The sequence below is a fragment of the Vibrio sp. 947 genome (assembly GCF_033339115.1).
Classification (GTDB): domain Bacteria; phylum Pseudomonadota; class Gammaproteobacteria; order Enterobacterales; family Vibrionaceae; genus Vibrio; species Vibrio alginolyticus.
The window spans coordinates 1-57,671 of record NZ_JAWOTX010000015.1 but is presented as its reverse complement, the minus strand read 5'-3'; the positions used below and the strand labels follow the sequence as shown (position 1 = coordinate 57,671).

General features: G+C 44.6%; 51 protein-coding genes, 1 rRNA gene and 1 other annotated feature (1 of these 53 running past the window's edge). Of the genes, 32 read left to right on the top strand and 20 right to left on the bottom strand.

The genetic code is table 11. The annotated features are described in order from the left end of the window. Window positions 1-32, bottom strand: the 5' end (the start) of a protein-coding gene (gene fldB / locus R7Q39_RS18185; protein ID WP_005381790.1) for a flavodoxin FldB. The gene continues 487 nt to the left of window position 1, outside the view; only the first 32 of its 519 coding nucleotides appear in the window; the start codon lies at window positions 30-32; its stop codon lies beyond the left edge, outside the window. Window positions 33-189: 157 nt separating this feature from the next. Here fldB and xerD point away from each other — a divergent pair, with 157 nt between their 5' ends. The 7 genes from xerD (at window position 190) to R7Q39_RS18150 (ending at window position 8,921) form a co-directional block, all read left to right on the top strand. Then, window positions 190-1,107: a site-specific tyrosine recombinase XerD gene (gene xerD, locus R7Q39_RS18180; RefSeq protein ID WP_005381788.1), complete on the top strand. Its 918-nt coding sequence runs from the start codon at window positions 190-192 to the stop codon at window positions 1,105-1,107. A 59-nt stretch (window positions 1,108-1,166) separates the two neighbouring features. After that, window positions 1,167-1,955 carry a bifunctional protein-disulfide isomerase/oxidoreductase DsbC gene (gene dsbC / locus R7Q39_RS18175; RefSeq protein ID WP_005381786.1) on the top strand — a complete coding sequence of 263 codons (789 nt, stop codon included), beginning with the start codon at window positions 1,167-1,169 and terminating at the stop codon, window positions 1,953-1,955. Between the two features lie 43 nt (window positions 1,956-1,998). Beyond that, window positions 1,999-3,738 (top strand): single-stranded-DNA-specific exonuclease RecJ, encoded by a 1,740-nt coding sequence (recJ, locus tag R7Q39_RS18170; RefSeq protein ID WP_017635068.1) that lies wholly within the window; start codon window positions 1,999-2,001, stop codon window positions 3,736-3,738. A gap of 173 nt (window positions 3,739-3,911) precedes the next feature. Beyond that, window positions 3,912-5,010, top strand: a protein-coding gene (prfB, locus tag R7Q39_RS18165) for a peptide chain release factor 2 (protein ID WP_100068604.1) whose coding sequence is annotated in 2 segments (ribosomal slippage) — window positions 3,912-3,986 and window positions 3,988-5,010 — 1,098 coding nt in all. Because the reading frame shifts where the segments join, the coding sequence is not laid out codon by codon here. A gap of 34 nt (window positions 5,011-5,044) precedes the next feature. After that, window positions 5,045-6,562 (top strand): lysine--tRNA ligase, encoded by a 1,518-nt coding sequence (gene lysS, locus R7Q39_RS18160; protein ID WP_005382861.1) that lies wholly within the window; start codon window positions 5,045-5,047, stop codon window positions 6,560-6,562. Between the two features lie 243 nt (window positions 6,563-6,805). Then, on the top strand, window positions 6,806-8,140 hold the full coding sequence (gene vpsR / locus R7Q39_RS18155) for a cyclic-di-GMP-binding transcriptional regulator VpsR (RefSeq protein ID WP_017635067.1): 1,335 nt from the start codon (window positions 6,806-6,808) through the stop codon (window positions 8,138-8,140). Between the two features lie 529 nt (window positions 8,141-8,669). Next, window positions 8,670-8,921: a hypothetical protein gene (locus R7Q39_RS18150; protein ID WP_005381776.1), complete on the top strand. Its 252-nt coding sequence runs from the start codon at window positions 8,670-8,672 to the stop codon at window positions 8,919-8,921. A gap of 131 nt (window positions 8,922-9,052) precedes the next feature. On the opposite strand, the gene R7Q39_RS18145 is transcribed toward R7Q39_RS18150, so the two are convergent. Then, window positions 9,053-10,087, bottom strand: coding sequence for an NADP(H)-dependent aldo-keto reductase (locus tag R7Q39_RS18145; protein ID WP_318076517.1), 1,035 nt, complete (start codon window positions 10,085-10,087; stop codon window positions 9,053-9,055). A gap of 154 nt (window positions 10,088-10,241) precedes the next feature. Here R7Q39_RS18145 and R7Q39_RS18140 point away from each other — a divergent pair, with 154 nt between their 5' ends. Next, complete coding sequence (locus R7Q39_RS18140) at window positions 10,242-10,553, top strand: DUF6482 family protein (RefSeq protein WP_005381772.1); 312 nt, start codon at window positions 10,242-10,244, stop codon at window positions 10,551-10,553. Window positions 10,554-10,568: 15 nt separating this feature from the next. Here R7Q39_RS18140 and mutH read toward each other — a convergent pair whose 3' ends face one another. Next, entirely contained in the window at window positions 10,569-11,249 is a 681-nt protein-coding gene (gene mutH, locus R7Q39_RS18135; protein WP_017821501.1) for a DNA mismatch repair endonuclease MutH, read from the bottom strand. A gap of 619 nt (window positions 11,250-11,868) precedes the next feature. On the opposite strand from mutH, the gene rppH reads away from it, so the two are divergent. The 5 genes from rppH (at window position 11,869) to R7Q39_RS18110 (ending at window position 17,207) form a co-directional block, all read left to right on the top strand. Next, window positions 11,869-12,390: an RNA pyrophosphohydrolase gene (rppH, locus tag R7Q39_RS18130; RefSeq protein ID WP_005381953.1), complete on the top strand. Its 522-nt coding sequence runs from the start codon at window positions 11,869-11,871 to the stop codon at window positions 12,388-12,390. A gap of 2 nt (window positions 12,391-12,392) precedes the next feature. After that, the gene (gene ptsP / locus R7Q39_RS18125) at window positions 12,393-14,639 is read left to right on the top strand and encodes a phosphoenolpyruvate--protein phosphotransferase (protein WP_005385966.1); all 2,247 of its coding nucleotides are present in this window, start codon (window positions 12,393-12,395) and stop codon (window positions 14,637-14,639) included. Window positions 14,640-14,645: 6 nt separating this feature from the next. Further along, window positions 14,646-15,437 carry a sulfite exporter TauE/SafE family protein gene (locus tag R7Q39_RS18120; protein ID WP_005385965.1) on the top strand — a complete coding sequence of 264 codons (792 nt, stop codon included), beginning with the start codon at window positions 14,646-14,648 and terminating at the stop codon, window positions 15,435-15,437. A gap of 87 nt (window positions 15,438-15,524) precedes the next feature. Next, complete coding sequence (gene lgt / locus R7Q39_RS18115; RefSeq protein WP_005381948.1) at window positions 15,525-16,346, top strand: prolipoprotein diacylglyceryl transferase; 822 nt, start codon at window positions 15,525-15,527, stop codon at window positions 16,344-16,346. A gap of 9 nt (window positions 16,347-16,355) precedes the next feature. Further along, complete coding sequence (locus R7Q39_RS18110; RefSeq protein ID WP_005381947.1) at window positions 16,356-17,207, top strand: thymidylate synthase; 852 nt, start codon at window positions 16,356-16,358, stop codon at window positions 17,205-17,207. 70 nt (window positions 17,208-17,277) lie between these two features. Here R7Q39_RS18110 and R7Q39_RS18105 read toward each other — a convergent pair whose 3' ends face one another. Both R7Q39_RS18105 and R7Q39_RS18100 read right to left on the bottom strand, forming a co-directional pair. After that, a complete protein-coding gene (locus R7Q39_RS18105; protein WP_053306894.1) occupies window positions 17,278-18,420 on the bottom strand; it encodes a flavohemoglobin expression-modulating QEGLA motif protein in 1,143 nt (380 codons plus the stop codon). Between the two features lie 147 nt (window positions 18,421-18,567). After that, window positions 18,568-19,713 carry a Na/Pi symporter gene (locus R7Q39_RS18100; protein ID WP_025768431.1) on the bottom strand — a complete coding sequence of 382 codons (1,146 nt, stop codon included), beginning with the start codon at window positions 19,711-19,713 and terminating at the stop codon, window positions 18,568-18,570. Window positions 19,714-20,099: 386 nt separating this feature from the next. Here R7Q39_RS18100 and nhaR point away from each other — a divergent pair, with 386 nt between their 5' ends. Both nhaR and R7Q39_RS18090 read left to right on the top strand, forming a co-directional pair. After that, window positions 20,100-20,990, top strand: coding sequence for a transcriptional activator NhaR (nhaR, locus tag R7Q39_RS18095; RefSeq protein ID WP_005381942.1), 891 nt, complete (start codon window positions 20,100-20,102; stop codon window positions 20,988-20,990). A 288-nt stretch (window positions 20,991-21,278) separates the two neighbouring features. Continuing rightward, the gene (locus R7Q39_RS18090) at window positions 21,279-21,587 is read left to right on the top strand and encodes an ArsR/SmtB family transcription factor (RefSeq protein ID WP_005381940.1); all 309 of its coding nucleotides are present in this window, start codon (window positions 21,279-21,281) and stop codon (window positions 21,585-21,587) included. 304 nt (window positions 21,588-21,891) lie between these two features. On the opposite strand, the gene rpsT is transcribed toward R7Q39_RS18090, so the two are convergent. After that, window positions 21,892-22,152 (bottom strand): 30S ribosomal protein S20, encoded by a 261-nt coding sequence (gene rpsT, locus R7Q39_RS18085; protein WP_005381938.1) that lies wholly within the window; start codon window positions 22,150-22,152, stop codon window positions 21,892-21,894. A 305-nt stretch (window positions 22,153-22,457) separates the two neighbouring features. Between rpsT and murJ the strand changes: the two genes are divergently transcribed. The 6 genes from murJ to ispH all read left to right on the top strand — a co-directional run bounded on the left by murJ (window position 22,458) and on the right by ispH (window position 30,064). Next, window positions 22,458-24,020, top strand: coding sequence for a murein biosynthesis integral membrane protein MurJ (murJ, locus tag R7Q39_RS18080; RefSeq protein WP_005381936.1), 1,563 nt, complete (start codon window positions 22,458-22,460; stop codon window positions 24,018-24,020). A 69-nt stretch (window positions 24,021-24,089) separates the two neighbouring features. Next, window positions 24,090-25,025: a bifunctional riboflavin kinase/FAD synthetase gene (ribF, locus tag R7Q39_RS18075; RefSeq protein WP_005381933.1), complete on the top strand. Its 936-nt coding sequence runs from the start codon at window positions 24,090-24,092 to the stop codon at window positions 25,023-25,025. Between the two features lie 64 nt (window positions 25,026-25,089). After that, window positions 25,090-27,918, top strand: coding sequence for an isoleucine--tRNA ligase (ileS, locus tag R7Q39_RS18070; RefSeq protein WP_017821497.1), 2,829 nt, complete (start codon window positions 25,090-25,092; stop codon window positions 27,916-27,918). Between the two features lie 73 nt (window positions 27,919-27,991). After that, entirely contained in the window at window positions 27,992-28,498 is a 507-nt protein-coding gene (lspA, locus tag R7Q39_RS18065) for a signal peptidase II (protein ID WP_005385948.1), read from the top strand. 144 nt (window positions 28,499-28,642) lie between these two features. Beyond that, window positions 28,643-29,074 (top strand): FKBP-type peptidyl-prolyl cis-trans isomerase, encoded by a 432-nt coding sequence (fkpB, locus tag R7Q39_RS18060; RefSeq protein WP_005381922.1) that lies wholly within the window; start codon window positions 28,643-28,645, stop codon window positions 29,072-29,074. 24 nt (window positions 29,075-29,098) lie between these two features. Then, window positions 29,099-30,064 carry a 4-hydroxy-3-methylbut-2-enyl diphosphate reductase gene (gene ispH, locus R7Q39_RS18055; protein ID WP_005381920.1) on the top strand — a complete coding sequence of 322 codons (966 nt, stop codon included), beginning with the start codon at window positions 29,099-29,101 and terminating at the stop codon, window positions 30,062-30,064. A gap of 46 nt (window positions 30,065-30,110) precedes the next feature. On the opposite strand, the gene R7Q39_RS18050 is transcribed toward ispH, so the two are convergent. The 4 genes from R7Q39_RS18050 to R7Q39_RS18035 form a co-directional block, all read right to left on the bottom strand. Next, complete coding sequence (locus R7Q39_RS18050) at window positions 30,111-30,584, bottom strand: low molecular weight phosphatase family protein (protein ID WP_033906110.1); 474 nt, start codon at window positions 30,582-30,584, stop codon at window positions 30,111-30,113. Between the two features lie 71 nt (window positions 30,585-30,655). Continuing rightward, on the bottom strand, window positions 30,656-31,384 hold the full coding sequence (gene btsR, locus R7Q39_RS18045) for a two-component system response regulator BtsR (protein WP_005381917.1): 729 nt from the start codon (window positions 31,382-31,384) through the stop codon (window positions 30,656-30,658). Between the two features lie 31 nt (window positions 31,385-31,415). Further along, window positions 31,416-33,086 carry a sensor histidine kinase gene (locus R7Q39_RS18040; RefSeq protein WP_005381915.1) on the bottom strand — a complete coding sequence of 557 codons (1,671 nt, stop codon included), beginning with the start codon at window positions 33,084-33,086 and terminating at the stop codon, window positions 31,416-31,418. 193 nt (window positions 33,087-33,279) lie between these two features. Then, on the bottom strand, window positions 33,280-34,764 hold the full coding sequence (locus R7Q39_RS18035) for a carbon starvation protein A (RefSeq protein WP_005381914.1): 1,485 nt from the start codon (window positions 34,762-34,764) through the stop codon (window positions 33,280-33,282). A 280-nt stretch (window positions 34,765-35,044) separates the two neighbouring features. Between R7Q39_RS18035 and R7Q39_RS18030 the strand changes: the two genes are divergently transcribed. Then, window positions 35,045-35,386 (top strand): DUF2799 domain-containing protein, encoded by a 342-nt coding sequence (locus R7Q39_RS18030; RefSeq protein ID WP_225491972.1) that lies wholly within the window; start codon window positions 35,045-35,047, stop codon window positions 35,384-35,386. A 115-nt stretch (window positions 35,387-35,501) separates the two neighbouring features. Continuing rightward, window positions 35,502-35,774 (top strand): hypothetical protein, encoded by a 273-nt coding sequence (locus R7Q39_RS18025; RefSeq protein ID WP_005381911.1) that lies wholly within the window; start codon window positions 35,502-35,504, stop codon window positions 35,772-35,774. Window positions 35,775-35,825: 51 nt separating this feature from the next. On the opposite strand, the gene murQ is transcribed toward R7Q39_RS18025, so the two are convergent. Then, the gene (gene murQ / locus R7Q39_RS18020; protein WP_258663107.1) at window positions 35,826-36,755 is read right to left on the bottom strand and encodes an N-acetylmuramic acid 6-phosphate etherase; all 930 of its coding nucleotides are present in this window, start codon (window positions 36,753-36,755) and stop codon (window positions 35,826-35,828) included. Between the two features lie 36 nt (window positions 36,756-36,791). After that, window positions 36,792-37,904, bottom strand: coding sequence for an anhydro-N-acetylmuramic acid kinase (locus R7Q39_RS18015; protein WP_158157247.1), 1,113 nt, complete (start codon window positions 37,902-37,904; stop codon window positions 36,792-36,794). Between the two features lie 99 nt (window positions 37,905-38,003). Here R7Q39_RS18015 and nagZ point away from each other — a divergent pair, with 99 nt between their 5' ends. From nagZ to tyrA, 3 genes are all read left to right on the top strand, one after another. Beyond that, window positions 38,004-38,987, top strand: coding sequence for a beta-N-acetylhexosaminidase (nagZ, locus tag R7Q39_RS18010; protein ID WP_318076516.1), 984 nt, complete (start codon window positions 38,004-38,006; stop codon window positions 38,985-38,987). 207 nt (window positions 38,988-39,194) lie between these two features. Further along, window positions 39,195-40,271 carry a 3-deoxy-7-phosphoheptulonate synthase gene (locus R7Q39_RS18005; RefSeq protein WP_005381904.1) on the top strand — a complete coding sequence of 359 codons (1,077 nt, stop codon included), beginning with the start codon at window positions 39,195-39,197 and terminating at the stop codon, window positions 40,269-40,271. A 21-nt stretch (window positions 40,272-40,292) separates the two neighbouring features. After that, on the top strand, window positions 40,293-41,420 hold the full coding sequence (gene tyrA, locus R7Q39_RS18000) for a bifunctional chorismate mutase/prephenate dehydrogenase (RefSeq protein ID WP_005385935.1): 1,128 nt from the start codon (window positions 40,293-40,295) through the stop codon (window positions 41,418-41,420). Window positions 41,421-41,497: 77 nt separating this feature from the next. On the opposite strand, the gene R7Q39_RS17995 is transcribed toward tyrA, so the two are convergent. The 3 genes from R7Q39_RS17995 to ettA all read right to left on the bottom strand — a co-directional run bounded on the left by R7Q39_RS17995 (window position 41,498) and on the right by ettA (window position 44,796). Then, window positions 41,498-42,499, bottom strand: a complete 1,002-nt coding sequence (locus R7Q39_RS17995) for a M23 family metallopeptidase (protein WP_005381900.1) — start codon at window positions 42,497-42,499, stop codon at window positions 41,498-41,500. Window positions 42,500-42,538: 39 nt separating this feature from the next. Further along, window positions 42,539-42,898 carry a PilZ domain-containing protein gene (locus tag R7Q39_RS17990; RefSeq protein WP_031781006.1) on the bottom strand — a complete coding sequence of 120 codons (360 nt, stop codon included), beginning with the start codon at window positions 42,896-42,898 and terminating at the stop codon, window positions 42,539-42,541. A 230-nt stretch (window positions 42,899-43,128) separates the two neighbouring features. Beyond that, on the bottom strand, window positions 43,129-44,796 hold the full coding sequence (gene ettA, locus R7Q39_RS17985; protein ID WP_005381894.1) for an energy-dependent translational throttle protein EttA: 1,668 nt from the start codon (window positions 44,794-44,796) through the stop codon (window positions 43,129-43,131). Window positions 44,797-45,160: 364 nt separating this feature from the next. On the opposite strand from ettA, the gene sltY reads away from it, so the two are divergent. Both sltY and trpR read left to right on the top strand, forming a co-directional pair. Next, on the top strand, window positions 45,161-47,107 hold the full coding sequence (gene sltY, locus R7Q39_RS17980; RefSeq protein WP_031777190.1) for a murein transglycosylase: 1,947 nt from the start codon (window positions 45,161-45,163) through the stop codon (window positions 47,105-47,107). 13 nt (window positions 47,108-47,120) lie between these two features. After that, the gene (trpR, locus tag R7Q39_RS17975) at window positions 47,121-47,429 is read left to right on the top strand and encodes a trp operon repressor (protein WP_005381892.1); all 309 of its coding nucleotides are present in this window, start codon (window positions 47,121-47,123) and stop codon (window positions 47,427-47,429) included. 110 nt (window positions 47,430-47,539) lie between these two features. On the opposite strand, the gene yjjX is transcribed toward trpR, so the two are convergent. The 5 genes from yjjX to bamD form a co-directional block, all read right to left on the bottom strand. Next, entirely contained in the window at window positions 47,540-48,073 is a 534-nt protein-coding gene (gene yjjX, locus R7Q39_RS17970; protein ID WP_005381891.1) for an inosine/xanthosine triphosphatase, read from the bottom strand. Window positions 48,074-48,097: 24 nt separating this feature from the next. Beyond that, window positions 48,098-49,276, bottom strand: a complete 1,179-nt coding sequence (gene pheA / locus R7Q39_RS17965; RefSeq protein WP_318076515.1) for a prephenate dehydratase — start codon at window positions 49,274-49,276, stop codon at window positions 48,098-48,100. Between the two features lie 12 nt (window positions 49,277-49,288). Beyond that, window positions 49,289-49,410 (bottom strand) — a sequence feature (Phe leader region). A gap of 108 nt (window positions 49,411-49,518) precedes the next feature. Beyond that, entirely contained in the window at window positions 49,519-49,845 is a 327-nt protein-coding gene (gene hpf / locus R7Q39_RS17960; protein WP_005381889.1) for a ribosome hibernation-promoting factor, HPF/YfiA family, read from the bottom strand. 325 nt (window positions 49,846-50,170) lie between these two features. Beyond that, window positions 50,171-51,652, bottom strand: a complete 1,482-nt coding sequence (locus tag R7Q39_RS17955) for a lytic transglycosylase F (protein WP_017821955.1) — start codon at window positions 51,650-51,652, stop codon at window positions 50,171-50,173. A 147-nt stretch (window positions 51,653-51,799) separates the two neighbouring features. Further along, complete coding sequence (gene bamD, locus R7Q39_RS17950) at window positions 51,800-52,528, bottom strand: outer membrane protein assembly factor BamD (protein WP_005381876.1); 729 nt, start codon at window positions 52,526-52,528, stop codon at window positions 51,800-51,802. A gap of 136 nt (window positions 52,529-52,664) precedes the next feature. Here bamD and rluD point away from each other — a divergent pair, with 136 nt between their 5' ends. The 4 genes from rluD to R7Q39_RS17930 form a co-directional block, all read left to right on the top strand. After that, on the top strand, window positions 52,665-53,642 hold the full coding sequence (rluD, locus tag R7Q39_RS17945) for a 23S rRNA pseudouridine(1911/1915/1917) synthase RluD (protein ID WP_005381875.1): 978 nt from the start codon (window positions 52,665-52,667) through the stop codon (window positions 53,640-53,642). A 1-nt stretch (window position 53,643) separates the two neighbouring features. Next, window positions 53,644-54,372: a peptidoglycan editing factor PgeF gene (pgeF, locus tag R7Q39_RS17940; RefSeq protein ID WP_005381874.1), complete on the top strand. Its 729-nt coding sequence runs from the start codon at window positions 53,644-53,646 to the stop codon at window positions 54,370-54,372. A 144-nt stretch (window positions 54,373-54,516) separates the two neighbouring features. Then, window positions 54,517-57,090: an ATP-dependent chaperone ClpB gene (gene clpB, locus R7Q39_RS17935; RefSeq protein ID WP_318076514.1), complete on the top strand. Its 2,574-nt coding sequence runs from the start codon at window positions 54,517-54,519 to the stop codon at window positions 57,088-57,090. Between the two features lie 506 nt (window positions 57,091-57,596). After that, window positions 57,597-57,671, top strand: a 16S ribosomal RNA gene (locus R7Q39_RS17930); the annotation flags it as partial.

Genomic DNA, 57,671 nt, shown 5'->3' with positions numbered 1-57,671 from the left:
GTCGTTGAGCCGTAAAAGAGTCCGATTTTCATTATATGCGTCGTTATTTGTGTTGCTGTTGTGGAAGATTCTAACCATAAATTGAGGAAGATTGCAGCGAATATCCTATGTGGGATGATTTTTTATGGTATTGGATTGGCAGGTGCTTTAATCTAAATACTGTAAATATAAACAGATAAGGAAGCATTCATGACGGCACAACAGCCTGTCAATCAACAAGATTTTTCGCTTGTTGAGCAATTCTTAGATGCGATGTGGATGGAGCGTGGCCTATCAGAGAACACGTTGGCTTCCTACCGAAACGATTTAATGAAGCTGCTCGTGTGGATGGAAAAACATCGATACCGTCTTGATTTTATCAGTTTGTCTGGCTTGCAAGAATATCAAAGCCACCTTGTAGATTTAGATTACAAACAGACGTCTCGTGCGCGTATGTTGTCGGCGATTCGCCGTTTATTCCAATACCTGCATCGTGAGAAGGTGCGCGCTGATGACCCGAGTGCGCTCTTGGTTAGCCCTAAACTGCCACAACGTTTACCCAAAGATATTAGTGAAGAACAAGTGGACGCGTTGCTCGAAGCGCCAGACCCGAATGACCCTATAGAATTGCGCGATAAAGCGATGCTAGAGCTACTCTACGCAACAGGATTGCGTGTGACAGAGCTCGTCAGTTTGACCATGGAAAATGTTAGCTTGCGCCAAGGGGTGGTGCGCGTGACAGGTAAAGGTGGTAAAGAACGCCTGGTTCCTATGGGGGAAAATGCGGTCGATTGGATCGAGACGTTCATTCAACAAGGGCGCCCTGCGTTACTTGGTGATACATCATCCGATATTGTTTTTCCTAGTAAACGCGCAAGGCAAATGACTCGTCAGACGTTTTGGCACCGTATTAAGTACTATGCTTTGATAGCAGGGATTGATACTGATCAGCTGTCGCCGCACGTACTGCGTCATGCCTTTGCCACGCATTTATTGAACTATGGCGCAGATCTCAGGGTCGTACAGATGCTTTTAGGACATAGTGACTTATCGACCACGCAAATTTATACTCACGTGGCGACTGAACGATTGAAGCAGATCCACAGTCAACACCACCCAAGAGCATAACAATGGTTAGATTCATCCATGTCTTCTTGGAAAAACGATTTTACATTAAGGTGAATTTCATGAGCGTATTACGCCGACTAACTCTGCTGACTTTACCATTTTTTGTTACCGCTTGTGGTGCAGAAGAAAGTCAGGCTCAAACGGAGACTCCTGCGCAACAAGTGGCGCCAGCTGCACAAAGCGGCTTTGATGAAGCAGCATTAAAAACTAAGTTCTCAAAGCTTGGTTTATCTATCGTTGATATTCAACCATCAGACGTCGCTGGCTTATTGGAAATTCAAACCAATGGCGGGATCCTGTTTGCTTCAAATGATGGTAGCCATTTTATCGCTGGTACGCTTTATGCCATTAATGATGATGGCAGTTACAAAGATGTCATAGCAGAGCGTCAAGCGCCGCTTAACGCCGAGAAAATTGCTCAGTTCTCCGATAGCATGATCGAATACAAAGCCGACGATGAAAAGTATGTTGTGACTGTATTCACTGATATCACCTGTGGTTACTGTGTGCGTCTGCATAGCCAAATGCAAGGCTATAATGACCTAGGTATTACAGTGCGTTACATGGCTTACCCTCGCCAAGGTGCAACTGGCCCTGTGGCAGAGCAAATGGCAACGATTTGGTGTGCTGAAGATCCGGCGTCGGCAATGCACAATGCGAAAGTGAATCGTACATTTGATAACCCTGCGAAAGACTTAAAACAATGTAAAGAAACCATCCAGGCGCATTACAATCTAGGTCGCCAATTGGGCATTTCTGGTACGCCAGCAATCTTCTTACCGAATGGCGAAATGGTTGGTGGCTACCTACCACCTGCAGAGCTATTGAAACGTTTAAAGCAACTATAATCCATTAGGAGCAGAGCCGGCAAAGTTGTCGGCTCTTTCAAGCATGATAGAAATTCAACGACGTCCTGAACCTGATCTTTCCCTTCTTCCTGATTCCATTCCTCCGATTCTTAAACGTATCTACATCAACCGTGGGATAACGGATCTTTCACAATTAGAAACGTCGGCCCGTGGGTTGCATTCATATCAAAAACTCGGGGGGATTGAGCAAGCTGTCGATCTTTTGTTTCAGGGGATAAAAGAACAAAAACGCATCATCGTTGTCGGTGATTTTGACGCTGATGGCGCGACAAGCTCAGCATTATCAGTACTCGCGCTGCGCATGCTTGGTAGTCACAATGTGGATTACCTAGTGCCAAATCGTTTTGAAGACGGTTATGGGTTAAGCCCAGAAGTCGTTGACCAAGCCCTAGAGCTTGGCGCTGAGATGATCATGACGGTGGATAACGGCGTCTCATCAATCGAAGGCGTGCGTTACGCAAAAGAAAATGGCATTACCGTGCTTGTTACCGATCACCACTTGCCAGGACAAGTGTTGCCTGATGTGGATGCAATGGTGAACCCAAACCTTGAGAGCTGTAGCTTTCCATCTAAAGCGCTTGCGGGTGTAGGGGTCGCGTTTTATCTCATGATGGCACTATGCGTTCATATGCGAAAACACAATTGGTTTGCAGAACAGGGGATGCAAGAGCCCAAGTTGATGGAACTGATTGACCTTGTTGCACTGGGTACCGTCGCTGACGTCGTTCCATTGGATGAAAACAACCGCATTCTTGTACACCAAGGCTTGCAACGTATTCGTGCGGGCAAAGCGCGTCCCGGTATCCAGGCATTAATTGAGGTCGCGAAGCGCGATGCGCGTCGTTTAGTTGCGTCTGACTTTGGCTTTGCTTTAGGTCCACGTATTAACGCAGCAGGCCGTCTTGATGACATGTCTTTCGGTGTTGAACTGCTGATGTGTAACAACATCCACGCAGCTCGTCGCATGGCAAGTGAATTGGATGGCTTGAACCAGACTCGTAAAGAGATTGAAGAAGGCATGAAGCAAGAAGCGATGGCTTTCTGTGAGCGCCTTCAGTTTGGTGAAGGCAATGAGCTTCCTTATGGCTTAGCCTTATTCCAACGTGATTGGCACCAAGGTGTGATTGGTATTTTGGCTTCGCGCATTAAAGAGAAGTTTCATCGTCCAGTCATTGCATTTGCTGATGGTGGAGAAGGGACGATTAAAGGCTCGTGTCGTTCTATTCCGGGGCTACACATGCGCGATGCGTTGGATTTCATCGACACGCAAAACCCGGGTTTGATCATCAAGTTTGGTGGACACGCCATGGCAGCAGGCTTAACGATTAAAGAGCAGGATTTTGAGCGTTTCAGTCGTTTGTTTGATGAAGTGGTAAAAAAGGAACTCGATGAAGCGGCGCTAAAAGGCGTGATCATGTCAGATGGCGAACTTAAGCCGGAAGAGTTCTCTATGCATGTTGCTGAACAGCTGCGATCGGGTGGCCCTTTTGGACAAGCTTTCCCAGAGCCAATCTTTGATGGTGAGTTTAAAGTACTGCATCAAAAGCTGGTGGGTGAGAAGCATCTTAAATTGATGTTAGAGCCGCTTTATAAAGGTCACCCTACCAATGTGATGATCGACGGTATCGCATTCAATGTTGATCTACGTCGATGGCCAGATGCATCGGTTAAAACAGTACGTCTCGCGTATAAGCTGGATGTGAATGAATTTCGTGGTAATCAATCATTGCAATTGATGATCGACCATATCGAAGCTAAGTAATACCTAGATCAACCTTTCTTATAGAGTACGGTTGCCCCTAAGTGGGCGTAAAATTTTATGACCGTGCTCTCTCTCACCGCAATCTGATTTCTCATCCGAAATTTTCCTGTATCTCGGTCACATTTTTCAGTAGAATTTCTCGGTTAAATTCTATTCTAAAATGTTGAGTAAACATGTTTGAAATCAATCCAATTAAAAACCGTCTGCAGGACGTGTCTCAGCGCACAAATGTCCTGAGGGGGTATCTTTGACTATGACGCGAAGAAAGAGCGTCTAGAAGAAGTCAACGCAGAACTTGAACAACCAGATGTATGGAACGAACCTGAGCGTGCGCAAGCACTGGGTAAAGAGCGTGCATCACTAGAAGCGGTTGTTGAAACCATTGATCAACTAGAGCAAGGTGTGGAAGATGTAGAAGGTCTTCTTGAGCTGGCTGTAGAAGAAGAAGATCAAGAAACATTTGACGAAATTGAACCAGAACTTGCTGAGTTGGAAGAGAAGCTAGAAAAGCTTGAATTCCGTCGTATGTTCTCTGGCGACCACGATAGCTCTGATTGTTACATCGATTTGCAAGCTGGCTCTGGTGGTACAGAAGCACAAGACTGGACTAACATGCTGCTGCGTATGTACCTACGTTGGGCAGAAGCGAAGGGCTTCAAAGCTGAAGTGATTGAAGTCTCTGAAGGTGAAGTCGCGGGTCTTAAGTCGGCAACAGTTCGCATCTCTGGTGAGTATGCGTACGGTTGGTTACGCACTGAAACGGGCGTTCATCGTCTTGTTCGTAAATCTCCGTTCGATTCAGGCGGTCGTCGCCATACGTCATTTGCTTCTGCGTTCATCTATCCAGAGATTGATGAAAACATCGACATCGACATTAATCCTTCCGACCTACGTATTGACGTTTACCGTGCGTCAGGCGCAGGTGGTCAGCACGTAAACACCACAGAATCTGCGGTACGTATTACGCACGTACCTACGAACACAGTGGTTCAGTGTCAGAATGACCGTTCTCAACATAAGAACAAAGATCAGGCAATGAAACAGCTTCGAGCGAAGCTATTTGAGCTTGAATTGCAAAAGCAAAATGCGGAAAAACAAGCTAATGAAGACGCTAAGTCTGACATTGGCTGGGGTAGCCAGATCCGTTCTTACGTATTGGATGACTCACGTATTAAGGACCTCCGTACGGGCATTGAAAACCGTAATACTCAAGCGGTTCTTGATGGCGATCTGGACAAATTTATTGAAGCTAGCCTGAAATCAGGTCTATAAAGCTTTTCACCGACAAAAACAGGATACATCGAAAATGACTGATGCTGTTCAAAACGAAACTGTACTAGAAGAAAATAAGCTGATTGCTGAACGCCGCGCTAAACTGGATGCAATCCGAAAGAGCTGCAAAGCGAACGGCCATCCAAACGACTTCCGTCGTGACGCACTAGCGGGCGACCTTCAGAAAGAGTTCGGTGAAAAGACGAAGGAAGAGCTAGAAGAGCTTAACCACGTAGTAGCAATCGCAGGCCGTATCATGGCTAAACGTGGTCCATTCTTGGTAATTCAAGAAACTTCTGGCCGTATCCAAGCTTATGCTGACAAAGCGGTTCAAAAAGTACTTAAAGAAAAATACCAAGGTCTAGATATCGGTGACATCATCGGTGTTAAAGGTGCACTTCATAAGTCTGGTAAAGGTGACCTATACGTGAACATGGAAGAGTACGAGTTGCTAACCAAAGCACTACGTCCACTTCCAGAAAAGTTCCACGGTCTAACTGACCAAGAGATGCGTTATCGCCAACGTTACGTTGACCTGATCGTTAACGAAGACTCTCGTCAAGCGTTTGTAGTACGTTCTAAAGTAATGTCTGCAATCCGCAACTTCATGATCTCTAAGCAGTTCATGGAAGTTGAAACGCCAATGATGCACGTTATCCCTGGCGGTGCGAGTGCGCGTCCATTTATCACGCACCACAACGCACTAGACATGCCAATGTACCTACGTATCGCGCCAGAGCTATACCTGAAGCGTCTAGTTGTTGGTGGTTTTGATCGCGTATTCGAAATCAACCGTAACTTCCGTAACGAAGGCCTTTCTCCACGCCACAACCCAGAATTCACAATGATGGAATTCTACATGGCGTACGCAGACTACAAAGATCTGATGGACCTAACTGAAGAACTACTAAGCTCAGTGGCGCAAGAAGTTCTAGGTTCAACGTCAATGCCTTACGGTGATGAAACGGTTGAGTTTGGTGGTACTTACACTCGTATGAGCATGTTCGAAGCAATCAAGCACTACAACCCAGACCACGCGCAAATCCAAGCGCTAACAGAAGAAGACCTACAAAACCGTGATCTAATGGTTTCTATCGCGAAATCTGTTCACGTTGAAGTAGAACCTTTCTGGACATGTGGTCAGCTTCTTGAAGAGATCTTTGGTGAAACAGCAGAACCTAAGCTAATGCAGCCTACGTTCATCACTGGTTACCCAGCAGATATTTCTCCACTAGCTCGTCGTAGCGACGATAACCCGTTCTTTACAGACCGCTTTGAGTTCTTTATCGGTGGCCGTGAAGTAGCGAACGGTTTCTCAGAGCTTAACGATGCTGAAGACCAAGATGCACGCTTTAAAGCACAGGTTGAAGCGAAAGAGTCTGGTGACGACGAAGCAATGTTCTACGATGCAGACTACATCACTGCTCTAGAGCACGGCCTACCGCCAACAGCAGGCCAAGGTATCGGTATCGACCGTTTGGTTATGCTACTGACTAACACGCACACTATCCGTGACGTGATCCTATTCCCTGCAATGCGCCCGCAAGCGTAATTCGATAGGATGAGTAAAAAACCACCTTCGGGTGGTTTTTTTTTGCCTTTTAGTTAAGTTAATTCAAGTTGTTGCATTTGCTTTTTAATGGGATATGCAAATAAACATTCGCCAAATCTCAATCTATTGCATAGTCTTAATACTGAGACAGACGTGAGGGGGCGGAGTCTCGATAATGTTACCCGCTCGCAAAGATAAGTTTGTGGCACAAAATTTCTATTAACAATGAAAAAGGGTTAGAGAATGGCTGGGCAGTTTAAGATGGATTCCATCCCGGGATCGCTTGTGGTAGTTGGCGGTACTTATGAGCCTTGGTTATCGGTACTGGAGCAAGTGGGCTGGAAGTGTCACCAAGTAGGTGACTTACGCAAAGCTAATACGCTGTTAGAAGATATTGGTCCATGTATCGGTATTGTTGATCTCAGCCATGACGAGTTCAGCTTGAATGGTTTGGCGAACTTAGTCAGCTCTCACAAACACGTACGTTGGTTAGCGTTTATTCGTGAATCTCAGCTTGGCACTGACACCATATGCCAGTTCATTGTTAACTTTTGTATCGATTTTTTCACAGCGCCGATCCCAGATGCACAGTTATTAAGCACAATAGGTCACCAGCTTGGCATGCTTAAGTTGGAGAAAAAAGTTTGGCCTAGTTTTGGTAGCAGTTTAGATATGGGTTTGATCGGTGAATCTATCCCGATGAAACGTTTACGCGATCAAGTGAAGCGCATTGGTCCAACGGACGTCAGTATTCTGATTTCTGGGGAAAGTGGGACTGGTAAAGAGGCGGTTGCTAGGGCCATCCATAAAGTCTCTTCACGCTCTCATAAACCGTTTATGGCAATTAACTGTCGCGCACTCAATGAACAACGTTTCCAAGCTGAAGTATTTGGTATTAACGCCGATGAAGATATGGAAGCATGCCTGCTTGAACAAGCAGATGGAGGCACCGTGTTGTTTAACGACATTCTTACCATTTCAAAAGAGCAGCAAATGAATCTGCTGAGATTCTTGCAAGAAGGCACCATTGATACCAAAGATGGCGTAAAAGCGGTTAACGTGCGTATTCTTGCTGCTAACTCGTCAGATGTTGAAAAAGCTTTGATTGACGGTGACTTCAATGAAGAGCTTTACCATTACATCAACGTTCTGCGCATCAATGTCCCTAGCTTGAAAGAACGTGCGAGTGACATCGCATTGCTGGCTCGTTTCTACTTACAAGAGTTCTCAAAAGAGTACAACTCGCAAGCAAAAAGCTTTTCTGAGGATGCATTCAAGGCACTGACACGTTATTTCTGGCCTGGAAATGTGCGTGAGCTGATGAACCAAGTGAAGCGAGCGGTATTAATGTCCGACAGCGTAATGATTGAAGAGCATCACTTAGATTTACCTCAACGTAATGACTCAAAGCGCAGCTTGAAATCAATCCGTGAGAAGAGTGAACGTGATGCGTTGCTGGTTGTTTTGGAATCTCATTCTGGTCAAGTTTCAAATGCGGCGAAAGAGCTCGGAGTTTCGCGTGCAACCATGTATCGACTACTTAATAAACATAACTTGATTTCCGAACAAGCCATGTAGTTGGCCTTTCCCTGTGTTAAATAGGCGAATAAATACAATAAAAGAGAGTGGCCACAGAGCTGCTCTTTTTATTTTTTGTTTGGTTTGATTTATAAAATCCGCAAATTTATATATTCCTCAGGTGAATATGTTATACATAAAAGTATATGAAACTAAATTGCGGTGTATTGATTTGTTTTTAATCAAAAAGGCAAAAAATGTTTGATATATATTCATCAAAGCTTACAATTTAACCGTAACTCAATGAGTTATACCTTTCATAAACGGATTAATTTTTAGCTAGGAGGCGCAAGATGAAACATTACGTTGTTAACACCACTGCTTGCGCTGATCGTATGCCTATCGCTCCGATAACCCTTAAATCGGATGATACCAATACCACTGGCTCACAAGATAAAAATTAATCCGTAACCTATCATATTTATTACTAGGCTGCGGGAAAGTAGCGGCTTAGTATCAACAGAATATTTCTGTTCATTTTACGCACTATTTTTCCCAGTCGAATACATCGATAATCGGAGAAAATATTATGCGTCACTCTATTTACTTACAATTGGCCACTTTGCTATTGAAAGCAGACCTTAAACGCGAAGAAAAGCAATGGCAGCGAACCATACGCCGAACTGCTCATGATATTCCATGGACGAATGTTCATCTATTGAGAGATATTGGTTTAGATCGCGATGGTCGTTCTACACGTGCCAATGTTCCGGATGCAGTAAAAGTTGAACGTCGAGTTCGTCACCTTCGTCGAGTTTTAACGTCGCGAATAATGACGTAATCGTTAGCGTGTTGGACTGACTGAGTTGCTAACGAGTCATTCAACACGCTTAACTTTTTATATGAAGTATGACTTCATTGGATAAACAGCTGATCTTGAAGATCAGCTGTTTTCGTTTGAAGGTGGTACTGTTAAGGGCAAGGATTCGAGTAAGTTGTACCTATTGCTTGAATTTCAGTAAGTAGTTCGTCGCTAAGTTGCAAATCAATACTGTCGATATTGGCTTTTAATTGGTCTAGGTTTGTTGCTCCTATAATGTTAGAAGCAACAAATGGACGCTGATTGACAAACGCGAGCGCCATTTGTGCAGGGTTTAGACCATGCTCTTGAGCTAAATTGACGTAAGCTTCGGTCGCTTTAACACCTTGTGGAGTGAAGTAGCGCGCAAAACGCTCCCACTTAGTGCATCGAGCGCCTTCAGGTTTTGCCCCGTTTAGGTATTTACCACTCAGGCAGCCAAATGCCAAAGGAGAGTAGGCAAGTAACTGAACGCCTTCGTAATGGCTGATTTCAGACAAGCCAACTTCGAAGCTGCGGTTCAATAAGTTATATGGGTTTTGAATGGAGACAATTCTTGGCAAATCGTGTTTTTCTGCCAAACGCAGTAGCGACATCACCCCCCACGGCGTCTCGTTGGATACGCCGATATAGCGCACTTTACCTGCATTCACTAATTCAGTAAGCGCTTCCAACGTTTCAATTAACGTGACTTCTTCTTGTTTGTCAGGGTATGGGTAGTTGAGTTGACCAAAGCAGTTGGTTTGACGCTGCGGCCAATGTAGTTGGTACAAATCGACATAATCGGTTTGTAGACGATTAAGGCTGTCATCAATTGCTGTATGGATGTGGCGACGATTAAGGCTCATGTTGTCTCTAATGTGAGGAACATTTCGAGGGCCTGCCACTTTTGTTGCCAGTACTACTTTTTCTCTTTTGCCGCTTTTTGCTAACCAATTACCGATGTATTGCTCGGTGAGCCCTTGTGTTTCCGAGTTTGGCGGTACAGGGTACATCTCTGCGGTATCGATGAAGTTCACCCCATGATCGAGGGCAAAGTTGAGCTGCTCAAAGGCGTCCTTTTCTGTGTTTTGCTCGCCAAACGTCATAGTGCCGAGGCAGATTTTACTGATCTCAAGTGATGAGTGCGGTAGTTTTGTGTATTGCATATCACGTCCTTGAAGAGTTACCGACTAAATAAGTGACTCCAATATAGGGGATTTTTAGCCGCAATCGCAAATGATTTACGTATAAAGGAAGAGCAAACTCGAAAGCTACAGTTAGCCTAACTACACTTAAATGATCGTGTGAAGGAGGTATGTTATGCAGAAGCATCAATTGGACATGTGGCTACATGGTCCACATAAAGATACTTATAAAACTCCCAAAGTATTTGTGATTGGGTGTTCTGATGTCTCTGACTATCTTTTAGCTGTGGAGTACAAGCATCAACTTGAGCCGATTAAAGACGGTGAAGACCCGATACATTTTGGCTCTCTAGACTTAGTAAAAGAAGAACTATTGAGGCTAGGGGTCGATAAAGCGTATTTAAGGCTGCGCAATGCGTATGACGAATGTGGCACTGAAGAGGCAGCCTCGTACTGCGATATTGAGTTATCGCTCGTGACGCACTAAATAGCTGATATGGTTTTATTCTGGTTGAGTGTTAATGTAGTGCTTGAGTAAGATCTGTTCAGTAAACTGTGTTCTAAGGTAAAAGCCTCGGGGCAGAGTTTTCATCGGCTTACCATTTGAGTTGTATGCTTCGGTGAGCGCTTTTGCATTTGCGGCTTTAGGGCGAAGATGCAGCGCTTCTCCGTGTCTGGCGGAAATTTGATCAAATCTTCCCAAGACGATCATCTCCATTAACTCTTCCCAGTCATTTCGCAAAATCCGCTCTTCTTCTTCATCTGGTGACCAAATGAGTGGACTGCCCACACGTCTTTCAGCGAGTGGGATTTCTCGTTCTCCTTCTACGGGTACCCAAAGCACACGAGATAGCTTGTTTCGAACATGACTTGTTTCCCATGTAAGACCATGAACACCAGTGAGGGGAGCCACAGAAACAAAGGTTGTTTCTAAAGGTTTGCCAGAATAACTGATCGGAATACTTTTCAACTCGATCCCTAGTTTTGCGAAATCTTGTTGAGGTTTACTGCCAGCTGGAGCGCCCAAGTGCCATTCGAGTAATTGACCCACCCAACCTTTATCACGTTTTAAGTTTTCAGGAACAATCATATTCGCCTCGGCGGCCAACTCAGCAAAACTGAGTCCTGCCATATCATGCGCTCGTTCCAATAGCTCTGCTTCTGTTTGTGGTTCTGGTTTCATAGTTACAAGGTGGTATTACAAAAAATATAGTTTATCAAACTCCGACCAAATCTACTGTTTAAGATTTCACCGAGGCGGTGTAAGAACGATCAATTCATAACTTATCCACAGGTGGAGGAGGTATTGATAAGATCCTGACGGGGTCTGTATGAATAAACAGGGGTTAAAATGCATTTTTGGGGTTGATTTTGTTGTAATCATCTAAACGAATAGCAGGTAAGTGTGGATAAATAGCCTGTTGGTGGATCTTTGACCGATCTGAGTTTGGTGAAAAGATCATCAAGAAATTGAAGATCGAATTATCGTTATTTTTAAAAATAAATACTTTTTTATCAATGTTTTATGTTTGTTTTTTTGTTTATTCATTTGTTTTTCATTTGATGGGATTGAACTGAATTACTCATTTGAATTGAATTCTTCACAAAGTTATTCACAGAAAAGGTGAATAAATGTGGGCAATGTCTCACTCTTGTGTTGATAAGGTATGGTTTGATTAAAAGATATCCAAAAATGCTGAAAAGGTAATAAATCTTGCTCATATCACATCAGTAAGTTTGCTAGTAATGGGGATATGTGGAAAAATCACGGTAATAAAAAATTTATTCATAGAGGTTAGCCAGTGATAGATGGCGATGGTTACCGACTTAATGTTGGTATTGTGATATGTAATAACCATGGTCAGGTCTTCTGGGCTAAACGATACGGGCAACACTCATGGCAATTTCCACAAGGTGGGATTGACGAAGGTGAAACCCCTGAACAAGCCATGTTCAGGGAGTTATACGAAGAAGTCGGTTTAACGAAAAAAGACGTTAAGATCATTGCAACAAGTCGTCATTGGTTAAGATATAAGCTACCAAAGCGATTGGTGCGTTGGGACTCCAAGCCTGTTTGTATCGGCCAAAAACAGAAATGGTTTCTGCTGAGATTAGAATGCGATGAGTCTCGCATTAATATGCAACGCGGAAAATCCCCTGAATTTGATGGTTGGCGCTGGGTAAGTTACTGGTATCCAGTTAGGCAAGTTGTTTCTTTCAAGCGAGATGTTTATCGACGAGCGATGAAAGAATTTGCATCCTTAGCCATGCCTTTTCGAGAGAGAAAAGCGAAAGGGAAAAGAAAAAAGCAACGTAGAGGATAATCATGCTCAGTCAGCTAAGGGAAATAGTTGAGAAAGTCTCCAGGGTCGATGATGTGCATCTGGCACTCGATATATTGGTGAAAGAGACTTGTGCTGCCCTTAGTACTGAGTGCTGTACTATCTATCTTGCTAATGAAGAAATGCAGCGCCTTGAGTTAATGGCAACTCAAGGCCTTATTTTTGAAGGTGATAGTATTCATATCAACTTCAATGAAGGCTTGGTTGGGTTGGTAAAACGAAGCGCTGAACCCCTTAACCTTGCCGAAGCCTCAAAACACCCCGAGTTCAAATTCTTTCCTCAACTCGGCGAACAGATTTACCACTCTTTTTTAGCTACTCCAATCATTCATCGTAAACAAGTTTTAGGTGTGTTGGTGATCCAACAAAAAACACCGCGCTTGTTTAGTGAAATGGAAGAATCGTTTCTTGTTACCTTATCCGCTCAGTTAGCGGTGCTCATTGCACATGCGCAGAATCTTGGGCATTGGCAGTTAGCATCTAAACCCACGGTATTAAAAGGTTTGCCTGCGTCTACTGGTGTCGCGATTGGAGAGTTTTGGTTCGACAATACCCAGCCGAGTTTATCGGATGTTTTCCCTTCGTCCACGTTAGATAAGGAACGCGAGCACGAGACACTACTGGTGGCCATAGAGCGAGCGTTAAATGACTTTCGCCGTATGCGGAAAAAACTGGACAGTGAAATCAACAAAGATGCGCTGGCGATCTTCGATCTGTTTACTCACTTACTGAATGATCCGATGCTTCGCGGTGATTTGAAGAAGCAGATTGAAAAAGGAGACAGGGCAGACTGGGCGTTACGCCAAGTTGTAGAGTCATACTCGAATCGATTTGCCAGAATGTCGGATGTATACATGCGTGAAAGAGCGCAAGATATCCGAGAGTTAGGGCAAAGGCTGCTCTATTTTCTGCACAACAGCGAGCAAGAAAATTCTGCAATTGATCGTCCCATTATTTTGGTGGCGAATGAACTCACTGCCACCTTGCTCGCTTCTGTACCTAAAGAGTTCTTGTTAGCCGTCGTATCATTAGAGGGAGGCGCAAACTCTCACGCTGCCATTTTATCTCGAGCTCTTGGGGTCCCTGCAGTCATGGGCGCCAACATTAATCCGGATGTGGTGAATGGCAAACTCGGGATAGTCGACGGCTATACGGGTGAGATCTTCTTAGAGCCAAACCGCCAGTTGTTGCGAGAGTATCGCAGCTTAGTAAGCGAAGAGTCTGAATTGTTTGCCATGGTAAACAAGGACCTCGCACTCCCTGCGGTTACGCAAGATAATCACCATATCGAAATTATGCTGAATGCGGGACTCAGTGCAGACAGTAATATTGCCATCAACACAGGTGTTGATGGTGTTGGGTTGTACCGAACTGAGATTGCATTTTTACTTCAGCATCACTTTCCTTCGGAAGATGAGCAGTATCATCAATACCAAGCAATACTTAACAGCTATCCGAATCAACGAGTAGTGATGCGTACTTTGGATATTGGTGGTGACAAACCTTTGCCGTATTTGCCCATCGAAGAAGATAATCCGTTTCTAGGCTGGCGTGGCATTCGTTTTACATTGGATCATCCAGACATTTTCTTGATCCAGCTGCGTGCAATGTTAAGAGCGAGTGCAGAAAGCGGAAACTTAAGTATCTTATTGCCAATGGTGTCAGGGGTAAAAGAGCTAGACGATGCCATTAGCTTGATTAATCAAGCTCACAGCGAAGCCGTTTTGCTTGATGATAGAATTCAATTCCCACAAATTGGGGTCATGATTGAAGTACCATCGATGGTGTATCTGTTGCCAACGATTGCTCACCGTGTTGATTTTGTTTCTGTCGGGACAAACGATTTAACTCAGTATTTATTAGCGGTAGATAGGAACAATTCGCGCGTAGCGGATGTCTATGAATCTATGCATCCTGCGGTACTGTTAGCGCTTAAGCAAATCCATGAGGTGTGTGATAAATATCAGGTGCCCGTGTGTATTTGTGGTGAGCTAGCGGGTGATCCATTTGGCGCTCTTCTCTTACTTGGGTTAGGGTATACCAGTTTGAGTATGAACACCTCCAATGTGGCTAAGGTGAAATATTTGATTCGTCATAGCCAACAAGAAGAATTAGAAAAATTAGCGGAGCAAGCAATGACAAAGTCCTATGGGGAGGACATTCATCAAATGATGCATGACTTTTTCATTCAACAGGGCTTTGCAGGCTTTATCCGTGCAGGTAAAAAGTAGGAAATCGTGACCGTCTCTTTATTTTTGTTATTGTTGGCGCTAGGCGCTTTTGTGGGTGTGATGGCGGGGTTACTCGGTATCGGTGGTGGTTTGATTGTTGTTCCTGCCTTGTTGTATTTGCTTCCTCTTGCTGGGATCTCTCCAGAAATGAGTATGCACATGGCCTTAGCCACTTCGTTAGCGAGTATTATTGTCACGTCTGGCTCATCGGCGATGAATCACCTTAAGCTCGGCAATGTCGATATGTTTGTCGTAAAATGGTTGATGCCTGGTGTGGTCATTGGTGGCTTTGTTGGTGCCAATATTGCTGAGTGGATCCCTACACACTATTTGCCGAAAGTGTTTGGTGTCATTGTTCTTTGCTTGTCAGTACAAATGTTTCGTTCCATTAAAGTTACGAGCAGTAAACCTATGCCGAGCAGCCCTGTGACTGTAGTTTACGGCACGGGAATTGGTGTCGTATCAAGCCTTGCTGGTATTGGTGGTGGCTCACTGTCGGTACCATTTCTAAATAAACACGGGATAGAGATGCGTAAAGCGGTGGGTTCATCCTCCGTTTGTGGTTGCGTGATTGCTATTTCTGGTATGATCGGCTTCATCTTACATGGCTATAAAGTGGAAGGCTTACCTTCATACAGTATTGGCTATGTTTATCTTCCTGCTTTATTAGCTATTGCTATGGCCTCGATGCTCACAACAAAAGTGGGTGCGAAGCTGGCAACTAACCTTCCAACTGCGGTATTAAAAAAGATATTCGCGGTGTTCTTAATGTTTGTTGCAGCGACCATGCTGCTCTAAGTTTGTACCCAAGTCATTCTCGCTGAACCAAGCATCTAGAGGTTACTTGGGTATATTTATTTTGTTGTGATAAGAAGAGAATGATTTATGTCTCAGGGATATATTGAATTTCCCAATATTGATCCGGTTTTAATCTCTATTGGTCCTGTTTCGGTTCGTTGGTACGGTTTGATGTACCTTGTGGGCTTTATGTTTGCTCTATGGTTAGCGAACCGACGTGCGGATAAGCCTGGAAGTGGTTGGACACGAGAGCAGGTTTCTGATTTGTTGTTCGCAGGCTTCCTTGGCGTGGTGATTGGTGGCCGTGTAGGCTACGTGCTTTTCTACAATTTTGAGCTCTTCCTGGCTGACCCTTTGTATCTATTTAAAGTGTGGACCGGTGGTATGTCTTTCCACGGGGGCTTACTGGGTGTGATTACTGCGATGTTCTGGTATGCACACAAAAACGGGCGAACTTTCTTCGGTGTTGCTGACTTTATCGCGCCGCTTGTGCCATTTGGTTTGGGTATGGGGCGTTTAGGTAACTTCATGAACAGCGAGTTGTGGGGCCGAGTAACGGATGTGCCTTGGGCGATCGTTTTCCCAAATGGCGGTCCACTGCCACGTCATCCATCGCAGCTTTATGAAATGGCGCTTGAAGGTATCGTACTTTTCTTCATCTTGAATTGGTTCATCAAGAAACCTCGTCCTCTAGGTTCTGTTTCAGGGCTATTTTTAGCTGGATATGGTACATTCCGCTTCTTAGTTGAGTACGTGCGCGAACCAGACGCTCATTTGGGTTTATTCGGTGGCTTTATTTCCATGGGACAGATTTTATCCCTGCCAATGGTGGTTATCGGTGTCCTCATGATGGTTTGGGCATACAAACGTGGTCATTACAAAGACGAATTACCACAAAAGACGAAGTAAGGTATTGGTGTGAAACAGTATTTAGATTTGTGTCAACGCATCGTTGACCAAGGTGTTTGGGTTGAAAATGAGCGTACAGGCAAGCGCTGCCTGACCGTAATCAACGCGGATTTAACCTACGATGTTGCGAACAATCAATTTCCGTTGGTCACCACACGTAAAAGTTTTTGGAAAGCGGCCGTTGCAGAGCTATTAGGGTATATTCGTGGTTACGATAATGCGGAAGATTTTCGTAAGCTGGGCACGAAAACCTGGGATGCCAATGCCAACCTAAATGATGCCTGGTTGAATAACCCATACCGTAAAGGTGAAGACGACATGGGCCGTGTCTATGGGGTTCAAGGGCGCGCCTGGGCGAAACCTGATGGTGGTCATGTTGACCAGCTACGTAAGATAGTGGATGACTTAACGCGTGGCGTTGATGACCGCGGTGAAATCTTGAACTTCTACAACCCGGGTGAGTTCCACATGGGGTGCTTGCGTCCTTGTATGTACAGTCACCATTTTTCATTGCTGGATGATACGCTTTACCTGAATAGTACTCAGCGTTCGTGTGATGTACCGCTTGGCTTAAACTTCAATATGGTTCAAGTTTACGTGTTCTTGGCGATTATGGCGCAAATTACGGGCAAGAAACCTGGTCAGGCATTTCATAAGATTGTGAATGCTCACATTTATGAAGACCAGCTTGAACTGATGCGCGATGTTCAGTTGAAGCGTGAGCCATTAAAAGCGCCGACGTTCCATATCAACCCAGAGATTAAATCTCTAGAAGATTTGGAAACTTGGGTCACACTGGATGACTTTTGGGTTGAAGGGTACGAGCATCACGATCCTATTCGTTACCCATTCTCAGTGTAACGAGTATCGTTCTTCAAGATATAGAAAAAGCTCCGAATGGAGCTTTTTTCTTTTTTGTACTTAGAAGGTATTATTTTAGTGCACTGACAATATAACGGTGAATTGGGTTGGTCTGCATCGGTGTGGACAGTGCCGGGCTAATAAACTTAGGTTGAGTGAATATTTCTTTACTCACTAATGAACGGATAAGCTCAAAGTACTTCAGCTCTGTTTTCCCGCACAACAATAGTGAAAAGTCATCGCCCAATTTATCATAGGCATTGAGCACCTCTCGGAATCCTCTAAGATACAAGTAATCCTTCGTTAAACCTCCACCTCGATAGACTCGGGCAGTCGTTGTAAATGCTTGAAGATCAGAAGCTTTATACTGTTCTTTTAATAGCATGAACGTATGGCGGAAATCGCGATCCTTGATCATCGACTCTACTGCCAGAACTCGTAAGGCTAAGGTTCTTAGGCGCTTGATACTGAAATGTCCTGACAGATACTCACATAATATAGCCAGCCCTTCTTGAGTGTTGGTATTGGCAGGACAACCTAAGCTCAGGACTTTTAGCGGTTGTTGACGACCGTTAAGCGTAGTCAGGAGATGTACTCCCATTTCATGATGTGCAAGAGCCTCCAGCTCATCAGTGGTGATGTACGCCGCGTGGTTAATTTTGACTCGAGATCCTGAAACTAGTGCGTTTGCTAACATCCCGTCCAACACCTGTATTTCACATTCATACCCATTGCGTTGAGCAAAATTTTGCATGAAACGTGCTATTGCACGGCTATCGTGCTGAGGTTCTTTTTCTTCTTCTGTAGGAAGGTGTAATATGAAATGGGCGTTGGCAATATCTTTGGCGCTCGGTTCCCCATAATAGCGTAAGGAGTTATAAAGAAACTCTTGCGTACCTATGGTATTCACTTGATCCAGTTTATCTGCATAAGACTGAATTACATCTGCGTACAGCCTCTGCAATTGGGTGTCTTGAATGTTTTCTAGAGGTAGCTCATATAGACGTCGCTTTGCGCTGTGAGTATCTACATTAGTAATTGAATATTGAAAATTAGGCTCTTGAGAATATTTGTTTTTAATGAAACGTTCTCTTTCTTGAGCATAATTAAGAGGATTCACGCTACTGAGGATATCAATATCAGCAACCAGTTGGGTTAGGTTTTCGTCTATTGCGAGTAGCTGATCAGAAATAGCGTCATTAAGCTGCGTCATGTTGTCGACTCCAAATGAGATAGCTCAGCATAAGCATGCTGATGTGGCTCAAATTATCACCGGACAATCGATTTGAACAGTTTAATTATCATAAAAAAGGCTCCACGATGTGGAGCCTAAACAATAAGCGATGGTATGTCGTTGTTGTTACGTTGTTAGGGCTAGAATCGCACCTGGTAGAATAACGAATACTGACATTAGGTAGCCACCAACAACAGCTTTATTCTTAATAGCCATTTCAGAAATCATCTCAGCGCCTTTAACCGGAATCTCACGTAGGAATGGAATTCCAAAGATAAACAGCGTCGCCATGATGTTAAATACTAAGTGGACTAGAGCGATTTGAAGTGCGAATACTGCGAACTCTCCAGATACCGCTGTCGCTGCTAGTAGTGCCGTAATACAAGTACCAATGTTAGCACCCAGAGTGAAAGGGTAGATATCTCGTACTTTCAACACGCCAGTACCAACCAACGGAACCATTAAACTTGTCGTGGTTGAGGAAGATTGTACTAGAACGGTCACGATTGAGCCTGATACGATGCCGTGAATAGGACCACGACCGATGGCGTTTTTCAAAATTTCACGTGCGCGACCAACCATTAGGCTCTTCATCAATTTACCCATCACTGTGATTGCAACGAAGATAGTCGCAATACCCAAAGCAATAAGCATGACGCCGCCAACAGTATCACCGAAGGTAGAAAGTGGCTCTTTAATTGCGCCTACGACTGGCTTTGTAATTGGTTTAATAAAGTTGAAGCCTTTAATGCTCATATCACCAGTAGCAAGCAGTGGAGAAACAAGCCAGTGAGAAACTTTCTCTAAAATGCCGAACATCATTTCCAACGGAAGGAAAATAGCGACAGCAAGCAAGTTGAAGAAGTCGTGAATGGTTGCACTTGCAAATGCACGTTTGAACTCTTCTTTACAGCGCACGTGGCCAAGAGACACAAGCGTATTGGTCACTGTGGTACCAATGTTAGCACCCATCACCATAGGGATAGCGGTTTCTACAGGTAAGCCACCTGCAACCAAGCCTACAATAATAGACGTTACAGTACTTGAAGACTGAATTAAGGCTGTTGCCACCAAGCCGATCATTAGACCTGCAACTGGGTGTGCGGCAAATTCAAATAGCACCTTAGCTTGATCGCCAGTTGCCCATTTAAAGCCACTACCAACCATAGATACTGCTAGAAGAAGCAGATATAACATGAATGCCAAGTTAGCCCAGCGTAACCAACGAGCTGTGCTCGAAATTGGTGCCACTGTTGAAGTAGCTTGGTTCATCATAATTTTCTCCGTTGACCTTTCAGTTCATTTTTCGGTCTGTAGTTGAATCTGCGGGCGATGTTAGAGAATAAATATTTCAGTAATATTACAGATTTCTTGCTGTGAGAGATTTTTATTGTTCTTTTTGATAATGGCGTAAAAGAGGAAGAAAATTAATTTTTAACCTATTGATTTTAATGGTTAAATTTTGATTTCGTTTTATTTGATTTTTGCGTTTTTTTTGTAGAGAAAATGCGCCTCAGTTCAACTTTTATGACAGTGTTGACTTTATACTTTCGGTAAAACTTATACTTTTGTAAGGTATTGTATGGTTTTGTCGAGTTTATTGTTTGTCTCTGTCACATTTGGTATAAAAAGTATCACTTTCTTTTCGGGACTCGATCATGTCACATCTAAACTACAACCATCTCTATTATTTCTGGATGGTGTGCAAACAGGGCTCTGTAACTAAGGCGGCTGACGCGCTCTTCCTGACACCGCAAACCGTGACAGGACAGATTAAAGCGCTTGAAGAGCGCATGAAAGGAAAGTTAACCAAGCGCAATGGTCGTACAGTTGAGCCCACTGAGTTAGGTCAGCTTGTGTTTAAGTACGCCGACCGGATGTTCGGTTTGAGCTATGAGATGTTAGATATCGTCAATTACAGCCAGCACTCGAACATTCTATTTGAAGTTGGTGTAGCCGATGCATTATCTAAACGCTTGGTCAGTAAAGTACTGATGACGACCGTCCCGGAAGATAACAGTATTCATTTACGCTGTTATGAATCGACCCACGAACTGCTACTTGAACGCCTTTCTCAGCACAAGCTAGATATGATCCTTTCGGATTGTCCCGTTGATTCTACTCAAAGTCCTGGCCTTTATAGCAAAAAGTTGGGTGAAAGTAGCATGAGCTTTTTTGCTTCTTCTGAAATTGAAAATGTGCGATTCCCTGAGATCTTGGAACAAAAAAAACTTCTGATTCCCGCGAGCCGAACGGCTATGGGGCGTAAAGTTATTCAATGGTTTGATCGTCAAGGCCTTCAACCCAATGTGCTAGGGGAGTTTGATGATGTTGCGTTGATGAAAGCTTTTGCTCGGTACCACGATGATGTGATTTTCTTGGCACCGACCGTATACATGTCGGAGATTGAAGACGACCGAAATTTACAGCTAATTGGCCATGTCGATGGGCTAAAAGAAGAGTACTACGTGATTTTTGCGGAACGAATGATCCAACACCCCGCGGTAAAAAATGTTTGTGATGCTGATTTCAGTCAAATGTTTGAGTAAACCCGTATCGTTGCGTAAATAAATAGATTACTATCAATAAAAATATAATTCTAAATAATATCTAAGTAAGCAAGATACTTGTTTTAGTGAGCAAAACTATTAATTATTGATGGCGCACCAATTAAAATCCTTGGTGGATAATATTGGTGTATCACTAACAACTAAATTAGAGGTTCTAATAATGAAGACTCTGGAAGTGTATCTTGATTTTCTTAGATATATAAATCAGTGCAACACAACAAGCTGGCCAGGGTTGGAATAAGTAAGTTGTAGCTAGAGGTCCAACACATGAATCTACAAGAAATGGAGCAGAACTCCGCAAAAGCCGTCGTGTTGCTCAAAGCGATGGCAAACGAGAGACGCCTACAAATCCTTTGTATGCTGCATAACCAAGAGCTGTCCGTGGGAGAGCTGTGTGCAAAGTTAGAGCTAAGCCAGTCGGCATTATCTCAGCATCTTGCTTGGCTTCGCCGTGATGAGTTAGTCACGACAAGGAAAGAAGCACAAACGGTGTACTACACATTAAAGAGTGATGAAGTGAAAGCGTTAATAAAAACACTGCATAGTCTTTATTGTGCTGAGAGTGCTCAACATTAATTAAATAGTCCTAATATACTGCTCATCTTAGAGTGTGAATCTAACTTGTTGGAATATTTGAGAGTGGCGTTAAACTTTTGATGATAGGGTACTACTCATCGACCAATTTGCTTTGTTCTCAAGTGTTTTATTAGTGCTTTCTAGTTTGAGCGTTATATGGGTAATGAATAAGCTGATGTCTTTAAATGGGACATTCAGAAAAAGAAAAGCTGGCATTGCCAGCTTTTTTTATTAAGAAAATTTTGTAGATATAAAAAAACCGACACAAGGTCGGTTTTTTCTTCACTGTAAAATCAGGACTCTATTAAAGAGCTTTGATTTGTGCAGCGAAACGAGACTTATGGCGAGCTGCTTTATTCTTGTGAATAAGGCCTTTAGTTGCCATGCGGTCTAGGATAGGTGTAACTACAGCGAATGCAGCAGTTGCAGCTTCTTTGTCGCCTGCTTCGATAGCAGCAACAGTTTTCTTCATGTAAGTACGCATCATTGAGCGACGGCTAGCATTGTGCTGACGACGTTTCTCAGCTTGGATAGCGCGCTTCTTAGCAGATTTACTATTTGCCAAGGGTCTAACTCCCAAAAACTTAGTTCTGTGACAATTTAAGGGCGAGGAATATCCCTCATTTGCGCTTAAATGTCAAATGATTTGTGCAAAAACCGATCTAAGCCAAAACAAATTTTGGTAAGAGAGGTTATCGCGGTTAAGATGGCGGGGATTCTAACAGCATTTTTATACCAATGCTAATAATTATCCGCGAAAGGCACACTTATTCCTTACAACCCGCGGATAGATTTTTGACGTCTATTTACAGCACCTGTCAGAGAAACAGTATAGGGTTAGCTGTCTTATGGTGATATTCCGAGGTTACAGTGAGTAAACGACTACTCAAGTCTGGCATGATCGTCAGTGCTATGACATTTATTTCCCGCGTTCTTGGCCTAGTTCGTGATGTTGTAGTGGCAAATTTAATGGGGGCAGGAGCAAGCGCAGACGTCTTTTTCTTCGCCAATAAAATTCCTAATTTTTTACGACGTTTGTTTGCTGAAGGTGCTTTTTCCCAAGCGTTTGTACCTGTTTTAACGGAAAGCCATGCTCAAGGCGACATGGATAAAACTCGGGAGCTCATTGCTCGTGCAGCGGGCACATTGGGGGTGATAGTCTCAATTGTTACCATCTTAGGTGTTCTAGGTTCCGGTGTGGTGACTGCACTGTTTGGTTTTGGTTGGTTCCTAGACTGGATGCATGGTGGTCCCGCGGCTGAGAAGTTCGAACTTGCTAGCGTGATGCTCAAGATTACCTTTCCTTATTTATGGTTCATCACTTTTGTTGCCCTATCGGGAGCCATTCTCAATACACTAGGTAAGTTTGCGGTTTCTTCGTTTACTCCCGTCTTCCTCAACGTAATGATCATTTTGGCAGCATGGTTTATCTCGCCGCAGATGTCACAGCCAGAGATTGGTCTTGCCATCGGTGTTTTCCTTGGTGGTTTGGTTCAGTTCTTATTTCAAATCCCTTTCCTTATTAAAGCGGGGGTTATGGTTAAGCCGAAATGGGGCTGGCGCGATCCGGGCGTGGTGAAGATCCGAACCTTAATGATTCCTGCTTTGTTCGGTGTGTCGGTAAGCCAAATCAACTTGTTGTTTGATACTTTTATTGCCAGCTTTCTGCAAACCGGTTCGATCAGTTGGTTGTACTATTCAGATCGCTTGTTGGAATTCCCGTTAGGTCTGTTTGGTATTGCTATTGCAACGGTGATTTTACCAGCATTATCACGCAAACATGTTGACGCACAAAATGAAGGATTCGCACAAACCATGGACTGGGGGGTGCGCATGGTGATCTTACTTGGCCTTCCTGCAATGCTTGGTTTGATGGTACTGGCAAAACCTATGTTGATGGTGTTATTCATGCGAGGTGAGTTTTCGCCACAAGACGTACATCAAGCATCATTGTCACTCTTTGCTTACGCTTCAGGCTTGTTGAACTTTATGCTGATTAAAGTGCTCGCTCCGGGTTATTACTCGCGTCAAGACACTAAAACGCCAGTGAAATACGGCATCATTGCGATGGTGACCAACATGGTATTTAATGCAATTTTTGCGTACTTCTATGGCTACGTTGGCTTGGCTATCGCGACGGCACTATCGGCATTTGTGAATATGGCACTGCTGTATCGTGGCCTGCACATCGCAGAGGTATACCAAATCACTAAGCGAACCGTCTTCTTTATTATACGTTTAGCTATTGCTGGCGCGGCGATGGTGGCGGCAATCTTATGGCAACTGGAAGATATGTCAGTATGGCTGGGCTGGAGCTTTGCTCACCGAAGCGCGGTGCTAGGGATGTTGATCGGTTTAGGAGCCGTGGTTTACCTAGTGGTTCTATTTTTAACTGGTGCGCGTTTAAAAGACCTAAAAGCTGGGACAGACTGAGGGTGATTAGTATATAATCCGTCAGTTTCACACAGTGTAAAGTAAAACAGAGGCAGAAAGCAGTATCCAATGGAACTGATTAGAGGCATTCACAATATCAACCCGCGACATCATGGTTGTGTGCTGACTATTGGCAATTTCGATGGTGTCCATAAAGGCCATCAACAAGTATTGCAGCAAGTGTCTGAGCAAGCGGACAGGCTATCCTTGCCTTCTGTTGTGATGACCTTTGAACCTCAGCCGATGGAGCTGTTTGCCAAAGACAAGGCACCTGCAAGGTTGACGCGATTACGCGATAAGTTCGTGCAATTGAGTAAGCTCGATATTGACCGCTTACTGTGTGTCAATTTCAATCGCCATTTTGCAAGTTTAACCGCGGAAGAGTTTATCCGTGACTTGTTGGTCGAGCGTTTGGGTGTTAAGTTTCTTGTCGTTGGTGATGATTTCTGCTTTGGCAAAGGCCGTACAGGTAACTTTGCAATGCTGCAGGAAGCAGGGGAAAAATACGGCTTTGATGTCGTAAGTACCCAGAGCTTTTGTTTACAACAATTACGTGTCAGCAGTACGGCTATCCGTCAAGCGCTGGCGCGTGACGATTTGCATTCCGCGCAACAGATGCTGGGAAGAAACTACAGCATCAGCGGTCGTGTTTCTCATGGAAGAAAGCTAGGTCGAACCATTGGGTTCCCTACTGCAAATATTCCTTTGAAACGCTGTGTTTCTCCGGTTTCCGGAGTCTATGTTGTTCAAGCGCTTGGCTTAGGAAATAAGCCAGTTGGTGGTGTTGCTAATATTGGTCAAAGACCAACCGTCAATGGTGTTCGCCAACAGTTAGAAGTGCACTTATTCGACTTTCATGCCAATTTATATGGCAAGCAACTAGAAGTGGAACTTTTGCATAAACTTCGAGATGAGCAAAAGTTTGAGTCGTTTGAAGCACTTAAACAACAAATCGAATTGGATGCTGAAGCAGCAAGGGTGTGGCTGCGTCAGCTTAAGCGTTGAGCGGTTTATTCCACCGTTCAACATAATGTCTAATTTTCGCCCAATATAACGGAATTAAGAATCGATGAGTGAGTATAAAGATACCCTGAACTTACCTGAAACAGGGTTTCCAATGCGCGGCAACCTGGCCAATCGTGAGCCAGAAATGCTTAAGCGTTGGTACAAAGAAGATCTTTACGGTGAAATCCGTAAAGCTAAGAAAGGCAAAAAGTCATTCGTATTGCACGATGGCCCTCCTTACGCAAATGGTGACATTCATATTGGTCACGCACTAAACAAGATTCTTAAAGACATTATTATTAAATCCAAAACACTTTCAGGTTTTGACGCACCTTACATCCCAGGCTGGGACTGCCACGGTCTACCAATCGAATTAATGGTAGAGAAGAAAGTAGGTAAGCCAGGCCAAAAAGTGACAGCAGCGGAATTCCGCGAGAAATGTCGTGAATACGCAGCTGGTCAGGTTGAAGGTCAGAAAGAGAGCTTTAAACGCCTTGGTATCATGGGTGAGTGGGACAAGCCATACCGCACTATGGATTTCGCAACTGAAGCGAACATTATTCGTGCTCTTGGTAAGATCGCAAGCAATGGTCACCTGCTAAAAGGTTTCAAACCTGTTCACTGGTGTACAGACTGTGGTTCTGCTCTTGCTGAAGCGGAAGTAGAATACAAAGATAAAGTATCGCCATCTATCGACGTTCGTTTTAAAGCGGCTGACGAAGCGGCACTGCTATCTAAATTTGAACTGACAGAAGGTCATGAAGGTCACGGTGACGTATCTATCGTTATCTGGACAACAACACCTTGGACACTGCCTGCAAACCGCGCAGTATGTCTACGTGATGATCTAGAGTACGTGCTTATCCAAACAGAAGGCGACAACGCTGAGCGTATCATCGTTGCTGCTGAGCTGGCGAAAGACGTAATGGACCGTGCTGGTATCGAGCACTTCCACAACCTAGGTTTTGCGAAAGGTGCGGATCTTGAGCTTTCTCAATTCCAACACCCATTCTACGATTTCACTGTACCGGCGATCCTTGGTGATCACGTTACAACTGATTCAGGTACTGGTGTTGTTCACACTGCACCTGGTCATGGTCAAGAAGACTTCGCGGTTGGTAATAAGTACAACCTAGAAGTAGCAAACCCAGTTGGCTCAAACGGTGTTTACCTACCAGATACAGAGCTATTTGCTGGTCAGCACGTATTTAAAGCGAACGATGCAGTAGTAGAAGTACTAAAAGAAAAAGGTGCACTACTACACCACCACGCTTACGAGCACAGCTACCCACACTGTTGGCGTCATAAGACTCCAATCATCTTCCGTGCTACACCTCAATGGTTCGTTTCTATGGACCAAGCTGGCCTACGTGCTAAAGCATTAGAGTCAATCAAGAATGTAGAGTGGATGCCTGAGTGGGGTCAAAGCCGCATCGAAGGTATGATCGAAGGTCGCCCTGAGTGGTGTATCTCTCGTCAACGTACTTGGGGTGTGCCAATTGCTCTGTTTGTTCATAAAGAAACAGCAGAACTTCATCCAAACACGCTAGAGCTGATCGAGAAAGTCGCTAAGCTGGTTGAAGAGAAAGGCATCCAAGCATGGTGGGATGTAGATGCCGCTGAACTACTAGGTGCTGACGCTGACCAATACGAAAAAGTGCTAGATACGCTAGACGTATGGTTCGATTCAGGTGTCACTCACTTCTCTGTTGTTGATGCTCGTGAAGAGTACAACGGCAACAGTGCAGACCTATACCTAGAAGGTTCTGACCAACACCGCGGTTGGTTCCAATCTTCTTTAATTTCATCTATTGCGATGAAAGACGAAGCACCTTACAAACAAGTACTGACACACGGTTTCGTGGTTGACGGTCAGGGTCGTAAGATGTCTAAATCTATCGGTAACGTGGTTGCGCCAAAAGACGTAACCAACAAGCTAGGTGCTGACATTCTTCGTCTATGGGTTGCTTCTACAGACTACACTGGTGAAGTTGCGGTTTCTGATGAAATCCTAAAACGCAGCGCAGATGCGTACCGTCGTATCCGTAACACAGCGCGTTTCTTCCTAGCTAACTTGAGCGGCTTCAACCCTGAAACAGACATCGTTCCTGTTGAAGAGATGGTTGCGCTAGATCGCTGGGCGGTTGGTCGTGCACTAGCAGCACAAGAAGAGATTGTTAAAGCATACGAAGAGTACAACACACACGGTGTGACTCAGCGTCTAATGCAATTCTGTTCAATCGAAATGGGCTCTTTCTACTTAGACGTAATTAAAGACCGTCAGTACACAGCAAAACGTGGCGGCAACGCTCAACGTAGCTGTCAGACTGCACTTTACTACATCGTAGAAGCGCTAGTTCGTTGGATGGCGCCAATCATGTCGTTCACTGCAGATGAAATCTGGAACGAAATGCCAGGTCAACGCGACAAGTTCGTATTCACTGGTGAGTGGTTCGACGGTCTATTCGGTCTTGCTGAAGGTGAAGAGCTGAACAACGAATTCTGGTCTGAGATCCAAGCGGTTCGTGGTGCGGTAAACAAACTTCTAGAAGATGCGCGTAAAGAGAAAACCATTGGTGGTGCACTACAAGCTGAAGTGACTCTATTTGCTGATGACGCACTAGCGGCGAAGATCAACAAACTTGAAGATGAACTGCGCTTTGTTCTACTAACCTCTGCGGCGAAAGTTAAGCCTCTAGGTGAGAAGACGGATGCAGCACAAGCCACAGATATCGAAGGCTTGTTTGTAGAAGTAGCAGCAGCTGAAGGCGAGAAGTGTGACCGTTGTTGGCACCACACGCCAGACGTAGGCACAATTGAAGGTCACGAGAAGATCTGTGGTCGTTGTGTGTCTAACGTAGACGGCGAAGGTGAAGTACGTAAATTCGCGTAATTGCCTAGAACGACTGAACTTTTTTTAAAATTAACAGCCCCAGTATTTACTGGGGCTGTTTGTAGGTAAAGTAATGAGTGAAAAAGCACTGACGTTAAAGCAATCTGGAGTTCGCTGGCTGTGGTTAGCAATTCTGGTATTTATTGCAGATATTGGCATCAAATTGGTGGTGATGGACAACATGGGCTACGGATGGGCAAACCGAATTGAGGTGTTGCCATTCTTCAACCTACTTTATGTTCATAACTACGGTGCTGCATTCAGCTTCTTGAGCGATCAAGCCGGTTGGCAGCGTTGGTTATTTACAGGTATCGCGTTTGTTGTGACGGGTCTTTTGACCTACTGGATGAGCAAGCTTCCAGCAAAAGAAAAATGGAACAACATTGCTTATGCACTGATTATTGGTGGTGCAGTGGGCAACGTGTTTGACCGCGTCGTTCATGGCTTTGTTGTTGATTACCTAGACTTCTTCTGGGGTAACTACCACTGGCCAGCATTCAACCTTGCTGACATGGCGATCTGTATTGGTGCGGCAATGATTATTCTGGATGGCTTCCGTAAAAAAGACGCTGACAAGTAATCTTTTGCGGTATATCGAATAACCCTAAGCGTCGTCCGTTGATTCGAGCGACGCTTTTTATTATGTTGGAGCGCCAATCAGCATATCAATGTATAAAAAGACCAAGCTGACAGCGTAATAACCCAAGAACAAGGAAGCATTAACGTGACAACAATAACCAATGAATCGGTAGTAACCCTTCACTTTACGATTAAAATGAAAGACGGATCGGTTGCAGATAGTACTCATAACATGGGTAAACCAGCGAAATTTGTTATGGGTGATGGCAGCTTGAGTGAAAACTTTGAGCAGTGCTTGATAGGCCTCGAAACAGGCGCACAAAAAGCGATTGAGCTAAAGGCAGAAGACGCGTTTGGTATGCCAAACCCTGATCATATTCACTATATGGATCGCACTAAATTTGTAGGTGATGCAGAAGTGGAAGTTGGTACAATCATGGCCTTCAGTGGCCCTGATGGCATGGAAATCCCGGGCATTATTACAGAGATTGCAGGCGATTCAGTCACTGTGGACTTCAACCATCCTCTAGCGGGACAAGACGTGACTTTCGAAGTTGAAATTTTGTCAGTAGAATAGCGAACCAAATAAAAGATAACTTCCATGAGCAATGAAATGAAAATCCTGTTAGCTAACCCACGTGGTTTCTGTGCTGGTGTTGACCGCGCGATTAGCATCGTAGAGCGTGCGCTAGAGATGTATCAGCCACCGATTTATGTGCGTCATGAAGTGGTGCATAACCGTTTTGTGGTTGAAGGTCTAAAACAGCGTGGTGCTATCTTCGTTGAAGAACTGCACGAAGTGCCAGACAACAACATTGTGATTTTCTCCGCTCATGGTGTATCGCAGGCAGTTCGTCAGGAAGCCAAGCAGCGTGATTTGACCGTATTTGACGCAACGTGTCCTTTAGTAACCAAAGTGCATATGGAAGTGGCGCGTGCGAGCCGTCGTAATATGGAAGTGGTTCTGATTGGTCACGCAGGTCACCCTGAAGTCGAAGGTACGATGGGGCAATACGCCAGTGAAACCGGTGGTATGTACTTGGTTGAAACTCCAGCCGATGTTGAGAAACTGAAGGCGATTGTGAAAGATCCATCCGATCTTCATTACGTAAGCCAAACGACGCTTTCTGTCGATGAAACTGCCGATGTTATCGAAGAGCTACGCCGCGTGTTCCCAGATATCCAAGGTCCACGTAAAGACGATATCTGTTATGCGACACAAAACCGCCAAGATGCCGTACGTGAATTAGCTGGTGACGTAGATGTGATGGTTGTGGTGGGTTCTAAAAACTCATCAAACTCTACACGTCTTAAAGAGCTAGCTGAAAAGCTAGGGACACCTGGCTACTTAACCGACTGTCCGGAAGATATCAAACCTGAGTGGTTCGAAGGCAAAACAAAGGTCGGCGTGACTGCGGGAGCATCTGCTCCGGAAGAGCTCGTTAATCAGATTCTAGAGCGAATCAAAGAACTCGTTGGTGCCGAAGCGGTTGATGAAGTACTTGGCCGTGAAGAGAATATGTTCTTTGAAGTACCTAAAGAACTTCAAATCAAGCAAGTGGATTAGTCTCTATTTATCGAATATTCAAAAGGCGACCTGTGTGTCGCCTTTTTTACATCTCTCTTAACTCATTTAGGTAATCACGAATTTGGTCTTTTCCTAAACCATCGATAATCATATCAGACACCTTCGTGATTCTTCGCTCAAGCGATTGAGCAACCTTTTCGCAATGTGCGTACATGTCTTCATCAGAACCATCGGTCGGAAAAGCATCAACTTGCCAGTTTACTCGAACACCACCTGCAAGCCACTGAGGAGCGGTTTCTTGATGTAAAGAATCACAGAGAATAATAACGATGTCGGGAAGAAACTGAGTTCGCTCCTCCCATGAATGCGTGTGGATATGCGGAATGGGGAGTTGGTGGTCATCTAAATATTTTTGCACCACTGGGTGCACCTTGCCTGTGGGATGTGAGCCTCCACTGGTGACACTAAAATCTGCTGGCAGGATATTGGTTGCGATTGACTCCGCGAGGACGCTTCGTCCAGCGTTGTGCTTACATATGAATAAAACTTTATACATCATCGCCTCGTCTTTTCAGAGCGTCCTATTTATACGCTAGCGGAAACTCAGCGATGATGTGTGAAGTTTTTGTGTTAGTGGCTAATGCCGAGCATCTCTTTGAGCACCTTTAAGTAGCGGCGGCTTACTGGTATCTCAAAGCCTGTTTTGGTAATGATTTCCGCTAACCCATTTTCCAGTAACTTGATTTCGCTAATCGCTTTAATACTGACTAAGTATTGACGATGGCAGCGGACTAGAGGGGTTTTCTCTTCCAACGTTTTTAATGTCAGTTGGGTGCTCGCGGTTTGGCTGGTGGAGCGTACATGCACGCCGCTGATATCACTGTAAGCACATTCCACCGTGTCGGTGGCCATGATAACGATGCGGTTGTGTCCGATGCACGGTATCTGATCCAACGTGTCAGGTGTAATAGCAGACAGTTGTTGCGTTAGGGCGGATTGGCTAATGACTTTGTTTAGTCGTTTGACCGTTTTAGTTAACCGGCATGGGTCGACAGGTTTGAGCAAGTAATCAAAGGCATTGTCTTCAAATGCTTGAATCGCATACTGATCATAAGCCGTGACAAAAACCACATAAGGCATGGTTTCTGGATCAAGCATCCCAAGTAGTTCAATCCCCGTGACTTGAGGCATTTGGATATCGAGAAACACCACATCAGGCTTAAGTTCATTGATTTTTTTTAGGCCAAGGATTGCGTTTGAGGCATCGCCCACGACCTCGACTTGGCCTGTTTCATCCAGTAACTCTGCTAGCTCTTCACGAGCAAACTGTTCATCATCAATGACGAGTGCGGTTAACATCCAACATTACCTTTATTGCTTCAGCGTGCTTTTATGATTTTGGGGGAATGATAAAGCTCATTTTAGTAAATTGATGTGGCTCGCACGTAATTTTTAGCGCTGCATCACGTCCAAATTGATTAGTGAGACGTTTGTCGACAATTTCTAAACCTAGCCCTGAGTGGTTTTCTTTTGGCGGTTCAAAACTGCCTGCGTTGTCTTCGACGGTAATCAAGTGACCTTGTGGGTGTGCTTCGCTGTATATATGAACTTTACCACCTTCAAGCATGTTTGAAATTCCATGTTTAATGGCGTTCTCAACCAAAGGCTGGAGTGTAAAGCTTGGTAATTTGATGTCCAGCAATTCAGGTTGAATATCGATTTCAACCTCTAAGCGGTCCGTAAAACGCGCTTTTTCGATGCTCAAGTACGAGTTCACATGTGCAAGCTCTTCCTTTAGCGTCACGGTATTAATGTTCTGCTTTAAATTGCTGCGGAAGAAGTGCGATAGATTTTGGATTAGCTCGCGCGCTTTGTCAGGGTCACGACGAGTAATCGCACTAATAGTATTGAGAGCATTAAACAAAAAGTGTGGATTCACCTGAGCGTGAAGCAATTTTATTTCTGCTTGGGCGAGTAAGGCTTGTTGTTGTTGGTAATCGCCATAAAGGATTTGGCTAGATAGAAGCTGGGCTATTCCTTCCGCCATCGACATGTTGGCCGTCGAGAACAATTTACGCTTCGGTTCATACAGCTTTATGGTACCAATGACCTCTTTCCCTGCACGCAGTGGGATGATCAGCGCAGATCCGAGCTTGCAATCTTTTGCAATGGAGCATTGGTATGGACGCTCCGCACCATCAAGATAAATGATGTCGTTTTTCTCCATGGAGTCTAATGTGCTTTGCGATGAAATCGGCGTGTTCGGTTTATGGTGATCATCGCCAATGCCCACAAACGCCAAGATCTTTTCTTGGTCAGTAATCGCGACAGCGCCCACTTTGGTTTCTTCGTAAATAATACGTGCGATTTTCTCTGCGTTTTCGGTGTTGAAGCCGTTGCTTAGAATTCCCACTGAGCGATCAGCAATGGTGAGCGCTCGACGCGAAAACGTCGCAGAAAACTTTTCAAAGATTGCTTTTCTGTCTTGCAGGATACTCATGAACAACGCCGCACCAAATGAGTTCGCGATGATCATAGGCGCTGCAATAGCGGACACCAGTTCATAGGCTTGATCAAAAGGTTTCGCGACGGCGAGCAGCAAAATCATTTGCACCACTTCTGCAACAAACGTGACGCTGAATACGACGCTTGGATTAAACAGCAATGCGCCTTTATTTCGCTTGATAAGGTAAACGTGGAGCAAGCCACCAATTACGCCCTCGGCGGTGGTTGAAATTGCGCAGGCTAGGTCAGTAAAGCCACCAAGAGAGTATCGATGGATGCCACCAGTAAATCCGACGGCGAAACCTACAACAGGTCCACCAAACAGCCCGCCCATAACTGCGCCGATCGCACGAGTATTGGCAATAGCATCGTTGATGTGCAGACCGAAATAGGTGCCGAGAATACAAAAGCCAGAGAAGAGTACGTAACAAATTAGGCGGTGGCTTAAGCGCGAAGAAATACTCAGCAAAGGTAAGATGATTGGCGTTTTACTTAGCATGTAAGCCAAAACTAAGTACACACACATCTGTTGTAAAAGGGAGATGACCAGTTCCATAGTGAACCTAACCTAGAATCAATGTTGTTATTGTATACCTAAGTAACCTCAAGATGCTTGGCTCAGATAGATAAGAACAGCTAAGTAAATGATGCTGCGCTGTGCTTTCTGAGTCTTAAAGTGACTTGGGTATAAAACAAAAAGAGCCTGCAATTGGCAGGCTCCTATCTTAGTCACTCAGATGTGACGAGTATTACGCTGTTTCTGATACGGCTTGTGGTTTCTCTTCGTCAGCCAGTTCAGTTTCACCTTTACCCTTAGAGGTTTTGATAACGTAACCTGTCACAGCTAGGGCAAACACAATACCTACGATAGTTGATAGTTGCATTGGCAGACCAAAACCTAGCGAGCTGTTGTTTAAGATGAACGTGACACATACCGTGGTCATGAAGATAGCTGGGATAGTGGTAATCCAGTGCAGCTTGTTGTGACGCAGTAGGTAAGCGGACGCAGTCCAAAGCATCATTACCGCTGTTGTTTGGTTTGCAAAACCGAAGTAGCGCCAGATAATGCCGAAGTCTACTTGAGTTAAGATACCGCCGATAACGAACAGTGGAAGTGCCATCAGTAGACGGTTACGTAGCGTTTTTTGTTCCATGTTGAAGTATTCAGCAAGGATCAAGCGGCTTGAACGGAACGCTGTATCGCCAGACGTAATTGGTAGGATAACCACCCCCAGGAACGCAAGGATACCACCGAACACACCTAGCAGACCAAATGATGCGCTGTATACCACGTTACCAGGACCACCGTTTTTCACAGCTTCTGATAGAGCGTCTAGAGAGCCGAAGAAAGACAGAGCGATAGCACACCAAATTAGCGCGATAACACCTTCACCAATCATTGCACCGTAGAATACGAAGCGACCGTTTTTCTCATTTTCCATACAACGCGCCATCAGTGGAGACTGAGTTGCGTGGAAGCCAGATATAGCGCCACATGCGATAGTGATGAACAATGCAGGCCATAACGGCATGTCATTTGGGTTGAGGTTAGAGAACATGTCCGAAACTTGGAAGTCACCCATTACTGTGTGTTCGCTAGAGAAAGCAACGGCTGTCATTAGGCCAACAGACATAAAGATAAGTAGGGCGCCAAACAGTGGGTAGAAACGACCAATGATTTTATCGACAGGAACAATCGTCGCAATGATGTAGTAAGCAAAGATAGCAATAACCATCGTTGTCATGCTTACACTCAAGCTTGTTTGATCATTGATGAGGTTAGTAATCATGCCAGCAGGGGCTGAAACGAACACTACGCCAACTAGAAGCAATAGGACAATGGCAAAAATATTCATAAAGTGTTTTGCGCCATTACCTAGGTAGCGACCTGTAATGGTAGGTACAGATGCACCGCCGTTACGCACTGAAAGCATGCCTGAGAAGTAATCGTGTACTGCACCAGCAAAAATACAACCGACTACAATCCAAAGCATCGCCGCAGGACCGTATAGTGCCCCCATGATCGGGCCAAAAATTGGACCAACACCTGCGATGTTAAGTAGTTGAACTAGGTAAACTTTCTTTGTTGACATTGGAACGAAGTCAACACCGTCCGATTTGGTGTGAGCTGGCGTTTGGCGTTTTTCATTGATGCCGAAAATCTTCTCGACGAAAGCGCCGTAGATGAAGTATCCGCCGATTAGGGCTGCGACACAGGTTAGAAACCACATCATAGCAATTGTCCTTGGTCTTAGTTGGGTAGGGTAATTTTTTAATCTCAGGATGCATGTTATGCGTCACTTGTGTTAAATGCATTCGGTTAGTAGATGAGTGGTCGAATAGAGCACTGAGTGGTCGATATGCTGCTTGAGCGGTTTTTAAAAATGGCGAAAGGTTGATGACAGTCTTGAGCGGCTGATTTGAGTCATCAGTGGTTAAATCTGCAAGCTCAGCGGCAAGCGCCAATAATTAGTGGTAAGCTTATTTTTGAAAACAATTACTTAAGGAAGAACCATGAAAAAGGTAACGGTAGGTCTGGCACTGGCTTTACTTGCAGGATGCACAGCAACGACAGCAGATCTTGCCAAGTCGGGAGATTGGCATCAGATCGGATATCAAGATGGCATAACCGGACACACATCGCGCACGATGAGCGAGCTTCGTGAGTTGGGTAGTGTTAAGCAAAGTGACTACGACCAAGGTTATTTAGAAGGTTTACGTGAGTACTGTAATCCTGCTTTTGCGTATCAAATGGGGTTATCTGGTCAGTATTACGAAGGGGTTTGTGAAGGTACTGAGCAATCGCAAAAATTCCGCATGGAATGGCAACGTGGTTGGAATGAATACTCAAATTAATAGTCAATAAAGCCGTTGTTACACTGTCTGCATCACATAAATGTGGCAAAATCTTCCTTATTAAACTATGTTCATATTGCTTGATAGTGAGCACAGCAAAAAAAGGAATCACATTATGTCAACGCAAATGGCTGGTGGCTGGAGTCCATTTCATGAACTCACAGCAGAGAATAAAGAAGTATTTGCTAAAGGTATCGAGGGGTTTGTCGGTGTCAAATACTCCCCTTTGGTTGTGGCTACTCAAGTCGTAGCCGGACAAAACTATGCGTTTTTCTGTAATGCAGAAGTTGTCTACCCTGGAGCACAACCATACCCAGCAATGGTTCATATGTTCAGTGACCTTGAAGGTAAAGTCGGTATTACTCACATTGAACGATTGAACTACTAAATTAAGCCATAAAAGGCGCCTGACTTTTAAATAAGTGAGGCGCTTTATTGATTAAGATTGATTAGTTTGCGCGATCACGACTTTTCTTAAATATCCTTGCTTGGCGTTCAGTTGCTCAGTCGCGCTTTCTCTATCCAGCCCGGTTAAAATCATCAAAATCGCTAACTTGGCGTCGTAGTCCGTTTCTTTGAGCGCCGTTTTAGCCTCTTGGTTAGTACAATCTGTTGCTTGCATAACAATACGAGCCGCTCTTGCAACTAGCTTTGCATTCGTCGCTTTCACATCTACCATTAAGTTCTGATAACTTTTGCCCAGGCGAATCATGCTTGCGGTAGTGAGCATGTTTAGTACGAGTTTTTGTGCCGTCCCTGATTTTAAGCGAGTGGATCCCGTTAACGCTTCAGGTCCAACAACGGGGCTAATCGCAATATCAGCGATATCTGCAATCGGAGAGTCAGGGTTACAAGATAGTGCTACAGTGGTGGCACCAAGCTCGTTCGCATACTCTAAGCCACCAATCACGTAAGGTGTTCGTCCACTTGCCGCAATACCAACGACGACATCGCGTTGTGTTAGCGTATTCTCTTTAAGATCTTGCTCGCCTAATGTAGGGTCGTCCTCCGCCCCTTCTTTTGCACGGAACATTGCCTCTTTTCCACCGGCAATAATACCAACGACCATCTCTGGATCTGTGCCAAAAGTTGGTGGGCATTCTGAAGCGTCCAAAACGCCAAGTCGACCACTGGTACCCGCACCGATGTAAAACAACCGACCTCCGACCTTAAATGCTTTCGTGATCTTATCAACGGCTTCAGCGATCTCAGGCAATACTTTTTCAACGGCAAGAGGAACGAGTTTGTCCTGTTGGTTGATGCGTTGAACAATATCGAGAGAAGGCAGCAAGTCGATGTCCATGGTGTCTGGATTTCGCCCTTCAGATACCAGATGGGATAAAGCTGCGATAAGTGCATCGTTCGTCATAATGAATTAAGCCTTTTTGTTTAGGATCTATTGCCCTTAATTTTTTGAATAGAGTACACCCAGTGAAGCGAGACGACTTGCCCCCGTAACTTCCGGTAAGTTGCTAGGGAGGCCGTGAATATGGCGCTGCGCAAGCCAAGCAAACGCCATTGCTTCCATGTAGTCGCCATCAACACCTTTTTCTGCCGTTGTCGCAACGCTCCATTGTGGCAATAACTTGGCCAGTCGTTGCATCAAAAGCGGGTTTCTTGCTCCACCGCCACAGACCAATAGTTGAGGTGTGATGCCATGAGAAAACTTGTCGACTTCGTTGGCAATGGTAATTGCAGAATACTCGCAAAGTGTACGTTGTACGTCTTCGATTGGTAAATTGTGATGGGCCAGTTGTAGATGCAGCCAGTCAATATTGAACAGTTCTCGCCCGGTACTTTTAGGGGCAGGCATGGCGAGGTAAGCTTCTTTGAGTAATTGAGTCAACAAAGTAGCGTTTACCGTTCCTTTAAGTGCAAATTGTGCATCTTCGTCGAAGCTTTGCCCAGTATGCAGCGCACACCATGCGTCCATCAACATATTGCCCGGGCCTGTGTCATAGCCAATGACTGGTTGTTCTGGATGCAGTACCGAGATATTGGCAATGCCTCCAATGTTAAGTACCACAGTTGTGGAATCCTGCATCGCAAAAATGCTTTTATGGAAAGCAGGGACGAGTGGGGCACCTTGTCCACCTAGCGCCATGTCTTTACGACGAAAATCCGCTACCGTATCAATGCCTGTCTTGACCGCGATAATGTTGGCATCGCCCAATTGAGTGGTAAACGGCAAGTTTCCGGTAGGCTGATGGAACACTGTTTGACCGTGATTACCAATCGCACGAATTTGCTCTGCGACGTAACCAGACTTATTGAGCAGCTGTAACACGGCATCTGCAAATAGGTGGCCGAGCTGGTGGTCAAGTTCACCTATGGCTTTTAAATTTGTTGCTTGACCGGTACAAACAGATAACAGCATGTCTTTTAGTGCTGCGGGCATTGGGTAGTCGTCGTGCGCAATCAGGCGAACGTGCTCATCGCTTATTTCAACTAGAGCGGTATCAACACCATCCATACTCGTTCCAGACATCACACCAATGTACAGTTCGTTAAATTTCATAGCCGATCTCGTCAATTCTTCATTCACTTATTGTAAAGCAAATCTGAAGCGAATAACCTCATCGAATACGAGATATTCAGCCGATTTTGAGGAGAAAACATGGGACCGTTATGGGTTGACGTTGCGGGGTATGAACTGACCGCTGAAGACAAAGAAATCTTGGAGCATCCTACGGTTGGTGGCTTAATTCTATTTGCCCGCAACTATCATGATAGCGAACAGCTTCAAGCACTTACTCAATCCATCCGAAAGGCGGCTAAGCGCCCGTTTTTGATCGGTGTGGATCAAGAAGGCGGCCGAGTGCAGCGCTTTCGTGAAGGTTTCTCATTAATTCCTGCTGCTGATGAGTACGCTAAACATCAAAATGGTGAAGAGCTTGCTCGTATGGGCGGTTGGTTAATGGCAGCAGAGCTGATTGCCCATGATATTGATTTAAGCTTTGCCCCGGTACTTGACCAAGGCCATCAATGTAAAGCGATCGGTAACCGTGCATTCGGTGAAGATGCCGATACCATTCTTCGCTATAGCACTGCTTATATGCAAGGAATGAAGAGTGTTGGCATGGCAACGACAGGCAAGCACTTCCCTGGACATGGTGGCGTGATTGCAGACTCACATCTAGAAACACCATACGACGAGCGCAGTGATATTTTTGAACAAGATATGGCGATCTTCAAAGCGCAAATTGATGCCGGTATTTTAGATGCCATGATGCCTGCTCACGTGATTTTCCCACATTATGATGCTCAACCAGCCAGCGGTTCTGAATACTGGTTAAAACAGGTCCTGCGTCAGCAATTGGGTTTTAAAGGTTTGGTTTTTTCGGATGACTTGACCATGGAAGGCGCTGCGATTATGGGCTGCCCAGCCGAGCGAGGTGCTCAAGCATTGAGAGCTGGCTGCGATATGTTGTTAATGTGTAATAAACGAGAAGCGCACGTTGAAGTATTAGACAACTTACCGGTTTCAACCGTGCCACTCGCGGATGGATTACTGAAAAAACAGTCATTTTCTCCAAGCGAACTTAAGCTATCTCAAGAGTGGAAAGCGGTGAGTGAAGCGATGAAACGCTTGACTAGCTAAACCTCTTGTAAAAGATTCAAAACAGCGATGAGAAGCCAAAGTTAATTATGCTTTGGCTTTTTATTTAACTGTAAATTTTAGTTTACACTAAATGTTTTTTATTATGTACGCTTGTTTTTCTTTTTTAGCCTGTTATCTTGTCGTTAAAGCTTAGTTGTCTCACCAAGGGTTTGGTTGGGTGTAAAAATAAATATACAGGTTAGAGTTATGCAGAAAAGTGAGTTGAGCAATATTAATATTATCGAAGAACAGGTTCTTATTACTCCGGAGGAACTAAAAACCAAGCTTCCTTTGAGTGAAAAAGCACGTCGCTTTATTCAAGAGTCTCGTCAAACTATCGCTAATATTATTCACAAGAAGGATCACCGCCTGCTTGTTGTATGCGGTCCATGTTCTATCCACGACGTAGAAGCGGCGAAGGATTACGCAAAGCGCCTTAAAGCACTCTCTGAACAACTAAGTGACCAACTGTATATTGTTATGCGTGTTTACTTTGAGAAGCCGCGCACCACGGTCGGCTGGAAAGGCCTGATCAATGACCCACACCTAGACGGCAGTTTCGATATTGAACACGGTCTGCATGTTGGACGCGAACTTCTGGTGGAGTTGGCAGAGATGGAAATCCCGCTCGCGACTGAGGCTCTAGACCCAATTAGCCCACAATACTTGGCGGATACTTTTAGCTGGGCAGCCATCGGTGCTCGTACGACGGAGTCACAAACTCACCGTGAAATGGCAAGCGGCCTGTCTATGCCAATCGGTTTTAAGAATGGCACCGATGGCAGTTTGGCAACCGCAATTAACGCGATGCAAGCTGCGTCCTCTAGCCACCGTTTTATGGGAATTAACCGTGAGGGACAAGTCGCACTGTTGACCACCCAGGGCAATGCTAATGGACATGTGATCTTACGTGGCGGCAAGCAAACTAACTACGATTCGGTATCAGTCACTGAGTGTGAGCAAGAGATGGCGAAATCTGGTCTTGATGCTTCATTAATGGTGGATTGCAGTCACGCCAACTCACGTAAAGATTACCGTCGCCAGCCATTAGTCGCGGAGGATGTGATTCATCAAATCCGTGAAGGCAATAAATCTATTATCGGTCTTATGATTGAAAGCCATATCAATGAAGGAAATCAATCTTCTGACTTAGCTCTTGAAGAGATGAAATACGGTGTATCTATCACTGACGCATGTATCAATTGGGATTCAACTGAGGCACTATTACGTCATGCACATGAAGAGCTAGTGCCTTTCTTAGAAAATCGTCTAAAGGCTAATTAATACAGGATTTAAGGAACATCAATGGCAGTTGAACTTAACGCATTACGCGATCAGATTGATGCAGTCGACAAGCAAATGTTGGAGCTATTGGCTCAGCGTTTAGCGCTCGTAGAGAAAGTTGGGGAAGTAAAAAGCGAACATGGTTTGCCAATTTATGCTCCAGACCGCGAAGCGGCGATGTTAGCTTCTCGTCGCGCTGAAGCTGAAAAAATGGGAATTCCTCCACAGCTTATTGAAGATATTCTGCGTCGAACAATGCGTGAATCTTATGCCAGCGAGAAAGATTCCGGTTTTAAGTGTTTGAACCCTGATTTACGCTCAGTTGTTATTATTGGTGGTAATGGTCAATTGGGTGGCCTGTTTGGGCGTATGTTCAAATTGTCGGGCTACCGGGTCAAAGTTCTCGGCAGTAAAGACTGGGATCATGCGGATGAGATTCTAGACAACGCGGGTTTAGTCGTGGTCACGGTGCCGATCCATCTAACGGAAGGGGTGATCGAAAAACTGGGGAACTTGCCGCAAGACTGCATTCTGTGTGACCTGACTTCTATCAAGTCGAAGCCTCTGCAAGCAATGTTGAATGTGCACCAAGGTCCTGTAGTTGGTTTACACCCAATGTTTGGCCCAGATGTTCCGAGCCTTGCCAAGCAGGTTATTGTGTACTGTGATGGTCGTGGTCACGAGCATTACCAATGGCTATTGCAACAGTTTGGAATTTGGGGCGCAAGCTTGTGCCAAATCGATGCACAAGAGCACGATCATGGCATGACGTTGATTCAGGCGTTGCGCCACTTCACGTCGTTTGCTTACGGTATGCACCTAAGCAAAGAGAACCCGAACATCGATCAGTTGTTGAAGTTAAGCTCGCCAATCTACCGCCTTGAATTGGCGATGGTGGGACGACTGTTTGGTCAGGATCCGAACTTGTACGGTGATATCATTTTCTCTTCTCAAGAGAATATCGATATGATCAAGCGATTCCATCAGCGTTTAGGTGATGCGGTAGCGATTCTGGATAGCAGAGACAAAGCGCGATTCATCGAAAGCTTTAAGCAGGTGAGTGATTGGTTTGGTACTTATTCTCAACAATTTATGAATGAGAGCCAAAACTTACTCAAACAGGCGAATGATAATATTCATCGCGGCTAATCACGGGTTATTTAGCCGTGCAGAGTCCGAAACAAAAAGAGCAGCGTAAGCTGCTCTTTTTCGTGTTGATGAACAAATCAGTTCGTCGCAGTATTACTCGTATCTTCGCTTGATACTGTGTTGATACTGGTATCGCGATAGGGTGAATTGGTTAAATTGACTTGCAGGCGTACAACGTTATCAATCAATTGAACCAAAGGTCCCCATTTCACTTTTTTCTCTTTTTCAAAGACGTCATTGAAGTTTTCTGGCGTCCACTCCATTAAGTATTGAGGGTTGAGTGCTCGTCCGAGGAAGCGTACTTCATAGTGCAAGTGTGGCCCTGTGGAGTTGCCAGAGTTACCGCATTGAGCAATGATGTCGCCTTTACTAACAAACTGACCGCTTTTCACTTTGAAGCGTTGTAGATGAGCAAAGGAGCTCATAAAGCCAAATGAGTGACGAATGGTGACATAGTTACCATAACCACGATTGCTCGGGCGAACGGTTTCCACCACACCGTCAGCCGGTGCCAGGATCTCTTCTCCTCTTTTACAAGTCAGATCGATACCAGTATGAACATGCCTCTTACCTGAAATCGGATTAATACGACTGCCGTAAGAAGAAGAAATACGTTGGTATGTGACTGGGCTGTCATTTGGTATCAAACGGAACATCGTCGCTCGAACAGCAGAATCGATAGCGGCTGCGTCAATTCGCTCCTCTAACCCCATGCTGTTCTCATCGATCATCAACTCTTCGTCTGCGAGACCTAAAACCGATTCAACGTCGAATACCCGTTTGCCCAATAGCTGAATTTGATTGTTTTTGTCCGTCAAAGACTGGGAAAGCGAATGATTGGTATCAAGCTGTTCTTCGTAAAGAGCCGTCACTTCGGCCTTTTCACTTTCCAGTTTGGCGATGATTTGTGTTAGTTCGTCTTTATTGTGCATCTGCTGCTGATTAAGGTACCACGCGCCACCAACGACGGCGGGTAATGCCAATACTGAAGCAAATACTGCTAGGACCGAACTGCGGCCCAAATAGAACTGCTGATCGCCGTCTTTCGTCGGGATCTGCATGATGATTTTTTTAGACATAGTTATTGTTACTTAAATAGGCGTTCATTTATTTTTCTCCTAAAAACCAGAGAGGTGCTCTAACTCTCGATTCAGAAGGTCGTTATTGCCTACATTCAATTCTATAAATCGTTTTAGTTGGCTAATGCTTTCGATGTCTACCTTAGCGATCTTCAACCTAATCTCACACTTAGAGACATTCACAATTTGCGCTTTTAACGTAATCACTTGTTCGGATTGATCAAATGAAAAAGTCACATGGACCGGAAGGGTTGGATCCAAAGCCTCAGTCTCTTCCACTTTCATGAGTAAACCATGCAAGGAAAGATCTTGAATCCTAGCTTCAATTGCCAAGTCACGTTGTTCTATCTTAGCTGGAGCTTGATGGAGAATACGTGAAAAGCGTCGTCTCTCTGTCATATGAATATTCTCGTCAGGTCGTCAAACAGAATTGAATAGTATATCAATACGAACAAAAAGTGTTCGATTGTTGTTTGAAAAGTGTCGAGGTCGCTACAGAGTGACGTAAGTGCAATGTCATGTTCTTAACGAACGAGACGGGCTAATGAGCTCTTTTTATAACAAAGAAAACAAAGGCCGCTATGATAGCGGCCTTTGTACAAATTACAATCAAACTTTGTGGGTTGCGATTACTTCGCAATACGCTTGTATTTGATACGGTGTGGTTCTGCGGCTTCAGGACCCAATGTTTTCTTCAACCAATCCATGTACTCTGTGTAGTTACCTTCGTAGAAGTTAACTTGGCCTTCGTCACGGTAGTCAATGATGTGGGTCGCGATACGGTCAAGGAACCAACGGTCGTGCGAGATAACCATTGCACAACCAGGGAACTCTAGTAATGCTTCTTCTAGAGCACGCAGTGTTTCAACGTCAAGGTCGTTGGTTGGTTCGTCGAGTAGCAACACGTTGCCGCCCGCTTTAAGCAGCTTCGCAAGGTGGACACGGTTACGCTCACCACCCGATAGTTCACCAATAATCTTTTGTTGGTCACTGCCTTTAAAGTTAAAGCGTGAACAGTATGCACGAGCTGGGATTTCGAAGTTGTTGATCTTAATGATATCAGCACCTTCAGAGATCTCTTGGAATACGGTTTTAGAATCGTCCATGCTGTCACGGAACTGATCGACCGATGCTAGTTTTACTGTATCGCCCATCTCAATTGTGCCCGAGTCTGGTTGTTCAGTACCACTTAACATCTTGAATAGCGTCGATTTACCTGCGCCGTTCGCACCGATGATACCAACAATCGCACCTTTAGGGATGCTGAATGACAGGTCATCAATCAGAACACGACCGTCAAATGACTTAGTCAGGTTCTTCACTTCAATAACCTTATCACCTAGACGCTCACCAGGTGGGATAAACAGTTCATTGGTTTCATTACGTTTTTGGTGATCAGAGCTTTGCAGTTCTTCAAAGCGAGCCATACGTGCTTTTGACTTCGCTTGACGACCTTTAGGGTTTTTACGTACCCACTCAAGCTCTTTCTCGATAGTCTTTTGGCGAGCACTCTCTTGGGAGGCTTCTTGTTGTAGACGAGCGTCTTTTTGCTCCAGCCATGAGGTGTAGTTGCCTTCCCATGGGATACCTTCACCACGGTCCAGTTCTAAGATCCAGCCCGCAGCGTTATCTAGGAAGTAACGGTCGTGGGTGATGGCTACTACGGTACCTGTGTAATCCACTAAGAAGCGCTCTAGCCAAGCCACTGATTCTGCATCTAGGTGGTTGGTAGGTTCATCAAGCAGTAGCATGTCTGGCTTAGAAAGTAGCAAGCGACAAATAGCCACACGGCGGCGTTCACCACCTGATAGGTGCGCAATTTTTTGGTCCCATTCAGGTAAACGTAGTGCGTTTGCTGCACGCTCAAGCGCATTTTCTAGGTTGTGGCCATCTTTCGCTTGGATAAGGGCTTCTAGCTCGCCTTGCTCTTTTGCAAGTGCGTCGAAGTCTGCATCTGGTTCAGCGTATGCTGCGTAGACTGCGTCCAAACGTTTCAGAGCGTCAGCAACGTCAGCAACCGCTTCTTCAACAACTTCACGAACGGTTTTTGATTCGTCTAATACTGGTTCCTGAGGTAGGTAACCTACGTTTAGACCAGGTTGTGGACGCGCTTCACCGTCGATATCCGTGTCGATACCTGCCATGATACGTAGCAGTGTGGATTTACCTGCACCGTTCAGACCTAAAACACCGATTTTCGCACCAGGGAAGAAGCTCAGAGAGATGTCTTTAAGAATTTGACGCTTAGGTGGCACAATTTTGCTCACCCGCGACATGGTATATACGTATTCAGCCATTGCCGATCGTTCCTAAATTAACTGTCATTCAAACCCATCATTTTATACCAAGTGCTTTGTTTTTGTTACCGCATTGCAAGAATTTCCCTAACGAATGGATTTCTTATTTTGAGCTGACCGGAAACTTACACGGTTAGGGTATACACTTTTGTTATTCGTTAAGAATGACGAAGTGTTTTCTATGCGAGTTAGAAACGCTTTGTCTCCATCGTCTTAAAAGTTTGACGAGTACAATTTTTAATACACTAAGTTGCTTTACATGGACATCTGCATTCTGTGTAAATAGATGCATGTGTGAAAATTGCCTTAACATCACATGAACTCTAACAAAACTAGGCTTTAGGGCAGTATATGTCTGGGGAAAATGACACAAATGAGATTCAACGTATCTGAATTGGCTAAAAACGTATGCTGCGCCGCCGCGTTGTGTGCTATGAGTTTGAGTGCTAATGCCGCGCTGAGTTTGGAAAAGCAGCGCGAAGTATATGAGCAAGCTCAAGATTTATTAGATAAAAATGACATCGACGGATACCTTTCGATTCGTCCTAAAATTTCTGACTATCCACTAACGCCTTATGTGGATTACCGCACTTTTATTAGACAGTTACCGGAAAAGTCACCACAACAGGTGAACGAGTTTATTTCTGAGCACGAGTCTTTTCCATTTTCTCGTCGAGTTCGCGCTCCATACCTCAATCATCTTTATAAGCAAAAAGATTGGAAAACCATTACTGAGTTTCAAAAAGTCATTCCTAGTGGTGAGCGTTACCAATGTATTTTCTACGTCGCTCAATTAAAGCAAGGCAAGAAAGTCGCGGCGTTTAAAGGGGCTGAACATATGTGGTTACGTGGCATCAGCATTGCTGATGAGTGTGACCCATTATTTGAAGCATGGGACAAGGCGGGTGAGCGTACCGATGAACTGATTCTACAGCGTATGTTACTGGCGTTTGATGCTCGTAATGGCGGTTTGATGAGTTACTTGCTCAAACTGCCTAAATCAGCGCAGGCAAAGCAACAAGCCAAAGAAATGAAAGCGTTGTTTGATAATCCTTCAAGTGTTGCGGAATTCGCGAAGAAAAAACCTGCGAATGATTTTAATCGAGCGCAAAGTGAATATGCGTTAGAAAAGTTGGCTCGCATGAACACTAGCCAAGCACAAGGTGCGTACGATGCTGTCATTAAAGGACAGAAGTTTTCTCCAGAAAAAGCGCAAGAACTTGCCGACTATATTGCATTTCGATTGACTCGTACGGAGTCTGAGTCATTAGCTAAATGGCGCGATGATAAAACGAAAACCAGTCAGTACTTACCGTTGATTGAAACGCGCATCCGCTTAGCGATTCAAAATGCAGATTGGAAAGGCGTACAAGAGTGGATTGCTGTTCTAAATAAAGAAGAACAAGCCACGCTACGCTGGCAATATTGGCTTGGAAGAAGTGAAATAGCGTTAGGTGATGACATCGCGGGGAAACAGCGTTTAGCAACTCTGCTTGGGCAACGAAACTTCTACAGTGTGGCTGCCGCCAATGCAATCGGGCAATCAATCAAATACCCAACGCATACGGTTAAGTTGGATAAGAAAGTTGTTCAACCCTATCAAGACTCGTTAGCTCGTATCGAAGAGTTGATCGCGACGGATAAAATCGCAGCAGCGAAGAGTGAATGGGCACACTTACTGCGCCGCGTAGGGAAAGATGAAAAGGCGATGTTGGCGGCTTATGCATCATTTAAACGTTGGCATAACCTAACGGTGACCGCGAGTATTCAAGCGCAAATGTGGGATAATATCGAACTTAGGTTCCCAATAGCACACCGCTGGTGGTTTAACTTTTATGCGAAAAAGCACAACATTGATCCCGTCACGATGATGTCTCTCGCTCGACAGGAAAGTGCGTTAGATGTTGAAGCCCGCTCTCCAGTTGGCGCTCGTGGTCTTATGCAGATCATGCCTGCGACGGCGAAGTACACGGCACGTAAATATAAGTTGAGTTATCAAGGTACGCAGGATCTCTACAATGTAGGAAAAAATATCGAAATTGGTAGCCATTATTTGCAAGGTTTATTAGAGGATTACGATAATAATCGTATTTTTGCTCTTGCTGCTTATAATGCAGGTCCTAACAGAGTAAAAACGTGGCGAGAGCGTACCCAAGGAAAAGTGGATGCTTATGCCTTTATTGAGGCAATTCCATTTAAAGAGACGCGCGGTTATGTGCAAAACATCTTGATGTTTGAAACATACTATCGTGATCTTTTGGGTATCGATGGCGCGTTCTTGAATCAACATGAGATCAATACCAAGTATTGAGTGAGGTAACTTGATGTCGCACGAACCCGAGTACAAAGACTGGCAACAGATTATTGAGCTAATTCGAACAAGTATGGGCACCCAGCAAGATGACATGCTGTTAACTATGCTGATGTCACGTGATGAGAGAGAGTCATTAATATCACGCGTTAATATAATTAACGAACTTCTTAAAGGAGAATTATCTCAACGTCAGATCAGTCAGATGCTTGGTGTGGGCATTGCCACCATTACTCGAGGCTCTAACGAACTAAAGTCGAAATCTGATGAAGAAAAAGACAAGTTGAAAGTCTTGTTAGAACAAGTTGCGGTATCTAAGTAGACAGTATATCCAATTTGCTTTTAGGCCTTGGTGTTACAATTGACTAAGATAACGTATTGCAAAGGGCGGAAATATCCGCCCTTTTGCGTATCTAGAGAATAGGCTGAGTGTTATAAATTTGAAGGAAAGTGCTCAGGGTTTGTGAATGGAATTAAAGCCAGAATCAAGGCTTGGTGATAGACCGAGCTTCGAGTTAGCTGGTTTTGGGTTAGCAGGCTAATAGCGCCACCTTTCTGTTTGATATTATCAGTACCAAACACTTCGTCCATTACATCTCCCAATTCATTCGCATCCTTGAGTTTTTCCAAGACTTTTGGCGGCAACATTAAGCTTGCAGAACGAGATTCACCGCGGTGAGTCTCTGACTCAACCACCATCCAAGCAAACGTCACGTTTGCTTCAATTCCCGCTTCGAGACCGACATAGTAATCCGCGTTTGGCATCTCTACTTTTGCGTTTTTAACGCGGTTTAGCGCACCACGATGAGTTTCTTCATTCGTCATGGGCTGATCTGCAACCTCACTCGGTACACTGATGCCAACGAAGTTGAATTCTTGATGCGGAAATGCATTACGAAATGCACTTTGAACTGCATTAATTTTGGCTGGGTTTAGCGATGCGATTACAACTTTTTGGGTTGCCATGATCTTTTTTCTCACTGGTGTCTATTAACTCAATTTTACTTGCGTAGGCTTTACGTTCTCACTCGGGTAACAGCCTAATACTTTCAAGTGCTTAGTGATTTTTGTTAGCTCTTCAAGTGCCTGTTGCATTTCTGTCGAAGCAAGATGTGATGTCAAGTCTACGTAGAACATCTCCTCCCACGGGTTCCCCATAATTGGGCGTGATTCTAGCTTGGTCATATTGATGCCGTAACGTTGCAGCACTAATAGTGTTTCAACCAATGAACCTGCCTCTTGGGAGGTCGACATGATCAATGTGGTTTTTGCTGGAATCTGAGTAGAAACTTCAACCGGTTTACGAGCAACCACGATAAAGCGAGTATGGTTTTCGGTTTGGTTTGCGATGTTGCCTTGAATTGCTTGCAAGCCATATAGCTTACCGCTTGATGCATTACCAATTGCAGCCACATCATCACGATCCATCTCTTGGACTTTCTGCATTGCATCTGCTGTGCTCGCGCAGGACTCCAGCTTTACCCCTTTCATACGGCTTAAAAACTCACTGCACTGTTGGTGTGGCTGAGGGTGAGAATACAGCGTTTTAATATCTTCCAGACGAATGTCTTTTTTCGCAACCAAGCAGTGTTCGATTGGTTGAGTCAGCTCTCCAACGATGTAAAGCGTCGTGTGTTGTAGTAAGTCATACACTTCATTAATAGAGCCTGAGCTGGTGTTTTCGATTGGCAGAACGCCATAATCAGCATGGCCAGATTCAACCGTTTGAGTCACTTCTTTAAAGTGCTCGCAGTTGAGCTCGATAAGCTCTGTATTTTTACGACTGAAGTATTCGCGACTTGCCAAGTGCGAATAAGAGCCTTTGGCTCCTAAAAAAGCGACGCGAGCAAGTGGCTTACGGCTTTGCTGTGGGTTAACGAGATTTTGCAGATAACTTTGTTGAAGCAGAACTGAGTCTTCAATGATGGTATGGAAAAGTTTAGTGATGTACTGCGCGTCAAGTTCGTATTTATCTTGGCCATTAGAAATCAGCTTGACCAATAATTGCTGTTCACGGACGGCGTCGCGAACAGGCTTTGAGGTTTGTACTTTGTTTTTGGCTACTTCAATGCTGAGTTTACGGCGCTCAGACAATAAGCTGAGAAGTTGGTCATCCAACTCATTCAAGCGTAAACGAATTTCTTCGAGGGAAATAGGTTGGTCAGTCATCAATTCTTTCCTTATAAAAAAGCCTCCCGATTTGGGAGGCTTTCTGTTTGTTTTTGACTTTTCTTTCACAAACGAGTTCGCCCCTCCAACTATGGGAGGAAAAAGAAGTCAAAAATAAACAGTGAGGTTAAATGCATAAATAGTGCTTAATTTATGAGTGTTTAAACACAATAAGCAAGGCAGGGGAGAGCGTCAAGCAAAAAAATAGCGCCTTTCGGCGCTATTTCCTCAATCTGTTCAGTTTACTCTTCTTCTTCCACTAGCTCAGGCTTACTTGCACGTCGAGCTTCAGGTTTGTGGGTCAGCTTGTTCAATTGTCGTTCTAGTTTTTGCTCCACTTCGTTGATAGCTGCGTAAAGATCTTCGTGAGTTGCTGAGGCAATGAGCTGGCCTTTAGGAACTTTGATAACCGCTTCGAATTTCTTCTGTTTGTTTGGTTCCTCACTGAAAGTTGCTTGGCAACCAATTAGGTCTACTTGCCATTTCTCCAGTTTTTTAAATTTGCTCTCAATATGAGCTCGGATTGCAGAGGTGATTTCGATGTTTTTGCCAGTGATATTCATTGTCATAAGTGCTTTTCCTCTGTTGCATCCCTCATGGGTTGAGTTCAGATTACCGCTTTAAGCATAAAAATATGTGATTCAGATCATCATTTTGCTCGGGTTTTTTATGATGAAAAATGAATGTGATCTCACTCAAGAACTTCTGAGATTTATCGTGAAATTGCTTGTTATCGGTTAGTAAATCCGTAGATTGGATAGAGTACTCAGCTGAAAACGGCCTCGTTTTTAGGGAAGTTTTACGGCCTAATATTTGAGGTGGTTAAAATTTAACTACACGTAAGGTGTGATGACGATCACTGAGTCTTTCCAATGAATCCATTTAAAAAGCCGCTTACTGTACAAGCGGCTTTTTACTGTCTGGCATTTGGCTGACTTTTCGTAGCGGTATCATGAAAATGGGGTCTTTTGGGGCTAGTGAAACCCTTTCTAGACTTTTGACTTGGTCCAAGCTTTCTAGTTGTTTGTATATTATGTAGTAGCGATTAATGCTTGTGACGTACCCAACCGTTGAGCTTAAACTTTTCCGCATAACGACTTCCACGTTATTAAACCAAACATTAGGATCGTAACCTTGTTGGGCTGCACGCTTACGAATACGCTCTACATTGCCGGGGCCCGCATTGTAAGCCGCCAATGTAAAGTAGAGTTTATTTTGTGCAGTGATATCAGGATCACTGAAGTACTGCTTACGCAAAAAGGCTAAGTATTTCACTCCAGCATGAATGTTGTTTTCTAATTGTCGAACATTTTTGATATTGATATTCGGATCTTGAGCGGTGCTGGGTAGGACTTGCATTATGCCAACGGCACCTCGGCTTCCAACTAGGTCGTTATTAAATCCTGATTCCTTGTAAGCGATTGCAGCGACCAGTAAATAGTCGATATCGTATTTCTCACCATAGCGTGAAAATAGCGCCGCGAGTTTTTCTAGTTGAGCAATTTTCTTAGGGTTAAGAGCTCTGTTCAACCATCCCGTGTTATCGATGTATTTACCGTAAATAACGTTACCGAGTAGTGTCCCAGAGCGAGACTTCTGGATGAACTTATTCACGACGGCTTTTAATTTGGGACTATTTTCTCGCATTGCCCAAGCAATTTTGCCATTTTTGCGGATAGGGATTTTTTTATGGACCCGAATATCATCCATCACTTTCAGCCAAAGCTTGGCTTTATGGCTATCGAGAACAATGGCTCTGACGTAACCATTGTTGAGCATTCCGACCAGCTCATAATCTTGAAGTGTTTCTTCAATAAAGTGCACGATAACAGGCGGTAAGCCTTTTTTGTTTAGTTTCTTATTTAGTGTCTGAATGCTTTCAAAGTAGCTAGAGCTGGCGCGCACCCAAATCTCTTTGCCGCTCAATTGTTCGATTTTCGTCATCGTTGGTGTGCTTTTGTTTGTCACTACCCACTCTTGAATGTCAGTGAGAATGGGTGAACTGAACTCCACTTTCTGTTTGCGCGTGTCGGTAATAGTCAGGTTGGCGACAACTAAGTCACCTGAACCGTTTTCTAAGGCTGGCAGTAGCTGGTCGCGGGCAACAGGAATAATTTGTACGTTAAGCTTTGGTTTGAGTTTACGAAGGTCTTTTTCGAAATGTGCCAGCAATTCCGCGCCTATGCCTTTTGGTGTGCCGCCCTCAATGTAGTAAAAACCTAAATCAGCAGAAACTAAGACGCGCAGTACATTCTTCTCCTTGATGACATCGAGGTCCCCAGTATAAGGAGGCTGTTTGAGCGGCGAGATTTGCAGTGCGCAAACGGAAGCAGACAATAGGAGCAGCATAACTGCGCAAAGCTTAGATATCGTCACGTTCACATCCTTTTTATAAAGGGGGAGGAGAACTTTAAGCATATGTGGAGCTAGGAAGATCATCAAGCAAGGGCTGAATACACTATTGAGAGTAATAAAAAACCGCCACGGTAAAAACGGTGGCGGTTCAGTTTAAAGCAAGTTCAATTACTTCACAGGGTTGAGCTCGATAAGCTTTTCAGTTCTTGCTACGGCGTCTTCCAAACCAAGTTGCTTGTAGGCCTCTAGCTGGATAGTCAGTGACTTACGTGCAGCTTCTGTGTCTGGATACGCTTTTTGTAGCTCTTGGCTGCGATTAATAGCAGCGACCCAAGCTTCACGGCGAAGGTAGAAGTCAGCAGTCGCTAAATCATAGTTCGCTAGACGGTTTTTCAGCGCGACCATACGTTTTTGTGAATCTTCTGCATATGGGCTATTCGGGTAGCGTTGAAGTAGTTTTTTGAAGTCATCAAACGCTTTTTTTACCGGTTCAGGATCGCGATCGCTTCGATCTACGCTGAATAAATCATGCATAAAGTTACGATCTTGCGCCATGTGGCTTAGACCTCGCATGTACAGCACCCAATCCATCTTTTCATGGGTTGGGTTTAAACGCATAAAGCGAGAAATGGTTGCCAAGCCCAAAGCAAGGTCGTCGTTTTTGTAGTACGCATAGATTAGGTCAAGCTGCACCTGTTCTGAGTAGGCACCGAATGGGTAACGTGAGTCTAATGCTTCCAGTTTCTCAATTGCAGAAAGCCAATTACCACTTTGAAGAGAAATCTGTGCGTCTGCATACAGTTCCGAAGGCGGCACATCAGGAACGATTTCTTCTTTGCTTGCACATCCAAACAGAAGGGATACCGCTAAAAGGCCTGTTAAAGTCTGACGTTTCATATCAGGAGTCTGTTCCTTGAATCTAAATATTTCTTAAGCTGCCGTTACTTTCTTTCCAGTAACAGATACAATGACGTAATAGTCTATTTTTTCACAGTCGTGAGCATTAGTCTCACAGTTTTTAAAAAAGTTCGATATGGCTCAGCAGATTGTATTAACAAATACCGTAAAAGATAGCCAGTTAGGTCAACGTTTAGACCAAGCTATCGCCGAATTATTCGCGGACTTCTCTCGCTCGCGCCTAAAAGAGTGGCTGCTTGATGGGAAAGTTCAAGTTGATGGTGAAGTTGTCACTAAACCTCGTACCAAAGTAATGGGTGGCGAGGAAATTACATTGCAAGCCGAGTTAGAAGATGAAGAACGCTGGGAAGCGCAAGATATCCCGCTAGATATCGTCTATGAAGATGAAGATATTATCGTTATCAACAAACCTCGTGACTTTGTGGTTCATCCGGGCGCTGGTACGCCTGATGGCACTGTACTTAATGCGTTGTTGCATCATTACCCTGATATTGCAGAAGTACCTCGTGCAGGTATCGTGCACCGTTTGGATAAAGACACCACGGGTTTGATGGTGGTGGCGAAAACCGTTCCTGCACAAACTCGTCTGGTTCGCGCACTGCAAAAACGTAATATTACTCGTGAGTACGAAGCGATCGCTATTGGTCGTATGACTGCGGGCGGTAAAGTGGATCAACCGATTGGTCGTCACTCTACTAAGCGCACGCTTATGGCGGTAGCACCAATGGGCAAACCAGCAGTAACGCACTACCGTGTTGCTGAACGCTTCCGCGAACACACGCGTATTCGCTTGCGTCTAGAAACGGGTCGTACGCACCAGATTCGTGTGCACATGTCTTACCTTCAGCATCCGTTGCTCGGTGATATTGCATATGGTGGACGTGCTCGCATCCCGACAGGTGCGTCTGAAGAGCTAACGGCAATGATCCGGGGCTTCGATCGCCAAGCATTGCACGCAGTAATGCTGCGCTTTGAGCACCCAATTACGGGCGAAGTTCTTGAGTTTCATGCTCCAGTGCCTGATGACATGGTTGTGATGACTGAAGCGCTTCGTCAAGATACAGAAGAGCACGGCTTACCGGAAGAATTCTAATATGAAGACGATCATTCCGAATTGGCCAGCGCCTAAAAATGTCAAAGCTTTCGCCTCAACACGCATAGGCGGATTTTCGACAGGCCCTTACCAAGGGCTAAATTTAGGTACTCACGTTGGGGATGATTTGTCTTTAGTAGAGAAGAACCGAGCTTGGTTGGCGCAACAGGCAAGCATGCCAAATGCGCCAATCTGGTTAAACCAAACGCATTCAACCGTTGTGGCTCAAGCAAATGAACCAACAACACAGGTGCTTGATGCGGATGGTGTATTTACTTCTTCAAGCCATGTTGTATGTTCAGCGATGACCGCCGACTGTTTACCTGTATTATTGACTAATACACAAGGTACGCAAGTAGCCGCTGTTCACGCAGGTTGGCGCGGCTTAGCAAATGGCATTGTCGAAAATGCGTTAGCGTTGTTTTCTGGTGAAGTGATAGCGTGGCTTGGCCCCGCCATTGGCCCTCAAGCCTTCGAAGTGGGTGAAGATGTTCTGCAAGCTTTTGTTGATTTTGATTCACAGGCGAATCAAGCATTTGCTCCACGCGATATCGACGGTAAATGGTTTGCTGACATGTCGGTGCTGGCAACGCAACGTTTAAACCGAGCTGGTGTGACACAAGTGTTTGATTCTGGACTTTGTACTTACCAAGATAAAGCCTCTTTTTACTCGTATCGCCGTGATGGTAAGACAGGTCGACAAGCAACCTTTATTTGGATCGAAGACTAGCTATAAGCACCAAAGTGCTAAGATGCATACTACTATTTTTGCAAAGCTATCTTTATTCATTCACTCCCTTGAAATTCCCCTCGTGAGTATCCATCTTTCTAACTGTCAAAAGAATTTCCTTTAGTTGAGGTTAGGAAGGTAGATATGCGTCTTGATCGATTCACAAGTAAGTTTCAAATCGCTATCTCTGATGCTCAATCACTAGCGTTAGGGCGCGATCATCAATATATCGAGCCAGTTCACCTCATGGTGGCTTTGCTTGATCAAAATGGCAGTCCAATTCGTCCATTGCTTACTATGCTGGATGTGGACGTAACGCATTTACGCTCTAAATTGAGTGAAATGTTAGATCGATTACCAAAAGTCAGTGGCATCGGTGGGGATGTTCAGCTCTCTAGCTCGATGGGCACATTGTTTAACCTGTGTGACAAAGTGGCGCAAAAGCGTCAAGACTCCTATATCTCGTCTGAAGTCTTCCTGCTTGCCGCTTTAGAAGATCGCGGACCGTTGGGGCAATTACTCAAAGAGCTCGGTTTAACAGAGCAAAAAGTCAGCCAGGCAATCGAAAAGATCAGAGGTGGTCAAAAGGTCAATGACCCGAATGCGGAAGAGCTTCGCCAAGCATTGGAAAAGTTCACCATAGACCTTACCGAACGTGCAGAGCAAGGTAAATTGGATCCTGTTATCGGCCGTGATGATGAAATCCGTCGTACTATCCAGGTATTGCAGCGTCGTACTAAAAACAACCCTGTGATTATCGGTGAACCAGGCGTAGGTAAGACAGCAATTGTTGAAGGCTTAGCGCAGCGCATAGTTAACAATGAAGTACCTGAAGGTCTGCGTGGTCGCCGTGTGCTATCACTGGATATGGGCGCACTGGTTGCTGGCGCGAAATACCGTGGGGAATTTGAAGAGCGTTTAAAATCAGTATTGAATGAACTTGCTAAAGAAGAAGGCAACGTCATCCTCTTCATTGATGAACTACACACTATGGTCGGTGCTGGTAAAGGTGAAGGCTCAATGGATGCGGGCAACATGCTAAAACCGGCATTAGCTCGTGGTGAGCTGCACTGTGTTGGCGCAACAACATTGGATGAATATCGTCAGTACATCGAAAAAGATGCAGCATTAGAACGTCGTTTCCAAAAAGTGCTGGTGGATGAGCCGACCGTTGAGGATACCGTGGCGATTTTACGTGGCTTGAAGGAGCGTTATGAGCTTCATCATCACGTCGAAATTACCGACCCAGCGATTGTTGCTGCGGCGAGTTTGTCACATCGCTATGTCTCCGACCGTCAGTTGCCGGATAAAGCGATTGACTTGATTGACGAAGCGGCTTCAAGCATTCGTTTACAAATTGACTCTAAGCCAGAGTCCTTGGATAAGCTTGAGCGTAAAATCATCCAACTCAAAATTGAGCAACAAGCACTAAGTAACGAGCACGATGAAGCGAGTGAAAAGCGTTTGAAAGCGCTTAATGAAGAACTCAATGAAAAAGAACGTGAGTACGCTGAACTAGAAGAGGTTTGGAATACAGAAAAAGCAGCTCTTTCTGGCACTCAACATATTAAGTCTGAGCTTGAACAAGCTCGTATGGACATGGAGTTTGCTCGCCGTGCTGGCGATCTAAACCGTATGTCGGAGCTTCAATATGGTCGTATTCCTGAACTTGAGAAGCAGTTAGATCTTGCAACCCAAGCTGAAATGCAGGAAATGACGCTATTGCGTAATAAAGTAACCGACAACGAGATTGCAGAAGTACTTTCTAAGCAAACCGGCATTCCGGTATCCAAGATGCTAGAAGCGGAAAAAGAGAAACTACTTCGTATGGAAGACGTGCTGCATAATCGTGTGGTAGGGCAAAGCGAAGCGGTCTCTGTTGTATCGAATGCCATTCGTCGTAGTCGAGCTGGGCTTTCTGATCCAAACCGACCAATTGGCTCCTTCTTATTCTTAGGTCCAACTGGTGTGGGTAAAACAGAGCTTTGTAAGACACTTGCGAGCTTTATGTTCGACAGTGAAGATGCGATGGTCCGTATCGATATGTCTGAGTTCATGGAGAAACACTCAGTGGCAAGGTTGGTTGGTGCTCCTCCAGGCTATGTCGGATATGAAGAGGGTGGTTACTTAACTGAAGCGGTTCGTCGCAAGCCGTATTCGGTAATTTTGTTAGACGAAGTAGAGAAAGCGCATCCGGATGTATTTAACATTCTGCTGCAAGTTCTCGATGATGGGCGTTTAACGGATGGTCAAGGTCGTACTGTTGACTTCCGTAATACGGTTGTGATCATGACATCTAACTTGGGTTCATCTCGTATCCAAGAGAATTTCGCAACATTAGACTATCAAGGTATCAAGAGTGAAGTGATGGATGTGGTTAGCAAACACTTCCGCCCAGAGTTCTTGAACCGTGTTGACGAAATCGTGGTGTTCCATCCACTTGGTCAAGAGCACATTAAGTCCATTGCTTCTATTCAATTGGAACGTTTGGCGAAACGACTAGAGGAGAAAGGCTATCAACTAGAAGTTTCCGACAAAGCACTCGACTTGATCGCTCAAGTTGGTTTCGATCCTGTGTATGGTGCGCGTCCTTTAAAACGTGCAATTCAGCAGAATGTCGAGAACCCGTTAGCCAAATCAATTCTTTCTGGTGAAATCGTTCCAGACAAGACAGTGCAGCTAATTGTTACTAATGACCAAATTTGTGCTCATCAATAATTGTATGGATACAGTAAAATTGAGATAAAAATCACACTAAAGGGGCCGTTTGGCCCCTTTTCTATAGTTTTTTAGAGTCTTTTGTCTGTTTTCTATACGAATAAACTAAAAAGGTGAGTTTTTTTAAAAAATGCACTTGTGTTCTTTAATGAACTCCCTATAATGCGCCTCCGTTGTCACGGGAAAGCAAGTGAAGTGGAACCTAAACAACTACGGTTAGTGAGTTAAAATTAACTCGCAGATAAATAACTTAAAAAAGTGTTTGACACGATAAGTTATCTAGCTAAAATAGCCGTCCACTTTGAAGAGAACTTCGAAGTGTGCTCTTTAAAAATATAGACCTATCAATCTGTGTGGGCACTCGTTGATGATAATCCAATTCGATACTTCGGTATCAAATTAGGTTTCAATGAAACGAAGTGACCATTGAATCTTCGGATTCAGCACAGTCAATTCAAACATTACTTTATGTAATGTTCAGTATTCATTGAGCCGAACAAAATCTTAAATTGAAGAGTTTGATCATGGCTCAGATTGAACGCTGGCGGCAGGCCTAACACATGCAAGTCGAGCGGAAACGA

Coding starts and splice junctions, on each gene's coding strand:
- R7Q39_RS18105 (WP_053306894.1), bottom strand. CDS start 18,420: ATGACGCAGCTTAATGACGCTATTTCTGATCAGCTACTCGCAATAGAC.
- R7Q39_RS18150 (WP_005381776.1), top strand. CDS start 8,670: ATGCGTCACTCTATTTACTTACAATTGGCCACTTTGCTATTGAAAGCA.
- nagZ (WP_318076516.1), top strand. CDS start 38,004: ATGGGACCGTTATGGGTTGACGTTGCGGGGTATGAACTGACCGCTGAA.
- btsR (WP_005381917.1), bottom strand. CDS start 31,384: ATGTTAACCGCACTCGTCATTGATGATGAACAGTTTGCTCGTGAAGAG.
- R7Q39_RS18050 (WP_033906110.1), bottom strand. CDS start 30,584: ATGATGTATAAAGTTTTATTCATATGTAAGCACAACGCTGGACGAAGC.
- mutH (WP_017821501.1), bottom strand. CDS start 11,249: ATGAAACCAGAACCACAAACAGAAGCAGAGCTATTGGAACGAGCGCAT.
- R7Q39_RS18035 (WP_005381914.1), bottom strand. CDS start 34,764: ATGATGTGGTTTCTAACCTGTGTCGCAGCCCTAATCGGCGGATACTTC.
- recJ (WP_017635068.1), top strand. CDS start 1,999: ATGATAGAAATTCAACGACGTCCTGAACCTGATCTTTCCCTTCTTCCT.
- ileS (WP_017821497.1), top strand. CDS start 25,090: ATGAGTGAGTATAAAGATACCCTGAACTTACCTGAAACAGGGTTTCCA.
- sltY (WP_031777190.1), top strand. CDS start 45,161: ATGACACAAATGAGATTCAACGTATCTGAATTGGCTAAAAACGTATGC.
- R7Q39_RS18145 (WP_318076517.1), bottom strand. CDS start 10,087: ATGCAATACACAAAACTACCGCACTCATCACTTGAGATCAGTAAAATC.
- R7Q39_RS17990 (WP_031781006.1), bottom strand. CDS start 42,898: ATGACAGAGAGACGACGCTTTTCACGTATTCTCCATCAAGCTCCAGCT.
- rluD (WP_005381875.1), top strand. CDS start 52,665: ATGGCTCAGCAGATTGTATTAACAAATACCGTAAAAGATAGCCAGTTA.
- ptsP (WP_005385966.1), top strand. CDS start 12,393: ATGCTCAGTCAGCTAAGGGAAATAGTTGAGAAAGTCTCCAGGGTCGAT.
- pheA (WP_318076515.1), bottom strand. CDS start 49,276: ATGACTGACCAACCTATTTCCCTCGAAGAAATTCGTTTACGCTTGAAT.
- vpsR (WP_017635067.1), top strand. CDS start 6,806: ATGGCTGGGCAGTTTAAGATGGATTCCATCCCGGGATCGCTTGTGGTA.
- R7Q39_RS18025 (WP_005381911.1), top strand. CDS start 35,502: ATGTCAACGCAAATGGCTGGTGGCTGGAGTCCATTTCATGAACTCACA.
- R7Q39_RS17995 (WP_005381900.1), bottom strand. CDS start 42,499: ATGTCTAAAAAAATCATCATGCAGATCCCGACGAAAGACGGCGATCAG.
- ispH (WP_005381920.1), top strand. CDS start 29,099: ATGAGCAATGAAATGAAAATCCTGTTAGCTAACCCACGTGGTTTCTGT.
- lspA (WP_005385948.1), top strand. CDS start 27,992: ATGAGTGAAAAAGCACTGACGTTAAAGCAATCTGGAGTTCGCTGGCTG.
- R7Q39_RS18030 (WP_225491972.1), top strand. CDS start 35,045: ATGAAAAAGGTAACGGTAGGTCTGGCACTGGCTTTACTTGCAGGATGC.
- murQ (WP_258663107.1), bottom strand. CDS start 36,755: ATGACGAACGATGCACTTATCGCAGCTTTATCCCATCTGGTATCTGAA.
- R7Q39_RS18100 (WP_025768431.1), bottom strand. CDS start 19,713: ATGAACCAAGCTACTTCAACAGTGGCACCAATTTCGAGCACAGCTCGT.
- ribF (WP_005381933.1), top strand. CDS start 24,090: ATGGAACTGATTAGAGGCATTCACAATATCAACCCGCGACATCATGGT.
- lgt (WP_005381948.1), top strand. CDS start 15,525: ATGTCTCAGGGATATATTGAATTTCCCAATATTGATCCGGTTTTAATC.
- dsbC (WP_005381786.1), top strand. CDS start 1,167: ATGAGCGTATTACGCCGACTAACTCTGCTGACTTTACCATTTTTTGTT.
- lysS (WP_005382861.1), top strand. CDS start 5,045: ATGACTGATGCTGTTCAAAACGAAACTGTACTAGAAGAAAATAAGCTG.
- bamD (WP_005381876.1), bottom strand. CDS start 52,528: ATGAAACGTCAGACTTTAACAGGCCTTTTAGCGGTATCCCTTCTGTTT.
- nhaR (WP_005381942.1), top strand. CDS start 20,100: ATGTCACATCTAAACTACAACCATCTCTATTATTTCTGGATGGTGTGC.
- ettA (WP_005381894.1), bottom strand. CDS start 44,796: ATGGCTGAATACGTATATACCATGTCGCGGGTGAGCAAAATTGTGCCA.
- R7Q39_RS18005 (WP_005381904.1), top strand. CDS start 39,195: ATGCAGAAAAGTGAGTTGAGCAATATTAATATTATCGAAGAACAGGTT.
- tyrA (WP_005385935.1), top strand. CDS start 40,293: ATGGCAGTTGAACTTAACGCATTACGCGATCAGATTGATGCAGTCGAC.
- xerD (WP_005381788.1), top strand. CDS start 190: ATGACGGCACAACAGCCTGTCAATCAACAAGATTTTTCGCTTGTTGAG.
- yjjX (WP_005381891.1), bottom strand. CDS start 48,073: ATGGCAACCCAAAAAGTTGTAATCGCATCGCTAAACCCAGCCAAAATT.
- R7Q39_RS18090 (WP_005381940.1), top strand. CDS start 21,279: ATGAATCTACAAGAAATGGAGCAGAACTCCGCAAAAGCCGTCGTGTTG.
- hpf (WP_005381889.1), bottom strand. CDS start 49,845: ATGACAATGAATATCACTGGCAAAAACATCGAAATCACCTCTGCAATC.
- pgeF (WP_005381874.1), top strand. CDS start 53,644: ATGAAGACGATCATTCCGAATTGGCCAGCGCCTAAAAATGTCAAAGCT.
- trpR (WP_005381892.1), top strand. CDS start 47,121: ATGTCGCACGAACCCGAGTACAAAGACTGGCAACAGATTATTGAGCTA.
- R7Q39_RS18015 (WP_158157247.1), bottom strand. CDS start 37,904: ATGAAATTTAACGAACTGTACATTGGTGTGATGTCTGGAACGAGTATG.
- clpB (WP_318076514.1), top strand. CDS start 54,517: ATGCGTCTTGATCGATTCACAAGTAAGTTTCAAATCGCTATCTCTGAT.
- R7Q39_RS18040 (WP_005381915.1), bottom strand. CDS start 33,086: ATGGAACTGGTCATCTCCCTTTTACAACAGATGTGTGTGTACTTAGTT.
- R7Q39_RS18140 (WP_005381772.1), top strand. CDS start 10,242: ATGCAGAAGCATCAATTGGACATGTGGCTACATGGTCCACATAAAGAT.